Origin of the sequence: Arthrobacter sp. B1I2 (genome assembly GCF_030816485.1) — a bacterium.
Lineage (GTDB): Bacteria > Actinomycetota > Actinomycetes > Actinomycetales > Micrococcaceae > Arthrobacter.
The window spans coordinates 3,346,047-3,403,717 of record NZ_JAUSYC010000001.1; the positions used below are offsets into that span (position 1 = coordinate 3,346,047).

46 protein-coding genes, 1 tRNA gene and 2 pseudogenes (2 of these 49 cut by a window edge) are annotated in these 57,671 nt (G+C 64.3%); 16 read left to right on the forward strand and 33 right to left on the reverse strand.

Going from position 1 to position 57,671, the window contains the following annotated elements; all coding sequences use genetic code 11:
- Together QFZ57_RS15645 and QFZ57_RS15650 are read right to left on the reverse strand one after the other, a co-directional pair.
- On the reverse strand, window positions 1-356 hold the 5' portion of the coding sequence (locus QFZ57_RS15645) for an SGNH/GDSL hydrolase family protein (protein WP_306900871.1). It extends 367 nt beyond the left edge of the window; only the first 356 of its 723 coding nucleotides appear in the window; it begins with the start codon at window positions 354-356; its stop codon lies beyond the left edge, outside the window.
- Between the two features lie 245 nt (window positions 357-601).
- The gene (locus QFZ57_RS15650; RefSeq protein WP_306631252.1) at window positions 602-1,426 is read right to left on the reverse strand and encodes a DUF1206 domain-containing protein; all 825 of its coding nucleotides are present in this window, start codon (window positions 1,424-1,426) and stop codon (window positions 602-604) included.
- A 138-nt stretch (window positions 1,427-1,564) separates the two neighbouring features.
- Between QFZ57_RS15650 and QFZ57_RS15655 the strand changes: the two genes are divergently transcribed.
- The 5 genes from QFZ57_RS15655 (at window position 1,565) to QFZ57_RS15675 (ending at window position 7,421) form a co-directional block, all read left to right on the forward strand.
- The gene (locus QFZ57_RS15655) at window positions 1,565-4,174 is read left to right on the forward strand and encodes an excinuclease ABC subunit UvrA (protein ID WP_306900872.1); all 2,610 of its coding nucleotides are present in this window, start codon (window positions 1,565-1,567) and stop codon (window positions 4,172-4,174) included.
- A 50-nt stretch (window positions 4,175-4,224) separates the two neighbouring features.
- Window positions 4,225-5,088, forward strand: coding sequence for an SDR family oxidoreductase (locus QFZ57_RS15660; protein ID WP_306631254.1), 864 nt, complete (start codon window positions 4,225-4,227; stop codon window positions 5,086-5,088).
- 111 nt (window positions 5,089-5,199) lie between these two features.
- On the forward strand, window positions 5,200-5,490 hold the full coding sequence (locus QFZ57_RS15665) for a hypothetical protein (RefSeq protein WP_306631255.1): 291 nt from the start codon (window positions 5,200-5,202) through the stop codon (window positions 5,488-5,490).
- Window positions 5,491-5,737: 247 nt separating this feature from the next.
- Entirely contained in the window at window positions 5,738-7,171 is a 1,434-nt protein-coding gene (locus QFZ57_RS15670) for a flotillin family protein (protein ID WP_306900873.1), read from the forward strand.
- Between the two features lie 7 nt (window positions 7,172-7,178).
- On the forward strand, window positions 7,179-7,421 hold the full coding sequence (locus tag QFZ57_RS15675; protein WP_306631257.1) for a hypothetical protein: 243 nt from the start codon (window positions 7,179-7,181) through the stop codon (window positions 7,419-7,421).
- Window positions 7,422-7,447: 26 nt separating this feature from the next.
- Here the strand turns inward: QFZ57_RS15675 and QFZ57_RS15680 are convergent, their stop codons facing one another.
- Window positions 7,448-8,479: an aldo/keto reductase gene (locus QFZ57_RS15680; protein WP_306900874.1), complete on the reverse strand. Its 1,032-nt coding sequence runs from the start codon at window positions 8,477-8,479 to the stop codon at window positions 7,448-7,450.
- Window positions 8,480-8,504: 25 nt separating this feature from the next.
- A complete protein-coding gene (locus QFZ57_RS15685; RefSeq protein ID WP_306901596.1) occupies window positions 8,505-9,389 on the reverse strand; it encodes an SMP-30/gluconolactonase/LRE family protein in 885 nt (294 codons plus the stop codon).
- A gap of 90 nt (window positions 9,390-9,479) precedes the next feature.
- Here QFZ57_RS15685 and arfB point away from each other — a divergent pair, with 90 nt between their 5' ends.
- Both arfB and QFZ57_RS15695 read left to right on the forward strand, forming a co-directional pair.
- On the forward strand, window positions 9,480-9,902 hold the full coding sequence (gene arfB, locus QFZ57_RS15690; RefSeq protein WP_306631259.1) for an alternative ribosome rescue aminoacyl-tRNA hydrolase ArfB: 423 nt from the start codon (window positions 9,480-9,482) through the stop codon (window positions 9,900-9,902).
- Window positions 9,903-10,029: 127 nt separating this feature from the next.
- Window positions 10,030-11,187, forward strand: a complete 1,158-nt coding sequence (locus QFZ57_RS15695) for a cytochrome P450 (RefSeq protein ID WP_306900875.1) — start codon at window positions 10,030-10,032, stop codon at window positions 11,185-11,187.
- Between the two features lie 27 nt (window positions 11,188-11,214).
- On the opposite strand, the gene QFZ57_RS15700 is transcribed toward QFZ57_RS15695, so the two are convergent.
- The 3 genes from QFZ57_RS15700 to QFZ57_RS15710 all read right to left on the reverse strand — a co-directional run bounded on the left by QFZ57_RS15700 (window position 11,215) and on the right by QFZ57_RS15710 (window position 13,705).
- Window positions 11,215-11,964, reverse strand: a complete 750-nt coding sequence (locus QFZ57_RS15700; protein WP_306900876.1) for a lytic transglycosylase domain-containing protein — start codon at window positions 11,962-11,964, stop codon at window positions 11,215-11,217.
- Window positions 11,965-12,042: 78 nt separating this feature from the next.
- Complete coding sequence (locus QFZ57_RS15705) at window positions 12,043-13,068, reverse strand: zinc-dependent alcohol dehydrogenase family protein (RefSeq protein WP_373461317.1); 1,026 nt, start codon at window positions 13,066-13,068, stop codon at window positions 12,043-12,045.
- Window positions 13,069-13,117: 49 nt separating this feature from the next.
- Entirely contained in the window at window positions 13,118-13,705 is a 588-nt protein-coding gene (locus QFZ57_RS15710) for a hypothetical protein (protein WP_306900878.1), read from the reverse strand.
- Window positions 13,706-14,512: 807 nt separating this feature from the next.
- Here QFZ57_RS15710 and QFZ57_RS15715 point away from each other — a divergent pair.
- The gene (locus QFZ57_RS15715) at window positions 14,513-14,959 is read left to right on the forward strand and encodes a hypothetical protein (RefSeq protein ID WP_306900879.1); all 447 of its coding nucleotides are present in this window, start codon (window positions 14,513-14,515) and stop codon (window positions 14,957-14,959) included.
- Window positions 14,960-15,829: 870 nt separating this feature from the next.
- Here the strand turns inward: QFZ57_RS15715 and QFZ57_RS15720 are convergent.
- Both QFZ57_RS15720 and QFZ57_RS15725 read right to left on the reverse strand, forming a co-directional pair.
- Window positions 15,830-16,405: a hypothetical protein gene (locus tag QFZ57_RS15720; RefSeq protein ID WP_306900880.1), complete on the reverse strand. Its 576-nt coding sequence runs from the start codon at window positions 16,403-16,405 to the stop codon at window positions 15,830-15,832.
- Window positions 16,402-16,662, reverse strand: coding sequence for a helix-turn-helix domain-containing protein (locus QFZ57_RS15725; protein WP_306900881.1), 261 nt, complete (start codon window positions 16,660-16,662; stop codon window positions 16,402-16,404). Before QFZ57_RS15725 ends, QFZ57_RS15720 begins: the two co-directional genes overlap by 4 nt.
- A 433-nt stretch (window positions 16,663-17,095) precedes the next feature.
- Between QFZ57_RS15725 and QFZ57_RS15730 the strand changes: the two genes are divergently transcribed.
- Complete coding sequence (locus QFZ57_RS15730; RefSeq protein WP_306900882.1) at window positions 17,096-17,491, forward strand: hypothetical protein; 396 nt, start codon at window positions 17,096-17,098, stop codon at window positions 17,489-17,491.
- 74 nt (window positions 17,492-17,565) lie between these two features.
- Here QFZ57_RS15730 and selB read toward each other — a convergent pair whose 3' ends face one another.
- The 3 genes from selB to QFZ57_RS15745 all read right to left on the reverse strand — a co-directional run bounded on the left by selB (window position 17,566) and on the right by QFZ57_RS15745 (window position 20,828).
- Complete coding sequence (gene selB, locus QFZ57_RS15735; protein WP_306900883.1) at window positions 17,566-19,362, reverse strand: selenocysteine-specific translation elongation factor; 1,797 nt, start codon at window positions 19,360-19,362, stop codon at window positions 17,566-17,568.
- Window positions 19,363-19,365: 3 nt separating this feature from the next.
- Window positions 19,366-20,697 carry an L-seryl-tRNA(Sec) selenium transferase gene (gene selA / locus QFZ57_RS15740; RefSeq protein WP_306900884.1) on the reverse strand — a complete coding sequence of 444 codons (1,332 nt, stop codon included), beginning with the start codon at window positions 20,695-20,697 and terminating at the stop codon, window positions 19,366-19,368.
- 36 nt (window positions 20,698-20,733) lie between these two features.
- A tRNA-Sec gene (locus tag QFZ57_RS15745) sits at window positions 20,734-20,828 on the reverse strand.
- Between the two features lie 68 nt (window positions 20,829-20,896).
- Between QFZ57_RS15745 and selD the strand changes: the two genes are divergently transcribed.
- Window positions 20,897-21,898, forward strand: coding sequence for a selenide, water dikinase SelD (gene selD, locus QFZ57_RS15750; protein WP_373461318.1), 1,002 nt, complete (start codon window positions 20,897-20,899; stop codon window positions 21,896-21,898).
- Between the two features lie 14 nt (window positions 21,899-21,912).
- Here the strand turns inward: selD and nrfD are convergent, their stop codons facing one another.
- From nrfD to fdh, 3 genes are all read right to left on the reverse strand, one after another.
- Window positions 21,913-23,004 (reverse strand): NrfD/PsrC family molybdoenzyme membrane anchor subunit, encoded by a 1,092-nt coding sequence (nrfD, locus tag QFZ57_RS15755; RefSeq protein ID WP_306631270.1) that lies wholly within the window; start codon window positions 23,002-23,004, stop codon window positions 21,913-21,915.
- On the reverse strand, window positions 23,001-24,011 hold the full coding sequence (locus tag QFZ57_RS15760; protein WP_306631271.1) for a 4Fe-4S dicluster domain-containing protein: 1,011 nt from the start codon (window positions 24,009-24,011) through the stop codon (window positions 23,001-23,003). The genes nrfD and QFZ57_RS15760 overlap by 4 nt, the downstream gene beginning before the upstream one ends.
- A gap of 107 nt (window positions 24,012-24,118) precedes the next feature.
- A complete protein-coding gene (gene fdh / locus QFZ57_RS15765) occupies window positions 24,119-27,454 on the reverse strand; it encodes a formate dehydrogenase (RefSeq protein ID WP_306900886.1) in 3,336 nt (1,111 codons plus the stop codon).
- Between the two features lie 407 nt (window positions 27,455-27,861).
- Between fdh and QFZ57_RS15770 the strand changes: the two genes are divergently transcribed.
- Window positions 27,862-28,311 (forward strand): rhodanese-like domain-containing protein, encoded by a 450-nt coding sequence (locus tag QFZ57_RS15770; protein ID WP_306900887.1) that lies wholly within the window; start codon window positions 27,862-27,864, stop codon window positions 28,309-28,311.
- Between the two features lie 731 nt (window positions 28,312-29,042).
- Here QFZ57_RS15770 and QFZ57_RS15775 read toward each other — a convergent pair.
- The 3 genes from QFZ57_RS15775 to QFZ57_RS15785 all read right to left on the reverse strand — a co-directional run bounded on the left by QFZ57_RS15775 (window position 29,043) and on the right by QFZ57_RS15785 (window position 32,414).
- Window positions 29,043-29,348: a hypothetical protein gene (locus tag QFZ57_RS15775; protein ID WP_306900888.1), complete on the reverse strand. Its 306-nt coding sequence runs from the start codon at window positions 29,346-29,348 to the stop codon at window positions 29,043-29,045.
- A gap of 592 nt (window positions 29,349-29,940) precedes the next feature.
- Window positions 29,941-30,507 (reverse strand): GAF domain-containing protein, encoded by a 567-nt coding sequence (locus QFZ57_RS15780; protein ID WP_306631275.1) that lies wholly within the window; start codon window positions 30,505-30,507, stop codon window positions 29,941-29,943.
- Between the two features lie 1,061 nt (window positions 30,508-31,568).
- Window positions 31,569-32,414 (reverse strand): EAL domain-containing protein, encoded by an 846-nt coding sequence (locus tag QFZ57_RS15785; RefSeq protein WP_306900889.1) that lies wholly within the window; start codon window positions 32,412-32,414, stop codon window positions 31,569-31,571.
- A 980-nt stretch (window positions 32,415-33,394) separates the two neighbouring features.
- Between QFZ57_RS15785 and QFZ57_RS15790 the strand changes: the two genes are divergently transcribed.
- Window positions 33,395-33,838: a DUF309 domain-containing protein gene (locus tag QFZ57_RS15790; RefSeq protein ID WP_306631278.1), complete on the forward strand. Its 444-nt coding sequence runs from the start codon at window positions 33,395-33,397 to the stop codon at window positions 33,836-33,838.
- A gap of 135 nt (window positions 33,839-33,973) precedes the next feature.
- On the opposite strand, the gene QFZ57_RS15795 is transcribed toward QFZ57_RS15790, so the two are convergent.
- The 9 genes and pseudogenes from QFZ57_RS15795 to QFZ57_RS15835 form a co-directional block, all read right to left on the reverse strand.
- Window positions 33,974-34,942 (reverse strand): hypothetical protein, encoded by a 969-nt coding sequence (locus tag QFZ57_RS15795; protein ID WP_306900890.1) that lies wholly within the window; start codon window positions 34,940-34,942, stop codon window positions 33,974-33,976.
- A gap of 591 nt (window positions 34,943-35,533) precedes the next feature.
- Window positions 35,534-36,339: pseudogene (locus QFZ57_RS15800) on the reverse strand (AAA family ATPase).
- Between the two features lie 2 nt (window positions 36,340-36,341).
- Window positions 36,342-37,481 carry a Mu transposase C-terminal domain-containing protein gene (locus QFZ57_RS15805; protein ID WP_306900891.1) on the reverse strand — a complete coding sequence of 380 codons (1,140 nt, stop codon included), beginning with the start codon at window positions 37,479-37,481 and terminating at the stop codon, window positions 36,342-36,344.
- A 248-nt stretch (window positions 37,482-37,729) separates the two neighbouring features.
- Window positions 37,730-38,325, reverse strand: a pseudogene (locus QFZ57_RS15810) (recombinase family protein).
- Window positions 38,326-39,478: 1,153 nt separating this feature from the next.
- Complete coding sequence (locus QFZ57_RS15815; RefSeq protein WP_306901597.1) at window positions 39,479-40,873, reverse strand: wax ester/triacylglycerol synthase family O-acyltransferase; 1,395 nt, start codon at window positions 40,871-40,873, stop codon at window positions 39,479-39,481.
- A gap of 171 nt (window positions 40,874-41,044) precedes the next feature.
- Window positions 41,045-41,536: a hypothetical protein gene (locus QFZ57_RS15820; protein WP_306900892.1), complete on the reverse strand. Its 492-nt coding sequence runs from the start codon at window positions 41,534-41,536 to the stop codon at window positions 41,045-41,047.
- A gap of 300 nt (window positions 41,537-41,836) precedes the next feature.
- Window positions 41,837-42,052, reverse strand: coding sequence for a hypothetical protein (locus QFZ57_RS15825; RefSeq protein ID WP_306900893.1), 216 nt, complete (start codon window positions 42,050-42,052; stop codon window positions 41,837-41,839).
- Window positions 42,053-42,069: 17 nt separating this feature from the next.
- On the reverse strand, window positions 42,070-42,195 hold the full coding sequence (locus tag QFZ57_RS15830) for a hypothetical protein (protein ID WP_306900894.1): 126 nt from the start codon (window positions 42,193-42,195) through the stop codon (window positions 42,070-42,072).
- 417 nt (window positions 42,196-42,612) lie between these two features.
- Window positions 42,613-42,798, reverse strand: a complete 186-nt coding sequence (locus QFZ57_RS15835; RefSeq protein WP_306900895.1) for a dienelactone hydrolase family protein — start codon at window positions 42,796-42,798, stop codon at window positions 42,613-42,615.
- A gap of 475 nt (window positions 42,799-43,273) precedes the next feature.
- Between QFZ57_RS15835 and QFZ57_RS15840 the strand changes: the two genes are divergently transcribed.
- Window positions 43,274-44,248, forward strand: a complete 975-nt coding sequence (locus QFZ57_RS15840) for an alpha/beta fold hydrolase (RefSeq protein WP_306900896.1) — start codon at window positions 43,274-43,276, stop codon at window positions 44,246-44,248.
- Between the two features lie 917 nt (window positions 44,249-45,165).
- Here the strand turns inward: QFZ57_RS15840 and QFZ57_RS15845 are convergent.
- Window positions 45,166-45,810: a response regulator gene (locus tag QFZ57_RS15845; protein ID WP_306631281.1), complete on the reverse strand. Its 645-nt coding sequence runs from the start codon at window positions 45,808-45,810 to the stop codon at window positions 45,166-45,168.
- Window positions 45,804-47,048 carry a sensor histidine kinase gene (locus QFZ57_RS15850; protein WP_306900897.1) on the reverse strand — a complete coding sequence of 415 codons (1,245 nt, stop codon included), beginning with the start codon at window positions 47,046-47,048 and terminating at the stop codon, window positions 45,804-45,806. Before QFZ57_RS15850 ends, QFZ57_RS15845 begins: the two co-directional genes overlap by 7 nt.
- A gap of 1,584 nt (window positions 47,049-48,632) precedes the next feature.
- Here QFZ57_RS15850 and QFZ57_RS15855 point away from each other — a divergent pair.
- The 3 genes from QFZ57_RS15855 (at window position 48,633) to QFZ57_RS15865 (ending at window position 54,264) form a co-directional block, all read left to right on the forward strand.
- Entirely contained in the window at window positions 48,633-50,687 is a 2,055-nt protein-coding gene (locus tag QFZ57_RS15855; protein WP_306900898.1) for a chromosome segregation ATPase, read from the forward strand.
- A 645-nt stretch (window positions 50,688-51,332) separates the two neighbouring features.
- Complete coding sequence (locus QFZ57_RS15860; protein ID WP_306900899.1) at window positions 51,333-53,510, forward strand: amylo-alpha-1,6-glucosidase; 2,178 nt, start codon at window positions 51,333-51,335, stop codon at window positions 53,508-53,510.
- A 373-nt stretch (window positions 53,511-53,883) separates the two neighbouring features.
- Window positions 53,884-54,264, forward strand: coding sequence for a hypothetical protein (locus QFZ57_RS15865; RefSeq protein ID WP_306900900.1), 381 nt, complete (start codon window positions 53,884-53,886; stop codon window positions 54,262-54,264).
- Window positions 54,265-54,412: 148 nt separating this feature from the next.
- Here QFZ57_RS15865 and QFZ57_RS15870 read toward each other — a convergent pair whose 3' ends face one another.
- The 4 genes in view from QFZ57_RS15870 to QFZ57_RS15885 are tightly spaced (each overlapping or abutting the next) and all read right to left on the reverse strand, a layout consistent with a single transcriptional unit that may run on beyond the window.
- Window positions 54,413-54,979, reverse strand: coding sequence for a gluconokinase (locus QFZ57_RS15870; RefSeq protein WP_306900901.1), 567 nt, complete (start codon window positions 54,977-54,979; stop codon window positions 54,413-54,415).
- Window positions 54,976-56,058, reverse strand: coding sequence for an L-idonate 5-dehydrogenase (locus QFZ57_RS15875; protein WP_306900902.1), 1,083 nt, complete (start codon window positions 56,056-56,058; stop codon window positions 54,976-54,978). The genes QFZ57_RS15870 and QFZ57_RS15875 overlap by 4 nt, the downstream gene beginning before the upstream one ends.
- Window positions 56,058-56,828, reverse strand: coding sequence for an SDR family oxidoreductase (locus QFZ57_RS15880; RefSeq protein ID WP_306900903.1), 771 nt, complete (start codon window positions 56,826-56,828; stop codon window positions 56,058-56,060). Before QFZ57_RS15880 ends, QFZ57_RS15875 begins: the two co-directional genes overlap by 1 nt.
- Window positions 56,825-57,671, reverse strand: partial view of a 2-hydroxyacid dehydrogenase gene (locus QFZ57_RS15885; protein ID WP_306900904.1) — the 3' portion only. It continues 95 nt past the right edge of the window; 847 of the gene's 942 nt are visible here — the last part of the coding sequence; its start codon lies beyond the right edge, outside the window — the gene reads right to left on this strand; its stop codon occupies window positions 56,825-56,827. The genes QFZ57_RS15880 and QFZ57_RS15885 overlap by 4 nt, the downstream gene beginning before the upstream one ends.

Sequence of the window (57,671 nt, forward strand, 5' to 3'; positions counted from 1 at the left end):
CCGAAGAAAACAACAATGCCGGTGTCTTCGGTTACGAAGTCTTCAACCTCGGTACCGAAAGTACCGTCGAAATCACCGGCGCTGACGTAACCGCTGCCGTTCTCGGCGGCGTTAACAACCTCCAGGCCGGCGCCCAACCGGTCCTTGCGCATCAACGCCGGCCACGCCTGCTCCGGCGAGGTGCCGTGACCGGTGCTCAGCGAGTCCCCCACAACCACTACCCGGACCGGAGATGTTGCCGCGGCTACTGGCCGGGTGGGGGCCGAACTGCCCGACGTGACGGCCAGGAGGAGGCCAACCGCCCCCGCCGCCAGCACCCGGCCCGGATGGCCGTGCAGCAGCACAGTATGTTGCATGGGTGCCGCCTCCTGCCTGGAACCGTCTGGAGCCGCCGGGCAGCTGCCCGCCGTCAATGTGTCCTTTAGTCGAGTCCTATCGTAGGCAATGGTGGGAATACTGTAGGGCCAAGGTGACCAGGATCAACAGGATGCACAGTGGCTGCACAGGAACTTTGGGGCATTAGGTATCCCAGGACCTGCGGACCGGATCCAGAACATGGGGTTGCGTGCGGTCGCTTTGGCCTTGCGGTCACGGGCAAGGGCTAGAACTTCCCGTAGCGTGCCCGGGCCATGGAGTACACGCCGTAACAGATGAGCCCCGCGGCGATGGCGGCGAGAAGGAACACGCCATAGGGCTGTGAACCGAGTGTCTTCAGCCCGCCGTCCAGGCCCGAGGACTTGGAGGGGTCGGCAGTTGCGGCTGCCACGATGATCAGCACACCCACGACGGCGAGCACGACTCCCTTGGCTGCGTAACCGATGGTTCCGATCCATTCCACGGCCGTCCGGGCGTTGCCCGGGTCCTGCAGGTCCTTCATGAACTTCCGGGTGATGCCGCGGTAAGCGTAATAACCACCGGCCCCGATGATTGCCAGCCCCAGGGCGATCAAGAGCACCACCCCGGCGGGTGCTCCCATCAATTTGGCGGTGAAATCGCTGGCCGACTGGCTGGAGTTCTTGCTGCCGCCGGAGGCAAAGACGGCAAAGGTGAAAGCGAGGAAACCGAAGACAACAGCTTTTCCCACGGCGCTGGCGGCCTTTTTCAGCTTCTTTTTGGAGTCGGTGGCGGTGCGCGCCCCAAAAACTGCCTCGCTCAGCATCCACAAGGCAAGCGCGGCGCAGGCCACTGCCCCGACCCAGAGCAGGATTCCGCCGCCGGGCTTGGAAGCCAGCGTCCCGATCGCCCCGGACTGGTCAGCTTCACCGCCCTGGCCCCTGTCCAGTTGCAGGGCGATGACGCCGATAAGAATATGGACCAGGCCGATGAACACAAAGCCGGCACGGGCCAGAATCCGCACCGCCGGGCTGCGGCTTGCCGAGGCCGCCTCCGATACTGCCCTGTTAGCTCCCTGCGACGCGTTGACCATGGCCGGCCCTTCCAAATATGCAGTTGAACTTCTGTTCCCCGGTCGGCTTCCCCCGGCCTGCCAGCGTCGCGGAATGATTCAGTGTAAATCCGTCCGCGGTGTTCCGACAGGTCCCCGCAAAGTTCCGGCCCGGGACGGATGACTACTACAGTCGAAGCGGTGCATGCCAAACAGAACGCTGAAGAACTGACCGCGTCCAACCTCCGCGTTTTAACCTCGGACGACACCGGGGACGGGTTCGTCCGGGTACGCGGTGCCCGTGAGAACAACCTGCGGAACGTCACTGTGGACGTGCCACGGGACGCGATTGTGGCGTTCACCGGCGTATCAGGCTCGGGCAAGTCGTCGCTGGCCTTCGGCACGATCTACGCTGAGGCGCAGCGCCGGTTTTTCGAATCGGTGGCCCCCTATGCCCGCCGGCTGATCCAGCAGGGCCACAATCCCAAGGTGGAGCAGATCACCGGGCTGCCGCCCGCCGTCGCCCTCCAACAGCGCAGGGGCACGGCTTCCTCCCGGTCCACGGTGGGGACCGTCACCACGCTGTCCAATTCGCTGCGCATGCTGTTCTCCCGTGCCGGCAGCTACCCGGAAGGTGCCCCGCCGCTGGACTCGGATGCCTTCTCCCCCAACACTGCGGCCGGCGCCTGCCCGGAATGCCATGGCCTGGGCACTGCACATACGGTCAGTGAAGCCTCGCTGGTTCCGGACACGTCCCTGAGCATCCGGGACGGCGCGATCGCCGCATGGCCCGGGGCCTGGCAGGGCAAGAACCTGCGGGACATCCTGACCCACCTGGGCTACGACGTTGATGTTCCCTGGCGGCAGTTGCCGCGGAAGCACCGGGATTGGATCCTGTTCACCGAAGAACAGCCGGTGGTTGAGGTAACGCCGCAACGGGACCGTGTGGCCAAGCCGTACAAGGGCCGTTTCTGGAGCGCGAAGAGCTACGTCATGCACACGCTGCTGGATTCCAAGAGCCCTGCCATGCGGGAGAAGGTCCTGCGCTTCATGGAGACCGGGCCATGCCCGCGCTGCGGCGGAACCGGGCTCCGGCCGGAGGCCCTGGCGGTGACCTTCGCCGGGCAAACCATTGCCGGGCTCAGCACGGTGCCCATGACCGAACTGGCAGAGATCATCCGTCCCACCACGGTGCTGGCAACCGCAGCAACGGCGTCGCGCAAGCAGTCCTCAGAATCCAATGAAGTGGCTGTGGCCATCACCCGCGACCTGCTGCAGCGCATCACCGTGCTGTTGGAGCTGGGCCTGGGCTACCTTGCCCTGGGCAGGGCCACGCCAACGCTCTCGCCGGGTGAGATGCAGCGGCTGCGGATTGCCACCCAGCTCCGTTCCGGGCTGTTCGGGGTGATCTACGTGCTGGACGAACCGTCCGCGGGCCTGCACCCTGCGGACGCCGAGCCCCTCCTTGCGGTTTTGGACCAGCTCAAGGCATCGGGAAACTCGGTGTTCGTGGTGGAGCACAACATGGACGTGGTCCGCCGCGCCGACTGGCTCGTTGATGTGGGACCCCGCGCCGGCGAAGACGGCGGGCACGTGCTCTACAGCGGGCCCGTCCAGGGCCTCAACGCGGTGGCAGGGTCCGTGACGCGGCCGTTCCTGTTCCCGGATGGTCCAGCCGCATCAAAGGCCGACGCCGGCGCAGGCGGGCGTGCGCCACGCGAGGCTACGGGATGGCTGGAACTGGGCGGTATCAGCCGCCACAACTTGCGGAACCTGGACGCGTCCTTTCCGCTCGGCGTCCTGACAGCAGTCACGGGAGTGTCAGGCTCGGGCAAGTCCACCCTGGTCAGCGGGGTCCTCGCTGATGTGGCCGGCATCCCGCGGCAGGCCAGTGAGGACAGCCAGCAGTTGCCTGACGAACCGGGCGCGCACGTCGAAGAAGACGGCGTTCAGGGCAGCTTGACACACGTATCCGGGCTGGAGCGGATCGACCGTACGGTCAAGGTGGACCAGAAACCGATCGGCCGCACCCCGCGCTCCAATCTGGCCACCTACACAGGACTGTTTGATGCCGTCCGCCGGGAGTTCGCTGACACCGACGCTGCCAGGAGCCGGGGGTTCGGCCCCGGGCGCTTTTCCTTCAACGTGGCTGGCGGACGGTGTGAGACCTGCCAGGGTGAGGGGTTCGTGGCCGTGGAACTGCTCTTCCTGCCGGGCAGCTACGGTCCGTGCCCGGAATGCAGCGGCTCGCGCTACAACCCCGAAACCCTGGAAGTCACCTACCAGGGCAAAAACATCGCGGAGGTGCTGGGCATGACGGTCAACGCCGCCGCCGGTTTCCTGGCCGGGGTTCCCGCTGCCGCCCGTTCCCTGCAGACACTCCAGGAAGTGGGTCTGGGCTACCTCCGGCTGGGCCAGCCGGCCACCGAGCTTTCCGGGGGCGAGGCGCAGCGGATCAAGCTGGCCACTGAGCTGCAGCGGGCCCGGCGGGGCCACACGCTGTATCTGCTGGACGAGCCCACCACGGGACTGCACCCGGCCGACGTCGAACTCCTGATGGCGCAGCTTAACCGCCTGGTCGATGCCGGAAACACGGTAATCGTGGTGGAACACGCCATGGACGTGGTGGCTGCCGCCGACTGGGTGATGGACCTGGGACCCGCCGGTGGCGACGCCGGCGGCAGGATCGTCGCCGCCGGTGACCCTGCCGTCGTCGCGCGTTCCCGCAGCAGCCGCACCGCACCCTATCTGGCAGCGGCACTCCAGGCGCGCTCCGGGGGCAGGGACTGACAGCGGGCTGCACTCTTGCCGTCGCTCGTGCAGGGGCGTAGGACGGAGGAATGCGTTCCCAACAGGCGGTACCCCCACGCGACGTTCTGCGCGGCCGCGTCGCGGTGGTGACCGGGTCCAGCCGTGGGCTTGGGTTTGCCATGGCACGCGTGCTGGGCCTGCACGGTGCAGTGGTGGTGCTGGCCGCCAGGTCGGACGACGGCGTTGCTGCCGCCGTCGAGCGTCTGCGCTCCCAAGGCATCGCGGTGTCCGGGAGGCGCTGTGACACCGCAGAACCGGCCGACGTGGAGGCGCTCCGGGATGATGCCCTCAACCGGGGGACGCTGGACATTTGGATCAACAATGCCGGCACGTCAGGGGTCTTCGGTCCAACTGCGTCGACTCCCGTGGATGACTTCACGCGCGTGGTGCGCACCAACATACTGGGCACCTTCCACGGGGCGAGGGCTGCCTTGCCGGTATTCCTGGAGCAGGGCCACGGCGACCTGGTGAACCTCTACGGCCAGGGCGACCGCGGGCCCGTGGCACTGCAGAACGCCTATGCTTCAAGCAAGCGGTGGGTCCGCCAGTTCACCGAGACGCTGCGGCTGGAAACCAAAGGCACAGGCGTGCGGGTACACGGCATGAATCCTGGCCTGGTGGAGACCGAACTCCTGGGGCGGGTGACGTCCCAGGCGGGGTACGAGCACCGCCTCGGAGCCCTGCAGGTGGTGGTGGGACTGTGGGGACAGAACGCGGACCAAGCGGCACGGCCCATCATGCATCTTGTGACTTCTGACGCCGCGGAATTCCGGTTCCTGACCAGGACGAGGCTGGTGACGCACGGCCTGCACAACGTGCTGAACGGCCGCTTGCGCCGCACAAAGAGGATGCCCTTGGCGGTCACCTTGGTGGACCCGGACCAACGGCCCTGACCGGTCCCTTCCGACCGCGCCCGTTAAGAAACCGAGACCTGTTCAATGCAGAGTTGTGGCGCGGGGCACACTATGCTCGACAGCACCATCCGGATCGCGGGAAGAGGCACCATGAGCATCGACTTTGAGGTTGGGTCCATCCGCAGCACCGGGGATTCGGCGCTTGCCGCCGCTGCAGACGATGCCATTCCTGCAGCCATGGCCATCGCCATGCAACGCGTCCTGGAACGCCATATGGCCTACAACTGGGTGTGGACCGACGAGATCCGCTGCAGGGGGTGCAACGCCAGCCTGTCGGTCCCGTTCCTTGCCAGCACACGCGCCAACGCCGACCTCGTCTTCGAGGCCCATCGGTCCCGGGAATGGGCGGCGTTGCTGGCTGGGACCGCGGCCGGAAGCTAGGAGCCTGCGGGCGCCAAACCTGGTCCTGTCCGAATGCGCCAGGCGCCCGCGTCGGGCACCCTGTTTTGTTGCCGCAGGCAAATATCGGTCCGGCTCTGGACTCTTGGCCGGGGCACAATCAGACTGTCTACAACAGCTGGCCAGGCACGCCGGAATGGACTGTGCTTTCATGGGTCGGGTAAATGGACGGCTGCACTTATTGGGGCTTTACCGCGATGCCTGTTCGCGGCATTGAAAGGACCTGGTTATGCCGGACTTTGCACCGTTCTTTCCGCTTCTTGCCATTATTTTGGGTGTGGTAGTCGCCATAGGATTTATTTGGGTGGCAACAAAACTGATGTGGAAGGTTGCTGAACCCAACGAGGCGCTGATTATCTCGGGACTGACCCGGGGGACGCTTGAAACCCGGGCAGGCATGGATTTCAAGATAGTCACCGGCAAGGGCGCCCTGGTCCTCCCTGGCCTGCAGACGGTGCGTCCATTGTCACTGACGTTGAACGAAACGGAACTCAAAGTTTCCTGCGTCACGTCACAGGGCATCCAGGTAATCGTGGAGGGCGTTGTCATATACAAGATTGGTGACGCCCCGCCTTTTATTGCCAACGCCGCCCGCCGCTTTTTGGGCCAGCAACCGAAAATGCAGAGCCAGGTATACAACGTTTTTGAAGGCCACCTGCGCTCCATTATCGGCAGCATGACCGTGGAGGAGATTATCCGCGAGCGGGACAAGCTCGGTTCACAGGTCCGCAGCGCCAGCGGTGTGGAGATGGAAAAGCTGGGCCTGGTGGTGGATTCGCTGCAGATCAAGGACCTGCAGGACCCCACCGGCTACATCCAGAACATCGCCAAGCCGCACATCGCCCAGGTGAAGATGGAGGCCCGGATCGCCGAGGCCACCCGCAACCGGGAAGCTGCGGAGAAGGAGGCGGAAGCGGCAGCCCTGATCGCGGACGCGCAGAGCGTTTCAGCGATCAGGCAGTCGGTGGCGCAGGCCAATGCCGAGCGCGCCAGGGCAAATGCCGCCCAGGCGGGCCCGCTGGCCGAGGCGACGGCACGGCAGCAGGTGGTGGTCCAGGAAACCGAAGTTGCCAAGCTCGAGGCTGACCGGGAGGAGCAGAAACTGCAGACAAGCATCCGGAAACCCGCTGATGCGAAGGCCTACGCCAAACGCACAGACGCTGAAGGCCAGAAAGCGGCCGACATCAGCGCCGCAGAGGCGCTGGCGCGCCGCACGGAGCTTGAAGCCCAGGCGAACGCCCGCCGCACAGAACTGCAGGCCCAGGCGAATGCCACCGCCGCGGCCGCCGCGGCCGGAGCAACCAAAGTCACCGGCGAAGCCGAAGCCGCCGCGACCAGGGCCAAAGGTGACGCTGCGGCGTCCGCGATCAAGGCCAAGGCGCTGGCAGAGGCGGACGGCATCAAAGCCCGGGCAGAAGCGCTGGGCACCAACCAGGACGCAGTCATCTCCCAGCAGCTTGCCGAGAACATGCCCGCCATCATCGCCGCAGCGGCCGAGCCCTTTTCCCATGTTGGCAACATGACCGTCCTGAACGGCGGCGAGGGCGTCAATAAGATGCTGGGCGGGATCCTGGCACAGGCAGGTGACTACCTGCCTGTGCTCGCGACAGCGCTCCGGAAGGGTGAAGACAGCAAGCGTCCATCCAAGGCTCCCGGCGCATAGGCCTCCGGTGCGCAAGGACGTGGACCGGAGCCTGACGGGGAAAATCGGCAGGGTGACCGGACGCATCGGCCCGGGCACCATCGGCGAAGTCATGCTGCCCTACCTTGGCGGCACCATGGCCTTCCACGCCCACCCGTTCGACAAGACGAGCGTCTTCCCGGTGGGCGCTGAAGTGCTGGTGATCTACTTCGACCCACCGCAAACGGTATATGTGGACGAACTGCCGGACGTGTTGAAGCACGCGGAGTAGGGCAGGGCGCCGCCCTCCTGGTGGAGCTACCGTCCGCCCTCCATCTTGCGGCTTCGCTGCTCCCGGGCCATCGGCCCGTAGGGATAAACCCCCGCCTCGGGCTGGCTCGCCTGGGTAAGCCGGTCAACGTCGTCGGCACTGAGCTGCAGTTCAGCGGCGGCGAGGTTGTCAGCGAGCTGTTCTGTGGTCCGGGCCCCCAAAATCACCGAGGTCACGGCAGGCCTGTCCGCCAGCCACGCGAGGGCCACCTGGGATGAACTGACGCCATGGGCAGCAGCAATGTCCTCCACAGCATCAATGACCGTCCACGTGCGTGGGTTGTCATTGCGTGCTTTCCAGGCCTCCATGCCGCGTTCCGGGTTTTCCCCGAGGCGCGTTGCACCGGCAGGGCGCTGGTCCCGCTTGTACTTGCCGGACAACCAGCCACCGCCCAGGGGTGACCACGGCAGCAGGCCGATTCCGGCGTCAAGGGCCGCCGGAACGATCTCGAATTCGATGTCGCGGACCAGCAGGCTGTACTGGGGCTGCAGGCTTACGGGCGGGTTCCATCCCTGGTTGCGCGCAACATGGACGGCTTTGGTGAGCTGCCAGCCCAGGAAGTTGGAGAAACCGTAGTAGGCGATTTTGCCGCGGGTCACGGCGTCCTCGAGGAAGCGGAGGGTTTCCTCGAGGGGTGTGACCGGGTCCCACGCATGCATCTGGTAAAGGTCGATCTGCTCCACGCCCAGGCGGCGGAGGGATGCATCCAAGGCGCGGGTCAGGCGCCGCCGGGACGTCCCGACGTCGTTCGGTGCCGTCCCCATGGGAAAGCGTCCCTTCGTGGTGATCACCGCTTTGTCCCCCAGATCCGGCCGCTTGGCCAGCCACCGGCCGATGATTTCCTCGGAGACTCCTGCGCTGTAGACGTCCGCGGTGTCAATAAAGTTGCCGCCCGCTTCGAAGTAGTTGTCCAGGATGGCATGGGACGCTTCCTCCGTGGCTTCTGCACCGAATGTCATGGTGCCCAGCGCGTAGCTGGTGACGACGGTGCCGCTGTGGCCCAGGGTTCTGTACTGCATGCTTTGTCCTCGCGATCAGTTGTGGTTAGACGGAAGGAACGCGGGTGGCCGCGTCCGTGGTGGTGGTGCGGATCCGGTACAGGCTGGTGGTTGCAGTGATGTAGAGGTCCTGGCCGTCGGGACCGCCGAAACACAGGTTCGAAACGGTCTCGGGCACTGCAATGGTGCCCAGAAGTTGGAAGGACGGTGAGTAGATCCGGACCGAGGGGCCGGCCGAGGTCCAGATCCTTCCTTCGACGTCGACCCTTAGTCCGTCCGCCGCATCACCGTCTTCCAACTCGAGCGTGCCTGTCCGGGGGCCGCAGTAGCCGTCGCGCACACTGTAGGTGGCGATCCGCAGCGGGACGCCGTAGCCGGGACCGGCCGTATCCGCGACATAGAGGTCAGACTCGTCAGGCGAGAAGGCCAGCCCGTTGGGGTGCACCAGGTCGGTGACCACCGCCGTCAGCGTTCCGGAGGCCGGCTCGAAGCGGAACACATGACAGCCGCCGTATTCCTGCTCGCCCTCGTGCCCTTCCTTTGTCCCTGGAAGAATTCCGTAGGGCGGGTCCGTGAACCAGATGCTGGTGTCGCGGGCGATCACCACGTCATTGGGCGAATTCAGCCGGTGGCCCTGGAAGGAATCCACCAGGCCCGTCACCGTTCCGTCGCGGTCGCGCTCCACCCGGCGTCGGCCGTGGCTGCACTGCACCACGCTGCCATCGGTGTCGAGGGTGCGGCCGTTGGTGAATTCAACACCCACCGCATATTCCCGGGTGGCCCCCGTGGCGGGGTTGAACTCGAGGATGCGGTTGTTCGGGATGTCGCTCCAGCGGACCGTCTGCGACGACGGCACCCACAGTGGCCCCTCGGCCCACACCGAGCCGGTGTAAAGGCAATCCAAAGAACCAGTCGTCAGCCCATCCGCCATAGCATGCACAGGCAACACGATAGTGGGAAGGACTGGGTCTGGGGCATCCCCGCGCCGCATCAACCCGCTTCAATGTGCGAGGCTGATGCCATGGACCTGTTGGTATCGCCCGCGCTCACGATTCCGTCGGCTGAGCTTGGCTGGCGCTTCTCTCGGTCCTCCGGCCCAGGAGGTCAGCACGTCAACACCTCGGACAGCCGTGTCGAACTCTCGTGGAACGTCGCCGGGTCGCCCACACTGTCCGAAGCCCAACGCCTGGTGCTCCTCACGCGGTTGGACCGCCTCCTCATCGCCGGAGTCATCACTGTGACTGCGGCAGAACGCCGCTCCCAGCTACGAAACCGTCAAATCGCCCTGGCTAAGCTCTCCGTCCTGCTGGCGGAAGCACTGACTCCTGAGGCCGCTGCCCGGCGTCCGACCAAACCCAGCCGCGCCTCAAACCGCCGACGGCTTGCGGCGAAGGAGCGGCGCGCTGTGACGAAGCAGCACCGGCGGCGTCCGGCCGCGGAATAAGGCCAGGACCACCGCCTGCTAATGACCCGGGAGCGGGCTTTCGATACCATCGAAGGTCCACCGGTCAGTCATAAAGGCTTTCGCGCCCGACGTACCCGCCGAGCGCCAGCTGAGCAGGGAGGCCACCATGGACGTCGCTGAAAATCCGCTTGACCCGTTTCCCCACTATGAACGAATGCGGGCAGCGGCCCCCGTCTTCCTTGATGATCAATCCGGGGCCTGGCATGTGTTCCGGTATGACGATGTCCAGCGGGTGCTGTCCGAGCACGCGACGTTCTCGTCGCGCATCGGCGGTGATGATCCATCGGGTTCCGGCCAATTATTTGCCGCCAGCCTGATCACCACCGATCCCCCACGGCACCGGCAGTTACGCTCCCTGGTCACACAGGCGTTCATGCCGAAAGCCGTTGACGCGCTGGCGCCCCGCATCGCCGGACTTACAGACGAGCTTCTGGAGGGGATCGCTGCCCGCCGGAGCGCAGACCTGATCAAGGAATTGGCGTACCCGTTGCCGGTCATAGTGATCTCCGAGCTCATGGGCATCCCCGCCGAGGACCGCGAGCGCTTCAAACAGTGGTCTGACATTATTGTCAGCCAAACGCGAACTGGTCCGACCGGCCGGGAGCACGACGCCACCACGTCAGAGATGATCGAGTACTTCCTGGCCCTGATCGACCAGCGCAGGAGGCGGCCCGGTAAAGACCTGATCAGCACCCTGCTTGCCGCCGAGATCGATGGCCAAAAACTGACGGTTCCTGAACTGCTGGGTTTCTGCAGTCTGCTGCTCGTCGCCGGCAATGAGACCACCACCAATCTGATTGGCAACGCCGTCCTGTGTCTGGCCGAGTCGCCCGTCACTCTCCAGCGTGTCCTTGAGGAGCCCGCCTTGCTTCCGCAGACCCTCGAGGAGGTACTGCGCTTCCGGTCGCCGGTACAGTCCATGTACCGGGTGGCGGTAGCGGAGACAATGCTGGGAGGTGAACGGATCCCCGCCGGTGCACCGATCGTTGCGTGGATCGGCTCCGCCAACCGCGACGAGCAGACGTTCCAGCGGCCGGCTGAGTTCGACGTCGACCGCAGCCCGAACCGGCATCTGGCCTTCGGCCACGGCATTCATTTTTGCCTCGGTGCGCCACTGGCCCGGCTGGAAGCCAGGATCGCACTGGAGGCACTGCTGGCCCGCTTGCCCGGGCTTTCCCTGGCTCCCGGAGCACAACTGGAACGGATGGAAAGCACCATCGTTTACGGGCTGAAGGCACTTCCCGTCACGTGGCAGCCTGCCTGACTGACAGGGACGGCAGGATTCAAGGGGTCACGGGGCCGCGCCGGTTTTCGCGGCGTATTCGATCGCTTGGGCCCGTACCTGGCGAATATAGGCATCGGACTGGTTGTAGGAGTAAATAGCGTCCGTCCACCCCTGCGCGGTTGTGAGGTTACGGCCGTGGGAGCACAGGTAAGTGGCCGCGCTGAGTGCCGCGTCGTCAATGTTGAAGGGATCGGCTGTGCCGTCGCCGTTCCCGTCCCGCCCCACAAGCCGCCAGGTGGAGGGAATGAACTGCATGGGTCCGACGGCGTGGTCCCAACTGGCGTCGTCGTCCAGAACACCGTCGTCCGTGTCAGCGATGGCGGCGAACCCCCTGCCGTTGAGGCTGGGTCCCACGATTGGACCGCTCGCCTGCCCGGCGTCGTTGAGACTGCCGCCGCCATACGTTCCGTGGCCTGATTCGATGAAGCCGACGGCGGCCAGGGTGTTCCAGCCGATGCCGCAGTTGGGCGTGGAATTGGCGGCGGCAGCGGCCGCAGCAACGTAGGCCCGCAGTGCCCGGGCAGGGACACCGGTCTGCGCGGAAGCCCGCAACAGCTGGGCATCCGGGCTCCGTGTTACGTTCACGGCGGTATCGACGCCGGCAGGCCGGGTTTCAAATGCTGCCCCCGCTTGCGGGGGCGCAGAGAGGGCCACCCGGGCGTCCGCGCCGGCCTGCCGGATGATCCAGAACGAGAACGCGGTGCTTATGCAGACCACGAACAGGCTGAAGACCACAAAACGCTTTACACGGAGCACTGACTAATCAAACCACCAAGCTCAGTGACCGGGTGGCCCATCGCCAGGCCTCACGGCGTTCTGCCGGCGGCGGAAGCGTCATCGCGTCGGATCGATCATCGTCATGCCCGCGACGTTCGCCGTGTCGAAGCGTGGCAGCAATTCAGCGGCCTCGCTGAGCCCGATGATTCGCTCGATAAGCTTCTGTGGGTTGAGTGCCCCCGATTCGATCAGGGCAAGCATCCCGGGATAGTCCGCCGCGGCCATTCCGTGGCTGCCGAACATTTCCAGTTCCCACGCGATCACTCGGGCCATGGGCACGCGCGGGTGGCCGTCGACCGGCGGGAGGAGTCCGATCTGGACGTGCCGGCCGTGGCGGCGAAGGCTGAGGAGCGCGTTGGCGCATGTCTGTTCGCTGCCGACGGCGTCGATGGAGACATGACTGCCTCCGGTCAGGGCGTGTACCTGCGCGGGAATGTCTGAGCCGTCCACGGCCAGGACGTGATCGGCGCCAAGGGAAGCGGCCGCATCGAGGGCGTCTGTATTCCGGTCGACAGCGATGACTTTTCCGCCCAATGCCTTCGCAATCATGACGGCGCTGAGGCCCACGCCACCTGCCCCCACGACAGTGGCCCATTCATTGGGGGCGAGGCGTGCCCGGGCGGTAAGCGCCCGGTAAGCCGTTGCGAAACGGCAGCCCAGGCCTGCCGCTGCCTCGAAGCTTACTTTTTCGGGGATTGCGACGAGATTGGTGTCTGCGGCGTGGATCACGACCTGCTCGGCGAAGGAGCCCCAGTGGGTGAAGCCTGGCTGTTGCTGTTCGGGACACACCTGCGCATTGCCCGCGCTGCACCACTCGCAGGCTCCGCAGCCCTCGACAAAGGGCGCTGTCACCCGGTCGCCGACCGCCCACTTCGTTACCCCCGGACCGACCATGGCGACGACACCGGCGAACTCGTGGCCCGGGACATGCGGCAGCATGATGTCGTCGTGACCGGCCCACGCGTGCCAGTCACTCCGGCACAGGCCGGTAGCGGCAACGGTGATGAGTGCACCACCTGCAGGCACATCAGGCACAGCGACGTCCCGCACACTAAGCGGTCCCGCTGTCCGGTCCATGATCATTGCCCGCACCATGTCCTCCTTTTACCGGGTTGGTCCTGCTGATACATGTTTACAGGACGTTGAGTGCAATGATCAGGCCGAGGACGACGGCCGCCACGACGCCCAGCATCACGTAGAGCCCCGCCTTCATGGAACTCTTTTGGACGGGAGCGCCGGTCTCCGGAAGGACCTCCTGCCAGGCTTTTATCGCTTCCAGGCCCTGGTAGTAAGAAAACATCATTGCGGCACTGCCGGCCACTCCTGCAACTGCTCCCATTCCGCCGGCCCCGCTCATGGCCGCGCCGGCGGATCCGGCGCGGCTGAGGTCGGTATGGTCAGTGTGGCTGCCGGGGGCGGCTTCCAACTCTGCCCGCTGCCATGCTGACGGGCTTGGCGATAATGAAGCGCCGACGCCCACGATGTCGTACTTTCGGCCTTGGGCTGTGATGAGCATGGTCCCCATGCTGGTGAACCGGAATGAGGCCTGGTGTGCAGGCAGGGAAAATACAGTCAGGCCGGCGGCGTCCTGCATGCTGAATTTTCCGGCGGAGTCCATGCCGATGATGACGGGTACTGTCCTGGCTCCGTTGATCATGCTCTTCCGCCAGTAAAGCAAGGATTTCATCGGCTTGGCGGAGGCCTTCGATTTCATCGTCATCCCCACAGCCTAGGCGCCGCCACTCCTTTTGCCCTCAAGTGTCACGGGCAGATCTCCCCCGGCCTTGAAAGTCCCGATGCCCCTACGGGCATAGAGGCTCCGGCGCTTGCCTATCAGGGCTACCGGGAAAACCGGTGAACCACCGGCCGGCATCACCGGCGTCGCCCCTACCCGCTTCAAACCATCCCCTGGCCGCAGCACCCAGCAGCCCTGCCTTGATCAGGCCTTACGAAACCTGCGGGCGATGCTCCGCTGCGAGCGCGGCAAGGTCGCGGATCAACCGCTGCACCTCATGTTCCCGACTCCTGGAGGGGGAAGCTTGCTGTACTGCGCTGGGTCTTGCCAGAGGTTTCTTGGGTGCTGCGGGAACAGGAGGTCCCTCGCCGCGCGGGGCTGCTGTACGTGCGTTCTCGGCTACAGCCGGAATACCTGTGCTCATGTGCCCCCCTAGGTGGTCATTTGCGGGATGTCCCCTTGTGGTGCCGGTAAGGGAACTCTAGGAAGCCCCGGGAGCAAGCGGAAGGAACTTTTTCGCTCACGGCCACTTATTGTTCCAATCTTGAGCCTGGCTCCAATCGGTAGCGGCCATAGCAGCACAGCAAATCAGTAGAGCGACGCCGTCGACCCAGGACTACATCCTGAAACTATCCCGGCTTTTGACCGGCATGGCTGTTGTTTTGCACTTGGGACTTGTCCACCATGGGAAGGGTGGGAAGGACGGGCAGGTGCCATCGGCACGTGTGGGCTCTGTGCATGCTGCTCTCTTCAGGAGGATCGGCAGGGTGCTCGTATGAATACCCCGAGCCCGTGAATACACCAGCCTTTGACCCGGCCCCGTTATCAGAATCCCCGCAGGCATACGTTGATCCGCTGGTCCTGGAGCGAGAGGTCAAGAACTACGCTGAGCTGGACCGGATCCTTCGGGCAGTGCCGGGACCTGTCCTCCTTTTTGAGGAGGGACCGCTGGACGGCCCAGTTAGAGGCTTTGGCACCGCCGAGAAGGTGCCTGCGGCGGGGCGGTACTCTGTCACCGCAGCCTGTGTTGGTGCTTCCGGCGCGACGGTCTCCGTTGGGCAGGAGCATCCCGGTGCCCCCTTTCAGCCCACCGCTCTTTCCCTGGACTGCGCCGGGACCAGTTCGCAGGTGATTGACCTTGAAAAGGGGTACGTGTTCGCGCATTTGGTGCTGCCCGGCCCGGGCGATACTCCGTGGACGGGCGCGGTGGGAGGTGTGCGTGTGACCGGAACCGGTTGAGCGGCCGGTACCCCGCACATTTCCCCCTTATAGAGCGTGGCCGTCATTTCGATGCGGTGGCAGCACAGACAACTGTTCCAAGTGGGCGACCGGTGCCGCTCAATAACATGCACAAACCCGACGACTGCGCTCCCGCGCGTTCTTCGGCTACCAGCATGTAACCAGGAGCCGCCGCCCTCGTTGCGCCGGAAGGGGCGTGCATAGATAACCCCGCCCAAGGCAGCGCCGATGATGGCCGCAATCAGATAGATAACAACACCCGCTCGCCTAACCTCGCGGCAATGACTATTTGGGGGTAGGTAACGCATGAGCCTCAGTCCGGCTTGCTTTTGGTGTCCTGGGCATCCTGTACGGCATCGCCACGTTCCTGGTGGCGCCGGTTTTGCAGTGTACGCGCGATTCCCGAAGCCGGAGAGGACTTCTACACGCGGCTGACGCACGGCCGACGCCAGCCGTTGCACCCCTGGACACTTCCTGCCAGCCGGCGTTAACTTCGAGACGGACGCAGGAGTTCCAGGAAAGAAGGGCAGCACCATGACAGGTCCTGCTACAGGGAACCAGGTGCGCGCGGCCGTAGACCGAGCCACCGACGAAATGATCTACATCGGTCCGGACCATCCCTATTATCCCTTGCTGGCTGACCTGGTGTCTGCAGTCGGGAAGGCCTGGCAGCAGGGGTTTGAGCAGGGCCGGGATGGTAGCCACGGGCCAAACCCCTATACGTGGGCCCGGCGTGACGAATAGTAGTTGCAGCCGGATGGCGGCCCAAAGCAGGGGACATTGCTTGGTCTTCAAAGCCGAGCAGGACCCAGGCGGTGGTTTCTGTTCTAGGCCTGCTGGCTTCTGACATCGCCATCATGCACCCGATTCCTACTCATCAACTTTGAGCGATGTGGCTCCGCAGATCAGCGTCAGCCCGTCGTCGGTGGCCAGCCGGCAGCCCTGGTCTTTCACCCGCGGCCATCCTGCGATCTCCGGGGCGTCACGGGTCCGCTTGTAGTGAAACTCGTCGTGCCCGGTGTAGATGACGACACTGTCTCCGTCGAAACCATCCTGGGTAATAAGCACTGATTGTCCGTCAGTGGCCACGATCTTCACGTCGTCGCCGAGGCCGACAGCTCCTATCAAGGCGAAGGTGAGGGTGATGGCCAAGTAAGGCAGGGCCGCCGCGACCGCCACACCAGTGGTCCAACCGACGGTAATCCTCAACGCCTTCCGGGTAATGCGGCGGATCAGCGCCGGAATCAGGAACACCAGGCCCACGGCCCCGATGAAGGACGCCAGGAACATCAGCCCATAAACCAGGTTGGAAGCCCGGACACCGACGTAGAGGAGCAGGCCCTGCCTGGAAGCCTCGCGGTCCGCTGAGTCAACTGCCAAGTAACATACTGCGACGACGGCGGCAGCGGCCAGAAGAGGCACGCCCCAGATCTCGCGGCGCCTCATGCGGGACCACCGTTGCTGCCGGACGCGTCTGGCCGAACGTACTCGACTGTCAGCAGATCACCGACCCGGCAACCGAGCACTTCGCAGATCGCCGTCAGGGTGGAGAACCGGATTGCCTTCGCGCGGTCGTTCTTCAGTACCGACAGGTTTACCAGGCTGATTCCCACGCGTTTGCTTAGCTCTGTCAGGGTCATGCCGCGCTCCGCCAGCAACTCATCCAAATGGCAGTGGATGTTCAATAGCCCACCAACCGGCATCAGACCAGCCCCTCGGTGTCTCTGTGTAGCCTTCGGCCGTACTCGAAGACTCCCGCGACCAGAAGCAGGGCAAGGCCAAGCATGAACGGAGCAAGATTGAATTCCGCCGGGAAGACCGGCGACTCCCCCCGGCGTCCGGGCCTGGCGTCGCTTTGGCTGCGCTTAAGTGCCATTAGTCCCCTAATTATCGAAAGCCGTTAACAACGACTTTCGATAAGCTAATGGTTCCGCAGCCAGCAGTCAATGGCTACCCTGAGCGATGGGATCTCATTTGCCGTCCGGGGGAACAGCGTCGCACCACCCTGGTCTTCGTATGGGTAGATCCATGCCCAGGAGTCGGAGGTGCAATGGGGGTCGATGGACCCTAGGTCAGTCCATGGGGGGATGCAAGGCTGAAATCACCGATCATCCCATCGCCTGGAAGGTTTGACCCATGTTCACTCTTCGCACCCTTGGGGGGATCGCCCTGCTGATGGCCGGAAGCAGCTGGCTCTGGCTCACTCCCACCTTTGCGACCCGCGGGCTTGATACCTCATCGGTTTGGTGGGCTATCACTATGGTCCTCTCCCTGGTAACCATCCTTGGTTTCTGCGTCGCGACCTGGGGGTTGTTCGCTCGCTGGAGCTGGTGGGAATACGCTGCACTCGCCTCCGCAGCCCTGGGACTTGTGGCCCTCCTGCCGTACTGGTTTGCCGCGGTAGGTTCCGGCGAGACAGTCGGTACGGCGACATGGAATGCATTTGTCCACGTCATGATGGTCGCCCTCGTGGCGGTGCTGCTGCTCGTGCCGCCGCTTGAACGGTGGGTCGACCAGCAGGTAATGGGCTAAGGAGGAGCCGCGCGAGGTGACAGGTCCCAAGGGTTATTGCGGGCTGCGGGCACCCTTCGACCCGCACTCAAGGGTCAACGCACCACCATACGGTGACCGGCATCCAGGCGCTGGGTCCAGCCGCGCGAATCCAGGTGTTCCAGCAGCGGAACCGCAACCCGGCGTGTTGTGCCAAGTGCCTGACGTGCCTGGCTTGTGGTGAAGGGCTGCTCCAGGCCGGCGAGGGTGCGCATCGCCAGGGCCGGCGCCGAAGGCAGCAGCACCACCCCGTCACGCAACCGCAGCAAGCGCCCCGTGCGTTCGGCGGCAGCCAGCTCCCGCGCGCCCAAGCCCAACGCCGCCAGCTCGTCGGATTCCGGGGCATGGAATGCCTGGGCGCCCAGCCTCCGCTCCAACTCCGCAATTGCCGGCTCGACGGCACCAAGGTTGCCCCGGCTGCCGGGCAACCGGAAGTGGCCGCCATCCTGTTCCACGGCTGCCCCGCGGACGACGTGGGACAGCAACCTCTCGTCAGGCAGTTTCAGGAGACCCCGGGCGGCCCCCATGGAAAGGCCCGGGGCCAAAGGATCTCGCTTCTGCAGTGCCTGGACTGCACTGCGCAGCTGATGCTGCCATGCCTCAAGGACAGGAGCGTGCACCCACCAATCATCGAGGACCTGTACGCCGGAGGGCGCCTCCGCGTCGTGCCCGGACAGCAGCCCGAGCCGGCGGAGATGTTCCACCTGTACCGCCCCGCGGGCTGCTACTTCAGCGAGGACGTCTCCTGAGGGGTCCATACCGGCAAGCCGCTCGGCCCAGTGGGCGCCGTCGCCGCGCCGCCGCAAAGCAGGTGGATCGGCGTCGAGGATGCGTGCCCCGCCCAGCACGGAGCGGCTCCCGGGGTCACGGAGCACCAGCCGGTCTCCCAGGACGAGCGGCAGGTGCCTGTCGAGGACGAGCCGGGCGTGGTCAGCACCGAAGGGACGCAGCCGGGCCGGTACCGACGCAGTGCCAACATGCACCATGAGCTGCTCCGGCACCTCCGTATAGGCCACACCGGTCGTCCGTTGGATGCCCAGGACGCCGGTGGTGGGCCACGCATCGGGAGTAAGCAGCGCATCCCCGCGCCGGATGTCCGTGGCGGAAACGTCACGCAGGTTCAAGGCCACACGGTTGACCGGCCCCACCGAGGTGTACGAGGTGTCGCGGCTTTGCAGGCCACGGACGACGACGGACCGGGAACCAAAGTGACCAAGCAAGGTAAGCCGGTCCCCCTGGATGATCGTTCCTGCTGCCAGCGTTCCGGTCACCACCGTGCCGGAACCGGTGATCGTGAACGAGCGGTCCACCCACAACCGGACCCGCCCATCGGTGGCGGGATGAGGCACGCTGGCCAGGACGCCGTCGAGCGCTGCACGCAGGTCAGCCAGGCCAGTGCCGTCGATGGCGGACACGGCGACTGCCGGGGCGTCCCTGAGGCCAGTCCCGGCCAACTCCACGCGGGTCCGTGCCAGTACGTCCGCCACCCGCTGGCTGGACGCCCGGTCCGCGCGGCTGAGGACCACCACACCGTGTTCAATGCCCAGCGCCGCCACGGCGTCCCGGTGGTCGCTCGACTGCGCCTGCCAGCCTTCGTCCGCCGCGACGACGAAACAGACCACCGGCGCCGGGCCGATTCCAGCAAGCATGTTGCCCAGGAAGCGCTCGTGGCCCGGTACGTCGACAAACGCAACGTCCTGTCCGGACGGCAACGTGGTCCACGCATAACCCAGGTCAATTGTCAGCCCACGGCGCCGTTCTTCCTCCCACCGGTCCGGCTCCATGCCGGTCAGGGCACGGACGAGGGTGCTCTTGCCGGAATCAACATGTCCGGCGGTGGCAATGACGTGCACCGCTCAGCCCGCCCTGCCCGCATCCGCAGCCTCGCGGGTTGCCAGCGCCTGCCGGACGGCCTCGAGAATCCGGTCGTCGTCCCCTGCGGGCACGCACCGCAGATCGATCAGGCAGGAGCCGTCGTGGACGCGCGGAAGCACGGCGGGATCGCCGGTGCGCAGGAGCCGCGCCAGTCCTTCGGGGAGCCGGAGCGCCCACCCGGGCAGGGGAAAGCCGGGGGCGCCCCCGCCGCCTACCCTGCCGTCATGGGGCACCACGGGTACTCCGAGCGCCTCGGCGAGCCGGTCGGTACGCCGCCGCAATTGTCCGACGTCGGCGTGCAGCGCCTGCACGACGGGCGTCGTTCCGCCCGCGACGGTTGCCTCCAGGGCGGCGAGGGCAAGTTTGTCGGCCCGTACGGCCCGGGCAAGCGGGTGTCGGGCCAACCGGGTGATGACGTCCTTGCGGCCCAGCAGCAGACCTGCCTGGGGTCCGCCCAGCAGTTTGTCGCCGCTGGCGATGACGACGTCGGCCCCACCCGCCAAGGCGGAGGCAACATCAGGTTCATCAGGGAGGTGCGGGTCGGGTGCCAGCAGTCCACTGCCGAGGTCGGCGACGAGCGGTACTCCGTTTGCCTGTGTCAACGGGCTCAGTTCGTGCAGCGGAACCGCTGACGTGAAACCGTCCACCCGGAAGTTGCTCGGATGCACCTTCAGAACGCACCCCGTATCGGGGCCGAGGGCTCCGGCGTAGTCGTGTAAGTGGGTTCGGTTGGTGGTGCCCACCTCGCGAAGCCTTGCGCCTGTCGATTCCATCAGGTCGGTGAGCCTGAAGCCGGCACCGATCTCAACTAGTTCGCCGCGGCTCACCACCACTTCCCGGCCGGCAGCCAGGGCTGTGGTGGCCAGTACCAGCGCCGCCGCTCCGTTGTTGACCACCAGGGCGTCTTCGGCGGCGGGACAGGCGGCGAGCAGTGCGGCCCGGGCCCCGGCACCACGGCGGGAACGGCTTCCATCTGCCAGGTCGAGTTCCACATCGACGTAGCCGCTGGCTGCGACGACAGCTTCGACCGCAGCCGCGGATAGGGGTGCCCGCCCGAGGTTGGTGTGGACGATGACCCCGGTTGCGTTCAGCACCGGGCGCAGGGTTGTTGCCTTGCGGTCAGCGATGGCGGCCAGCAGAACTGGCTCCACCTGGCCGGGAGGGAGGTGGCCGCGTCGGGCCTGCTCCTGGATGTCCCGGACAAGCTCGCGGATCACACGCTCGTTCAGCCGTGTCCGGGCTTCGCGGACAGGCGGCAGTGCCAGCAGGTCGTTCGTGCGGGGAATCAGGCGCCGGGGATCGACGTGGTCCACAGCCCTCCTCCTATCGCGGCATCCGCTGCCGAAAGTTGGCGGTGGCGGACGGGAATCGAACCCGCCAGGCCGAGATGCTCAGCCGCACCGGTTTTGAAGACCGGGGGGCCCACCAGGACCCGGACGCCACCGCGCAACAATATAGCAGGGTTGCCTGCAGGGGTACGCTAAGCGGGTGAATGATGCCCGAACGTCAATCCTGCAACTCGCGTCTGTTGCCGTCGGCACGTACCGGCTCACCGACTACGCCCATGGTGGGGGCTGCGCCTGCAAAATTCCCCCCGGCGAGCTCGAAGAGGCGGTCCGCGGCCTCATCGGCCAACCCGGCGCGGACGTGCTGGTTGGTCTTGACAGTGGCGACGACGCGGCAGCAGTCCTGGTGCGCGACGACCTGGCGGTACTGACCACCGCCGATTTCTTCACTCCCGTTGTCGACGATGCCTTCGACTGGGGGCGGATCGCTGCCGCCAATGCGCTCTCGGACATCTACGCCATGGGCGGCCGCCCGGTCACCGCCATCAACCTCGTCGGATGGCCACGTGATGTCCTGCCGCTGGAGCTGATGACCGAAGTCCTCCGCGGCGGGTTGAGCGTGGCGTCGGAGGCGGCCTGCCCCGTGCTGGGCGGGCACTCCATTGACGATCCGGAGCCCAAGTACGGCATGGCGGTCACCGGCGTCGCCCACCCCGACCGGTTGCTCCGCAACGACGCCGCCCAGCCCGGGTTGCCCATCACGCTCACCAAGCCGATCGGCGTCGGGCTCCTCAACAACCGGCACAAAAAGACCGGTGAGGTGTTCGCCGAGGCAATAGAGACAATGGCGAGCCTCAATCGCGACGCGTCCGAAGCCGCGGTGGCCGCCGGGGTCCGGGCAGCGACGGACGTCACGGGTTTTGGCCTGCTTGGCCATCTTTACAAGATGGTCCGTGCCTCGGAAGTGGGCGCAGTGATCGATCTGAAGGCCGTACCGCTGATTGACGGAGCCCGCGAGGCGCTCCGCGACGGCTTTGTCTCCGGCGGGACACGGCGCAACCTCGACTGGGTGCGTCCGCACGTAGGGGCCGCACCAGGCATCACCGAAGACGATCTGCTGCTGCTGGCCGATGCCCAGACCTCAGGCGGCCTGCTTGTGGTCGGCGAGCTGCCCGGGCACCCCGTCATTGGCCACACCACTGCGGGGCGGGGCATCGAAATCCGCTGAACCTGGCAGTTCGGTCAGCTGCCGGTAGTGATCGCGTCGCCGGTCACGCCGGCTGCGCGGCGGGCCGCGAGCCGGTTCTTCTGCGGTTCGATGGTGTACCGCGGATCCCTGGCAGAGGCCAGGCCCGCTTCGAACACGCCGAAGCGGGTCAAGGCCGAAGCAGCCAGCAAGGCCAGTCCCGAAGCAGCCGCCACCACGCGGTTGCGACCGCCCAACAGGGTTCCCAGACCGCCGGCGACCGCCAGCCGCTCGCTCCACTTCAGCATGGCGCCTGCTTTGCCCTGGTGCAGGGGCTCCGCTGCTATCGGATCCATCCGGCGCTCCATCACCTTCATGGCCACCACGTCACCCACTACGCCGAGCACGGCCAGGTTCCGTGCAGGACCGGTCTCCCGAACCGGTGTGGTCACCATGGCGAGCCCGGCAGAAGCGAGGCACGCGGAACTCACAAATACAAAAGGCAGTTCCTCGTGCGCGGCGTTCCATGTGGGTGTGGCTGTGTCGCCAAGGAGCACCGCAGTGTATGCCGCCAGTGGTCCGGCAAATAACGCAGCCTCAACGCCTGCCGGTCCTTCAACAGCCTGCAGCACCTTGCGCAAGGGTCCCAGCGGCAGCCGGTTTCCGCTCATCCGATCGATTTCCGCCACCGCCGCGACGCCCGCACCTGCGCTGAAGGCGCTGAGTATCCAGGAGCCCACGCTCATTGGCGAGGTCACCTTGAAGGTCCGCAACATATGCAGGAATCGCTCCGGCCGGCCCAGGTCCTTCACCAAAGCGACGGCGCCGGCGCTCACCGCGGTCAATGCACCCAGCCGGGCATTCCGGCGGAGTGTCGGCCGTCCGGTCAATTGCCCGCCGAGACCAAGCAGCGCCGAGCCTGCTGCCACGCCGCCCAGGAACAGGTAGATGGCAACGTCATCACCCCAGGGCGCGGGCTTCACTACGGGGCGGCCGTAGTACGAGGTGAATTCCGGCTCCGGGACCATGGGCATTTCGCGGGAGCCGTCGCCGTTGTCCCGGCGGCGGCGCATGCCACGTCTGCCCTCCTGGCGGCGACGCCGGGCAGGCTCCGTTGGCCGGAAGCTGTCGAATTCCGAAAGGGTCACGCCCGTCCTCCCAGGAAAGCCAACGCTGCGGCCGCAGCCATGCCCGCTACAGCCATGCCCGCCCGCCGGTACATCTGCGGCAAGTCGGCTGTGGGTACGCGTGGATCCGGCGGGAGCCCGTACACCTCGGGCTCATCGAGCAGCAGGAAGACCGATCCGGTTCCGCCGACGCCGTCGTTCTCATTCGCGCCGTAAAGCCTCGCTTCGGTCATGCCCTGTGCATGCAGGGTTGCGACGCGCTCCCTGGCCGTGTCCACCATGTCGTCGTGGTCGCCGAACTTGATGGACGTCGTCGGGCATGCCTTGGCGCAGGCCGGCGTCTCGTCAGCCACCAGCCGGTCGTAGCACAACGTGCACTTCTGGGCGATGCCCTCGTTCGGCACGCTGGGATGATTTGCGTGCTGATCTTCCCTGCTGGTCGCGACCTTGACCGTGCCGTTACTGCGGCGCTCGATAACGCCGAAGGGGCACCCGGCCACGCAGGTTCCGCAGCCGTTGCAGACATCGTCCTGGACCACTACGGTGCCGAATTCGGTGCGGAAGAGGGCCCCTGTGGGGCAGACGTCGAGACAGCCGGCGTGGGTGCAATGCTTACAGACGTCGGAAGACATCAGCCACCGGAAGTCCGCCGTGTCCGGGGGCGTCGTATCCGCCCCTGCCAGGTCCGTCGCCGCGGACCCTGCCGGGGCGGGAGGACCAATGCGGGGCATGCCCAAATTGACCAGGGCCCGGCCCGATTCCCGTGCCTCGTTAATGCGTTCCTGGCCTTGCTCAATGAACGCCACATGCCGCCAGGTGCTGGCGCCCAGCGATCCGGTGTTGTCATAGGAAGACCCCAGCAACTCCAGGTTTCCGTCCTGCGGGTTATGGTTCCATTCCTTGCAGGCAACTTCGCAGGCCTTGCAACCGATACAGATCGAGGTGTCGGTGAAGAACCCCTTACGCGGATGGTTGTGCTCCCAGTGGGCATCGGCGGTGGGGTCGGTCGGTCCGGACAACTGGCCCATCTAGTCCTCCAACGTGGGGTTGTTGCCCGGAACGCTGCTGCCCGGAGGCAGAGATTGTCCGGGCGGGGCAAAGTGTGCTTCGGCGCGGGGAGAGGCGATCACGTTCATCAGTGCGGCCCGCCGTCTGCCGGGCCGTCGTCATCCGGAGCGGGTTTGATGCCTTCCGCCGCCGGATCGGTGACGGCACGGTTACCGGTTTCGATGGTTATTCCGGCCCGTGCCTGGTACTCGGCAACCAAAGCAAGCAGTTCCCGCCCGCGTGGCCGTCGGCCCGGACGGATGTCGCATGAGGCCACCTTGGATTCCTGGATCTGGACGTTTGGGTCCAGGGTCACACCAAGCAGGTCGTTGGCCGCGTCACCGCTGACCACGGCATTGCTGCCGACGCCCCAGTGGTAGGGCAGTCCGATTTGGTGCACGGTGTGACCGCCAACAGCCAGTGGCTTCATCCGGTCCGTGACAAGCACCTTCGCTTCGATGGCGGAGCGGGGCGAAATAATCGTGGCCCACCCGTAGGGTTCAAGTCCGCACTCAGCGGCCAGCTCGGGCGAGACCTCGCAGAACATTTCCGGTTGCAGCTCCGACAGGTACGGCAACCAGCGGCTCATCCCTCCCGCCGTATGGTGCTCGGTGAGGCGGTATGTGGTGAAGACGTACGGATAAATGTCCGCGCCACTGGTACCGGCGCTTGGCGCGCTGAGGTTATCCGCGCGGGGGAACACCAGCCGCGCCGGGCTCTGCTGCTGCGGGTAAAGCGCGTTGGCCACCGGCGATTCCTGGGCTTCGTAGTGGGTGGGAAGGGGTCCGTCCATCAGGCCCTTCGGCGCGAACAACCAGCCCTTGCCGTCGGCCTGCATGATGAAGGGGTCATCTCCGCTGAGTGCGGCTGGACCACCGACAGACGGATCGGGCTTGCTGCCCGGTGCCCGGTCAACCGGGAAGTCCGGCACGTCATCGCCGACCCATTTACCCTGCTCCTGGTCCCACCAGATGTATTTCTTCCGCTCGCTCCATGGTTTACCGGCCGGGTCGGCCGACGCACGGTTGTAGAGGATCCGGCGGTTCGCCGGCCACGCCCAGCCCCATTCCGGAGCCGCCGGTCCCTGCTCATGGCCGGGCTTTCGGTTCGCGGCATGGTTGATGCCGTCAGCGTACACGCCTGTGTAGATCCAACAGCCGGCCGACGTGGAGCCGTCAGCGCGCAGCTCGGTGTAGGCCGAGAGCGGTTTGCCGGCGTCAGGGCCATCCAGGTGGCGGCCGTTGATCTCGGCAAGCACCGCCTCGCCATCGGGCTCGCCGTGTTCATCCGTGGGATAGTCCCAGGTCAGGTCGAGCAGCGGACGGTCGCGCTCGTCGTCTGAACCGGCCAGCTTCTCCCGGATCCGCTGGCCCAGCTCAAAGAAGAACTGCAATTCACTTTGGCACTCCCCTGGCGGTGCGACCGCCTGGTGGCGCCACTGCAGCAGGCGTTGCGTCTGCGTGAATGAGCCGGCCTTTTCCACGTGGGTTGCTGCCGGCAGGAAGAACACCTCGGTCTCGATGTCCTCGGTGCGCAACTCGCCGGATTCAATCTCCGGACCGTCCTTCCACCAGGTGGCCGATTCGATGAGGTTCAAATCACGCACTACCAGCCACTTCAAATGCGACATTGCCAGACGTTGCATCCGTCCGTGAGCGGAACCCACTGCAGGATTCTGTCCGAGAAAGAAGTAGCCCTCGACTTCGTCCTCGAGCATGCCCATCACCGTCTCGTAGGTGCCGTGCGCGCCGGTCAACCTCGGAAGGTAGTCGTAAGCCCAGTCGTTTTCCGGGCGTGCCGCGTCACCCCACCAGGCCTTGAGCAGGCTGATGGTGTAGGCGTCGGCGTCAGCCCAAAAACCCTTTTGCTGTTTGGAGCCAATGACTGACAGGTAGTCCTCAAGGCTGTCATGGCGTCCGGCGCTGGGCATCGGCAGGTACCCGGGCAGAAGGTTGAAGAGGGTGGGGATGTCCGTGGAGCCCTGAATGCTTGCGTGGCCGCGCAGGGCCATGATTCCGCCGCCCGGGCGTCCGACGTTTCCGAGCAGAAGCTGCAGGATAGCGGCTGCGCGGATGAACTGCGCCCCAAGGGAGTGCTGGGTCCAACCGACGGCGTAGGCGAAACAGGTAGTCCGGTCGCGTCCGGAGTTTTCCGTGATGGTCCTCGCCAGATACTCGAAGTCCTCGACACTGATGCCGCACATGTCCTGCACCATCTCCGGCGTGTAGCGGGCGTAATGCCGCTTCACGATCTGGAAAACGGTCCGCGGATCCTGCAGGGTATCGTCGCGCTGGACTTCTGCATGCTCCAACGGTGGCCCGCCGCTTCCATAAGCGTGGCCGGCGGCCCGGGCCGTGGCATCGGCGCCGTGTTCCGAACCGGGCCCGGGCTCATCAATCGCACCGTCCCCTTTTTCCGCATAGGCCCACGATGACGTGTCGTAAGCGCGCTTCTCCGGATCAAAGCCGGAGAACAGGCCGCCCAGGTCCTCGGCGTCGCGGTAATCCTCGTGGACCAGCGTGGCGGCATTGGTGTACGCCGTGACGTACTCCTCGAACCACAGGTCATTGGTGAGGACATAGTTGATGAGAGCGCCGAGGAGCACCACGTCAGAACCGGCGCGGATGGGAATGTGCTTGTCCGAGACCGCTGAGGTCCGCGTGAACCTGGGGTCCACGTGGATGACCTTCGCTCCGCGGGCTTTAGCCTCCGCCACCCACTGGTATCCAACGGGATGGCACTCGGCCATGTTGGAACCCTGGATGATAATGCAATCGGCGTTGGCCATGTCCTGCAGTGACTGCGTTGCACCACCGCGTCCAAACGAGGCTCCCAAACTGGGAACCGTGGCGGAGTGTCATATGCGGGCCTGGTTCTCGGTCTGCACCGCCCCTGCAGCCGTAAAGAGCTTCTTGATCAGGTAATTTTCTTCGTTGTCCAGGGTTGCGCCGCCCAGCGAGGCGATGCCCATGGTGCGGCGGAGCAGCCGGCCCTGGTCATCCTCCTGCTGCCACGTCCTGCGGCGCGTTTCGATGAACCGGTCCGCCACCATCTCGACCGCTGTAGCCAGATCCAGGTGTTCCCACTCGGTGGAGCGCGGGGCCCGGTAGAGCACTTTGGTCTGCCGGCCCGGCGAGTTGACCAACTGTTCGCTGGCAGAGCCCTTGGGGCAAAGCCGGCCGCGGGAAATAGGTGAATCCGGATCGCCCTCGATCTGGATAACCTTCTCGTCCTTGACGTAGACACGCTGTCCACATCCAACGGCACAGTAGGGGCACACGCTCTGGACAACGCGGTCAGCAGTAGCTGTGCGCGGGGCAATGGCCTTGGTCTTGGCCGAGGTGACAGCGGGCCCACGGCCCAGCAGGTCACCCGTGCTTAGCTGCCGGATGACCGGCCATTGAAGAAAACTTCGCGGTGCCATTTCAGGAGCATATCCCAAAGCACCGCGGCTGTGACAGAACAAAGTTGGGCGCGTCATTGACGCAACTCGGGCATCGTGGCCAGAGACCTGAGCTGGCTCACCTGCCCGATGCAACGCGACGCACAGGGCTCACTCCCCCGCCCTCTTGGTTCCGCATAAGTACTGATCCTTATTATTCGGATATGGGCTGCCCGGGTTAAGCCCACTACAGGTACCTCAAGCGCGGGACATGATTGACGGCTATAGGAGCATCGTCGCAGACATGGACAACAGGACCGGGCACGGAGCGTATTGCGTGGCTCGCGCGTGGTGACCTCACCCCCCATAGCCTTGCAATTGGCGACCAAAATAGCTCATCGTTGCATGGTGGGACGACCGCCCGATCAGCAGGCAAAGCGAGGAAAACGGTGACGCAGCGCGAAATTCCCGACGACGGCGCTGGGATCCGCCCACGAAGCGCGGATCCGGGCGATTCCCCTGGGGCTCTTACGATCAACGAATTACTACTTGAGAGCCGCATCGGGCTCGAGCGTGTTCACCCCTCGGATCTTGAGCGGGAGATGGCTGCGGGCGCCCTCGTTGTTGACACACGGCCGGTCGATCAGCGGGACCGCGACGGTGATCTTCCGGGAGCGGTCGTCATTGACCGAAACGTTCTCGAGTGGCGGCTCGATCCTTCCAGTCCCCACCGGCTGCCGATCGCTGACGACCCCGGTCGGCGGATCGTCGTCGTCTGCAATGAGGGCTACAGCTCCAGCCTCGCTGCACACACCCTGCAACGGCTGGGGCTGACCCGTGCGACCGACCTTATCGGCGGTTTCCAAGCCTGGGCAGCGCTGCACAAGCAGTCCGACTAAATAACCTGTCTGCGCTAGTCCTCGACGATACAAAATTCCAGCACGACGCGGCGTGCATCGGTTTGCCACCCACCTGCAGCGGTCGCCAGACGTTCAGCAGGCGGGGTAGCCAGGACCCGGTCCGAAGCCAAAGGTGTTGCGTGTGTCAACACCTCCCTTTCACCCATCAGGACGATTATCGCTTTGATGCTGGTGAGCGTGCCGCACTCGGCGGGCGCTCATCCCGTTCACCTGCGTGACGGTGCCGCCTCGTTTTCCATCGAAGGTCCCCGCCGGTTGCTGGTTCCTGCGGGCAGCGTTTGTCAGGAACTTCTGCCCGGTGCCTGATGGAGGGCTTGCCTGTCACATTTCAGGGTTCGGCGGTGTCCTACGTTCGACAGTTGATTATGGGCGGGAGTTGAACATGTCAGCACGACGCATGTCATCACGGCATAGCGGACTCCCGACGGATGCGCAGGGCAGACTCATCGTCTTCTATTCGCTGTCTTGCCTGGAGTATCCGGACATTTTCGGGGCAGGCGGTGCTGTTCGGGTTCCGGAATCAGTAGGCCGCCATGGATATCCCGAATTGCCCCCAGCCGTGGACAGCCCATGGTCACCGTAAGTTGAACCCCAGCTCCTAAGACACGATTAAGCGCACAAGTGCGAACTCTGCGAGCATCATGCCCATCCCTTTGTCCCCCGGTTCCCGCCTGGGCCGGCCCGCGGGGCCGAACGATCAGTAGCCCAGGCTACGACCGTTTCCCTGGAAGTTGAAGCTCTTCTACCGCAAAGCCGAGAAGGTCAAGGTCCAAGGTGGTTGGCTCGCAAACTCCATAGAGGAACGACTCGAACTCGAAAGCCAATGCATTACCACCATTGGCAAAATACCGCAGCCAGAGTTGATTGACGTCAATTTCGCCATGTCCGATCATTGCCCGCGCTGTCACTCGTGGATCTTCCACAATGACTACTCTCAATTTATGCGGCGAGGTCTCGTTCCGACTCTCGCCGGTCTCCCAGCGTCCATACTGCATAGGACATTGAAATGATTTCATATGTTGAGGGGATCAGGCCATCCGAGTCGGGCAAAGCCTGCCGCCGCTGCGTCAGCCGGTCTTCTTCCAAGGTTGTGCCAGCACAGCGTCCCAAATTAGTAGAGCCCAGTGCGTGGGGACGTCCATCCGTTGCCTTCATCGGCCTCGTCTTGAAACAGCGTCCCTAGAGGCAAGCAGTACCGCCCCGGGAACGGCACTGCATGATTTGGCGACTATTGGAGCATCATTTGCACGGAAAAAGCCCACCCGCTCCGCTGCTTTTCCCGCGCACACGGTGGACGACGCGACCCACCCGACCATCTGCACTCAACCGCCACGTCACCTCGGTGCGTACATCCGCCGTGGTGAGCGGTGGCCGTGCACAGCCTCTGTTGGGTGCGGTGACGGTACGGGATAGTTCCCCATAGGCCACGCCTCGCCGCTGCCATCGCGATCCTTGACGTAGCAGGGGCTCTGCCATCCGGGAGCACACATGGTTGAGGCTCCGCACCAGTTTTGGTGCGGAGCCCTTGCTGCCTCCCGGCGACGTCCTACACCCTTGCCGTAACGCGGCGGGAGCATTCCATCTGGTTATGCGCGGCGTTCAGGGCTGCTAGGTCCTTATGTCTATGTAGCTCTGTGCGATTGCCGCGAGTATCCGGAGCACCTGTTGTTCAGATGGGGGGAAGGACCGGGGTTTCTGGTCGATGATGCACAGGGTGCCTATATTCCAGCCGCGGGGGCCGTGCAAAGGAAAACCGGCGTAGAAGCGGATGTGCGGGTCTCCAACGACGAGTGGGTTGGATGCGAAGCGGTCATCGGTGAGCGTGTCATTGATGATCAGCATCGTATTGCGTTCCACGGTTGCTGTGCAGAGCGCAATTTGCCGAGGAGTCTCGTCACGGAGAGGCCCGACGACGGACTTGAAGTGCTGAACGTCGCCATCGATAAGTGACAATGATGCAGCGCCGACGTTAAAGAACTTTCTGGTCGCGCCTACAATCCGGTCAAATGGTTCCTCCGGCCCGCTGTCCAGCAGATTCGTCTCGCGCAGTGACTTCAGGCGCTCCGCCTCTGCCTGTTCGGGCGTCAGCAGGAACTTTCCGGAGGCTCCCAGCGCGGCCACCGCATGCTGACGCGTCCGCTTCTGGTTAACCGGGGTCAGGGCGGCCTTTCCCACCTCTCCTCGAAGTGAGACTCCCGGCTGACGTCCGGCTGTAGCCCGTTCTCCCCTCTTCCCGGGAGTACGACCCCCTTTAGCTTTCGACCAGGCCGGGGAACCATGCAGGTACCTATTTAACTCGAAAGTCGACCAACGGGAACTAGCGGACAAGAGTTTCCGGGGGTCTATCCCGAGCGTCGCGGCGAGTTCAAACCGCCGCTGCTCCTGTTCATCCACGCACTCCACCTCCAACCAAATCTCTTCTCCAAAGGGACCGGTCTTCCGCAGCTGCAAAAACCACATAATAAACCTACTTACTGCTTTGTCCCCGTGGCTACCCCTCAGACAGTTCAGCGTCAGATTGGCCCCAGGGCAACTCCGGCCGCGCAACTCTTCCGCCGACCGATACCGCTATCGTTGTCCCAGACCAGCGCCGAGGAACACCATCAACGTCCGGACACCCCCATACCCTCCAACTCCTGCTGGACTCAATGCGGGACTGGTACTCCAGATTCACGTAGATGGTTCCGCACTCGCACGCGAGTTCTATGACGTCGACGGGTAGCAGGAATAGAGGGCGACGGCGTCGGCCATTACCTCACGGACGTGCTCTTCTTCAGTCACCGCTGCTCCTGGCGCCCACCACAGGTGGAGGGCACCACCGCGCAAGTGCACACCACCGCAGATTGACCGGGCGCCGCCTGCCCAGCGACAAGGCCATCTTCGTTCTTGCCCGGTCTTAGCTACGGGCCTGGACGGACCACTGGCGCGGCGTTCGCAAGAGACCACTCCCCGGGGCTCGCAGCGGTGTTTCGAACCGCGTCGAGTGTCGCGGACTTAGACCGAGCCCCTCCTTTGACCTGTCGGGCCTCCGGCCCGGCGAGTCGATGGGTATGTGAGCCAGGTCCCGGCATTCACTATGACCGGCGGGAATGTTCTCCGCCGGGAAGTGAAGGAGCACGGAGCGGGCGAAAGCAGCCGTGGCACCGTAGCGTTTGATGTTCCGGTTCGGGGGTTGAGGAATCGCGTTGCGTGTGAGGGCCTGATTGCCGGCGGGATTATGGGATTCGGGGTGGCGGTCAGAACCAGATCGAAGCGTTTGGGGAAGAAATGTCGGGTCCGGTTTTGGCCGGGTTCGGATGGTTCCAGCGGGCCCAGTCCTGGGGGCGTGTGGTGGGCCGATCCAGGAGGTAGCCTTGCACGGCTGTCGCACCAAGACCAGCGACGGTTGCCAGTTCGTCATGTGTTTCAATGCCTTCAGCAATGAGCACTGCTCCGAGCTGTTCGGCGAAGCCAACCATGGCCTCGGCGAAGGCGCGGCGCAGGATGTCCGTGTCGATTCCGGCGATGACGTTCCGGTCCAGTTTGATGATGTCTGGCTTGAGCTCCCTGATATGGCGGATTGAATTGACGTACGAGCCGGTATGGTCGACCGCGAGCCGGACTCCGCTTTGTCGCAAGGATGTTAGGGCTGCGGCCAGGGCGGCGGGTTGCTCTTCCGTCAGGGCTTCGGTGAGTTCAAGGACCACTCGGTTCGGGGCGAGAAAGGATTCCGCCAGCAACCCCGGCAGCAGTGGGTCCAGGCAGGTGGCGGGGGACAGTTTAAGCGCCACATACAGGTGGGACGGGAGGTGTTGGGCGGAGGCGAGCGCGGACTCCAGGGCCACGAATTCAAGTTCGCTTCCCAGCCGGGCCTCTGCAGCCTCCGCGAACCAGTAGTCCGCGCCGTCTCCCCCGTCTGTGGCGAACCGGGTGAATGCTTCGACACCGCCAACGGAGCCATTGGATAGCTCATAGATGGGCTGGAAAGCGGTCAGCAGCAACCTGCCCTTGAGGACTGCCTGAATCCGGGAGGCGCGCTCCTCCGGTGCCGGGGTTTCGGCCTGCGGCTCAATGGCGGGCTCGACCGCCGGAGCGAACGCCATCGAAGTGCCGCCCGGGAGCCCCGTAAGGGGGACCTGATGGCCATGAGGTGCTCCGCCGGCGCTGTTTCCGGGTGTCTGGGGTGGGCGGCAACAACTTCATTGAGCCGATCTCTGGTTCCGGCCTCCTCAGGCGCCGGGGCTGAGAGCACGGCATCGATAATGTCCGGCGCCTGCCGGCGTACCCCAGTAACGGCGTCGCCGGAACGTTCGCTGCCTACCGGTTCTGCGGGAGGGCGGCTGCCAGCTCGCACTGGCTGGGACGGTTCCATCGACATGGCTATTCCTTTGATCCGCGTTCCGGCTGAGTCCGGAACCGGCCCACAACTTCCAGGATCAAGGACCCCGAAGGGCGGAAGGTCGTGCCCGCATCTTACTGCGCTGTCGCGCTGTCAGTCCATAGCATGAGTCGCAGGAAACCATGGCGGTACCTTTGCATTGGGCACGGGCTTGGGCATCGTTGCAGTAAACGGGGCCAGCACGTTCTCCACCACAGCCCGGATACGCTGAGCTTCCCGGGCCCACCCTGATTTGGGCGTGCATTTCGTACACCGCAAACGCGGTGTTGATCAGCTGCACCATGATCGCGGTCTGCGCTGCCGTTTTGTTTGTGCTCGAGGCTGCCATGAACAACGTGGCGGCCCCGGCGATGGCCGGCAGCGCCACGGGCTTGCCGTGCTGGCGTGGCGCGCGGAGCCTGGCGGTGCGGGACAGTTCAGCGGCGGTGGCAGCCAGTGGACCGTGCGTTGGTTCGGGACGGGCCAGTCCGGCGAGGTCCGGAGCTGGACCTGGACCGCAGCAATGTTCTTGCCGCGCTCGACGCGTTCGGAGTGAACCGAGCGCTCTGCCGGCATGTCGTTTCTCTTGTCAGAACTCGGTTCGCGATGCGAGGCCGACCGTACCAATCGATAATCGCACGTGTTCGAAGGAGCCGGGCCTTAGCATTGGGCGTATGAAAGTCGGTAAGGTCCGTGATGCTCAGGATGGAAACTGCAATGACCGGTGACAGGGATCGGGATGCTCTGAGGCGCCCGCGGCAGGCCCGGCCCCGTGACGCTCTTGGGCGCCCCCTGCCGTACGGAAGCGCCGGCGTTGAGCCGGTCTCGGAGGAGCCGTTGCCGCCGGCGCAGACGTTGGTCTCGGCCCGGAGTCTGGTGGAGGGCGGCCGGCCCTTCGCCGCCCATGAGGTACTTGAGGCCCGTTGGAAAGCCGGGCCGGCCGAAGAACGTCACCTCTGGCAGGGCCTCGCCCAGATCTGCGTCGCGCTCACCCACGCCGCCCGGGGGAACAGCGTTGGCGCGCTCCGTCTCTTCGAGCGGGGCGCGGCCCGGCTCGAGGAATACGGTTCCGGCGAAGGGCCGACCTATGGGCTGGACCTGTCCGCCGTGCTGAATTGCGCACGTGATCGGATGCGCCCCGGCCATTGAGCCGGCGGCCAGCATCCCCGCGCAGGCGTTGGAACCCGTGACTGGTTGCAAGCTGAAGGGACGCCACGGGGTCCCGAGCAGCCTCGACATTCCCGAGCGGGGAAGGGTGTCAAGGACCTAGAGAAGCTGGTGGTCCTAGGAGCGCTGACGGCGTGTTCTCTGCTGACTGAAACGCTGCTTTTTCTCGTACCGCCGGGAGGCGCGCTGCTTGCGTTCTTGATCCTCGCGGGCAGATTTTATCGGTCGACGCTTTTCAGGCGCAGACCGGGACACACCGCTGGTCTTGGGCAGCTGCAACGGTATCCAGGCTGCGAGGACACACAGTCCGGCCATGGCAAAGAACCCAACTCCCGCCCAGACCACGGAGGCAACCGCGGCCGCGGCCAGCACCCCGGTCAGCCAGTGACCCAGCACCGCGCGGTGAAAGTCCGGGAGCCATCCGGTTTCGATGCCGACCGCATAGAACCATGCCAACGATGCCGCCAGCAGGGTGTAGGCAGCAATCTCCCAGGCGTTCTCATCGGTGAGCGCGTAAGTGCAGATGGAACCGAACCCGGCGGCAAGCAACAGGGCACCCGGAATTCCCTTCCAGCCGGCAACGATCGCCGCCCCCGCCACCGCCGAGATCAGGATCGCGAGGAAGAACAGTGCCGCGAATGCTCCCACAAATAGGTCCCCGGTTTTGTCCCAACTCCCGGGCATGAAGTCTTCGAACGGGGCCAAGCCAGCAATACACGCGGCAAGGCCCACCATGACAAACGCCAGCGAGATACCAATCCGTGCCGCCAGCTCAGTGCCGGCTGGCCGAAACCATTCCCCCTTCTCGTCAAGCCAATAGGTACCGGCCCGGGAAATCATGAACAGCGAGAAAGGAATCAGCAGACCGGGCGCCAGCAGGTACAGAATGGAGGCCGCCCACGGGTTACCCGGAGCGGGCCCCAGCATTGGAACGGTGAGCAGGCACGCAATCGTGGCCAGTACGGCTACCCCTGCAATGACCCATGCGGCGGTGAAAACACCTCCGAGGATGGAAGTGCCCCGCCCGACGGTGCTCGTCTGGCTGTTCTGTTGCTTCTCCTGGTCCAGCTGGTGATTGGTGTCCATGCGTTTCCCCCCTTGCGCACTGATGTTCAGGAACTGCTGTCCCGCTCCTTGAGCCTAATTGGCGGACACCCTCGCTCACCCACGAAGGGGTATAAACTCCCCCTTGTCCACGCCGGTATCCGGGCTGCTGTCGGAGTGCGCGTCTTGGAGAACCCCGTCGGCTGACCGTGGAGGGGTTCTGCCGGCACAACTGCGAAACTATGCCGGGGGAACGGACTGCGCTGGGCCTGAGCTGATCGACTGCCACGTCGCGGCCGTCGAGGATGTCCTGCAGCACGCGTTCTCCCAACTCAAGTAGGGGGACACTGCCGCGGGTCGGCTAGTCATGGGTCGGCCCACGAAAAGTCGTTCGCGGCCGACTCCGGCTCTCGAAGCCCTTGGATATGAGACGTCTCGCCGGCTAAACGAGCATGATGCTGGCTTGGCCTTAATTGTCGTCGAGTCGTATGGGTTCGTTTGAGGCCGGTGATTCTCGTAGCTATGTCTTCTAACCTTTACTTGGATCGCTGTATCCAGCATTGGCGTGGATTACTCCCCCCGAACTGTGGATGTTGGCGTTAGGTGGCGGCTTTTAGTGTTCGCTCTGTGTCGCTAGTTGCCGATGACGAGGATGCTGGCTGCTGCTTCTACGACGTCGTCGGTGATTGTTTCGAGTTGGTTGATTTTTAGGACGCGTGTGACTGTGGGAATAGCCGTTCAAGGAGCCGGAAGTTGCCTCGGGTGATGCGTTCTACTGCGGCGATTGCCTGGGCGTCGGTGAAGTCGTCCGGGTCGAGGGTCCGTCCGAGGCGTTTCCAGTGTCGGTCCAGAACGAAGAGGAGCTCGTCTCTGCCGAGGGAGCGGTATCGGTGGGAGAGGCCGAGGCGGCTGTATAGCTGGGGGTAGTGCCGGAATCGTTGATCTATGCCGGGCATGCCGATGAGGATCATCGGCAGGTGGGTTCGATCGTGGTTATCACGGAGGAGTTCAAGGGCTGTCGCGTTAAGCCGTTCGGCTTCGTCGATTATTAGCAGCTCCACGAGCGTGGTGACTCTGTTCATCGAGCGTGGTCCGGCATCGAGCTTGTGCAGGTGTTCGTCAATGCACGAGCCGATTCTCACCTGGTACCGGTGTATATCCTCCATGAGGGTTTTGGGACGGCAAAGAACGTCCGGGGTGTAGAAGACGGTCCGGGAGCTGTTGGCGAGTGCGTAGTGCTTCTCGTCCTGGTCGCCGCGTGGTCCCCACACAGTGATGTAGGGCTCAAGGTCATCCCAGTTTGCGTAGCGGCGCGCGGAGAGTGTTTTGCCCACCCCGGCGTCCCCGTGGCAGATCCCTATTGTTCGTTCTTTTCGGACTGCGTTGGCGAACTCGTTGAAGCGTCGGTGTTCCTTGGTGACGATGAAGGTTGGATTCATCATTAGTCCTCTTCGTAGGTGCGCAGTCGGCGCCGGCGCCGTACTGGTTCAGTGATGTGCGGTTCTTCACGGCTGGTGACTGATGGAATGCGGTCGTTGATGGTGCGGCACAATTCTCTTCGGCGCGCTCTGCGTGCGACCTCGATGTCACGCAGGCTCAAACGAAGGTTGGGGTGATCCTCGTCAATGGCGACGCAGACGAAGGTGTCGTGGTCATAGACGCGGATCTCGGATACGTCCCGCGGGTCGTATCGGATGGTGACGGTTTGCCCCACGAAGGGCGCCAGCGTGGGCGAGAGGTAGCGCTGGCCTTGAAAGTGGATGCCGTCGCGTTGCACGGTCCGGTTCTTTGGAACTGTCAGGAGGAGTCCGTCGAGGTCCTCCAGGGATTCGGGCATCCGGGGAAGCCAACCGTCCGCGACCCAAGCATCCCGTGGTGAAACACCAAGTTCGCTGTGGGGCCGGTCGTTGTAAGCGGCGACGAAACTTCCGATGGCGCGGTCCAGTCCCGGGAGATCGAGCGCGGGGCGTGGTTTCCTGTTCCGCGGTCCAAGGTGTCCGGGGAGGGTGGAGAGAACTTCGGTGTTGATGGTCCCGAAGAACCGTTCGATCTTTCCTCTGCCCTGGGGACGGCCGATGGTCGAGTGGATGATGCGGACGTGCAGCTCGATGGCGGTGCGGTCGAGGTGGTGGCTGGTGAAGTCGGAGCCGTGATCCACGTGCAGGATGTCGGGCAGCCCGCACATTGCCCAGCTGGGGTCGCTCTTGCGCCAGATCGCCTGGCGGAGTGCCAGGGCTGTGTTCAGTGCTGATGGTGCACCGGTGAAGACGGTGTAGCCCCAGAGCGCCCGGGAGTAATCGTCCATCACTGTCGTCAGCCATGGCCGGTCAGGTTTCCCGGTGGCGCCGCTAATCAGGATGTCGAGTTGGGTGTGGTCCGCTTGCCATATCTGGTTGGGCCGGTCGGCGCGGCGGCGAAGGACAAGTTCATGCCGGTCCCGATAGGATGCAGGACCCTCGAGAGCCAGGGTCACCAGGGCAGGGTCGAGTGCCTGGACGATCTCGCGGACAACGGAGTAGCTCGGCGCCAGCGCACCTCTTCTGCCCGCTTCGGCCGCGGCGAGTCTGTGCAGCGTTGCCATGCTCGGGCGGGGCTTCGTCAGTGCAAGTCCCTCGATAAACCTAACTATTCCTGGGTCTATGCGCCGCGTGCCGGCATCGGCGCGCGGTCCCAGGTCGAGAGCACTTGCACCACCAGCCCGGTAGAGCCGAAGCCAACGTTGAAGAGTACGGGTGCTGACCCGGTTTCACGGGCGAGGGCGGCAAGGGGAATCTGGTCCTCGACGTGAAGTCGAAGGACTCTCCAGCGCTCTTCGCCGGTCAGGAACACCTACATCGTGATGCCCTCGCGCGCGGCGAGGGCTTGCTGGTGGCGGTAAAGAGTCGCCCGACTCCAGCCCACGAGGCGGGCCGCGTCCTCCGCCGTGCGTCCCTTCGCCCGGGCATCCTGCGCGATCGCTAGCTTGTCCGCAATGACAAGCGGATCCGTCAGCGGCCGGCCAAAGCGTGTTCCGTTCTGCCTGGCAGCGGCGATGCCGGCATTGACACGCTCGACAATCAACTCGCGCTCATACTCGGCCAACGTGGCGAGCATGTTCAGCATCAGCCGACCCGTCGAGGTTGCCGGGTCGATGCCGTCTGAGATGGATCGGACCTGGACGCCGCGTTCCCTCAGCAGGTTGACGGTGTTCAGCACATCGATCAATGATTGGCCCAGCCGATCGACCCGCCACACAACGACATTGTCGCCCTCCTCTGCGTATCGAGGAGCCTCTTCATCCCAGGGCGCTCGATCGCCGTCCTACTTCCCGAGGTCACATCGGCAAAAACGTCGCGCTTCTGCACGCCGGCGGAGGAGAGTGCGTCGAGCTGCAGCTGGGCATCATGGCTCGAAGTACTAACCCGCGTATAACCCAAATGCCTCATTACGCCATTCTGACTCAAAAAGTCCGTCACGGGCCCCCGCCGAGACAATCTATGGTGAGACGTGTTTGCAAGACAACGGGGTGCCCGGCTTTCTCAGCCGGCCGCCAACCCCTCCTCAGGCCCAGAACAGTGTCTTGAAAGCTTGTAGTTTTCAAGACATGAGCTGGAGGGGCTCGTTACCGGCTGCTGGTACGCCGGCCACAAATGTGATTCCTAATAGCGGTCATTTAACTACGTAACGCGCGGCTCGCTTGGGGGTCCAGGTCCTGCTCAAACGTTGCGGTGCCCTACTTAATACGAACCTTGAGTCGCTGCCTCTGGCGCCCTCCGGCAAGGCCGAAAGGACCCGAATTTCATAGGCTAGTTGCCTGTTCCGCTGGGAGTCGCGAACTTCCGGCCTGCCCGGCGAACCAGGACTAAGCATTTCTATTAGATGGCGACGGGTCTATGCCAGACACCGCGTGGGGGCAATATTCATCTCGCTCGACTCCTCCCTTGACCCATGACCTGTTGGTCGACCCAACGTTCCAGCGGCGGCACGAGCAGCAGCGCCGCCACGAGTCCGACCATCCAGTACGTGCACGAAAGCATTCCACGCGGTCGTTCCGATTGTCTCGCCGGCGCCTACCGCGGCAAACCAGTAGGGCAAGAGGGCAAGAAGCCCAAGTCCAGCGGAGGCGAGAGCAGCGTATTCCCACCAGCCCCATCGGGCGAACAATCCCCAGGTCGCGACGCAGAAGCCGAGGACGGTCAGCAGGGAAAGAACCATCGTGATGTTCCACAAGGCCCCGGAGGTGTCCTGGCCGCGAGTAGCGAAAGTCGGAGTGAGCCAGAGCCAGCTACTTCCGGCCATCAGCAGTGCGATCCCCCCCAAGGGTGCGAAGAGTGAACATGGTTCAACCTCTCGTGCCTATGAGTAATGCGTGATTTCATCCTTGCTGGCCGCAGCCGCCGAGGTAGGGCCTAAGAGTTAACATGTTTCTGCGTCCTGAACCCAGGATCGCGGCTGAGCGGAGGCCCGGGCCAGTACCGAACGACCCGTCGCATCGAAAAGCAGGGCGACGGCTGCTCGCCGGACCCGCACGGGCCTTGGCGGATCATCGTCCATCAGGCCGCCGGACTCCGCCCATCCCATCCGTGCCCGTTTGAGGTTTCAGATTCCACGCACGGACAGGGACTGGGCCAGGTCATCGAGGGCAGTCCGTGTACCCCGGATGAACGTGTCCACGTCCGGGCAGGCGTTCTGGTCCGCGATCGCCGTGAGGTTGAGCTGACCGTTGTAGGAGAAGACAGCCACAGCAAGGGCGAGATTGCCCATCAGTGACACCACCGGGAACAACTCGAGCAGCTGCGCCCCGGAAAGGTAAAGCGGTACCGGCGGTCCCGGGACGTTGGTGACGGAGGTGTTGAAGAACCGCTGGTGTGCAAAGCCGTGCAGGAACGCACGCTGTAAGAGCATGGATCGGGAAATTCCGCTGCCTGTCTGTGGACGGGCCTTTCGCTTGCGCGCGGAGGTCTGCACCTTGATCATGTCCAGTCTTCGAACAGCGTCGGGCTCCCCGAGCGGCAGTGGCACCACCATCCACCCGTCCTGGTTGCCTCCTCCTTCCTGGCTGTGCTGCTCTCGGAGAAGCGACACTGGCACCATGGCTCGCAGCACCAGCCATTCGACGCGTTCTCCGCGGCCTGCCAGGAGTTCGCGCAGGCCGCCGGTGACGGCGGCCAGAACGACGTCGTTGACCTTGGCGTCATGGGCATGGGCGATCTGGATGATGGGTTCCAAGCGGCTGCGAAGAATGGCCAGCCGGCGGTCGGCCCCCACAGGGCGGTTGAGGCTGGTGCGGGGTGCGCGCTGTTCGGCAAGGAGCTCCCGCCATGCCGGCCAGGCACGGCGCGTTCGGCGAAGCGTGTCTTTCGCATGAGCCACGCCGGCCAGCCCCCGGCCGAGCCGGTGGGCGTGCCGCCGCAGGTTATCGCGGAGAAGCTGGCCCACGGTCGGCACTGGCGTCGGTGTCCATGAAGGCGCGGCAGGGTCGGGCGCATCAACCGTGCTTTCCAGCAGCGATCCAAACGCGGCGACCGCTGCCGCGCCGTCCGCCACGACATGGTGCAACCGCAAGAACATGCCGATGCGTCCCTGCGGCAACCCGGGCAGCAGCCACATCTCCCACAGCGGCCGTCCTGGGTCCAGCCGTCGGCCCGCCAGCTCCGCGCAGGCCCGCAAGAGCTGTGGTTCGTCGCCCGGAGGACCGACAGGATGCACTCGGACCTGCTGAGCGAGGTCAAGCGACGGCGCGTCGATCCACAGGGGCCCGCCCAGCCACCACCTGGGTCGGTGCAGCAGCTGTCGGGCGTGAGGGATTCGATGCAGTCTTGGTTCCAGCCATCGGCGGACGGCCTCGATCCGGACGACACCATCCGAGTCCAGCAGCTCCGCGCCGTCCAGTACGGCAATGGCGCCTATATCCGCAGACCAGCCTAAGTCGTCCCACAGAAGCAGAAAGCGGTCCGATGTCGTCAAACGCTCCAGGCGGGGTGTCCCATTCATCACAGTCACGTTCCTGCTCCATCCATCACAGCCAACGAACCTCCCCGCCCAAGCAACTGACAGGGCCGAAGATTCCCCGTCACCCTCGAAGCCGTCCGCCCGGGTCCACAGCATCTCCCAGCAGCCGGAGGGATAGGTCATAAGTCAGGGGCGCCGGCACACAGAATTTGTTCATACGCCCATGGCATGCGGTTGATGGTGCCTGTGACTCATCGAGTAGAGAGGGAAGCGGAACAGCATGACCAGGAGCATGAGGGGGCAGGCAAGCAGTCCGGTCTGCAGTGGGATCAGCTCGCTCCTGGCCACGAGGTCGAGCCGGTACGCCACGATCAGCAGAAGCCCGGCGACCATCGTTGAGCCGGCCATCTCCAGCGTTGGGCGCCAAGCCATGCCCATGATGAAGCGCATCCAGGCCAGCATCGGGAGGGACAGGCTGATCGCGATGACCAGCACCGTAAGCTCAGGCGCCCGCTGATCCAGGTTGCTGTAGCCCAGCAGGGCAGCGGAACCGAAGAACAGGAGACCCAGGAGAACCGCGCCCGCGCACATCACCAGGCACATCTGGATGAAGTGAAGGACGAAGCGCCCTATGGCTCGGAGCAACCCGGCAGGAGGGGCGGAACTCGGCACCGAACCCTGACCACCATATCGAAGTTCACGCATGACGAATCTCCCTCCTCGGAAATCACCGGGCTCCCTTTGTTTGGGCTTGAAGACATCGGCAGCGACAGATGCAAGACGATACTTGCGGGGGATCTTGGGGCAGTTGACGCTCTCCGGGCGAGGAGTCTCTCCTACCAGCATGTGCTTCCCTTGCCTAGTCCTATAGGGTCGAAAGACCTCACGAGAACCGACGCGTCGTCGTCACAAGCGACAATGCCGCCGCGATGGGCGGTGGCGCCCCCGGCGGTGAAGACCCGGGGCGGACACGGAACGCCACCCCTTCTCCGGCCGGTTCCGGGATCACTTCACCGGGGAGAAGGCTTGGAAGAACATCGGGAACGTGCCGACGAGTCCGAGTCCGAGCCCGATCAGAACAAGCGATGCAGTCACTACTCTTCGTCCCTCGACTTCCCTCTTCCGTAAGGCCAAGTGGAGAGCCACCCAGCACAGCAGCCATACGACGACGGTCAGAGTCGTCTTCCCAGACAACGGCCCGACGGGGCCGTAGAAGGTCACGGCGTCATGACTCTCTCCTAAATGGCAGACGCGGTCTTATTGATGAACGCACCCAACGCTCCAGCGATGATTGCGAAAAGGAACGCCATGGCGAATAGCGCGATGACCGTCTTTCGTATCCCGGCGCGGGTGAATGCGATCATGGCTGCAGTGCGCAGCTTCTTCCGGCACGCGGCCGCGGTGGGTCAGCTGGACCCGGCAGGTGCTGGGAGTGGTCTATGACTCCTTCGACAGCTATGCAGTGAACGAGCCGGAACGGGGTGCTCATCGTAACCTGACCGGCAACCTGAGGGGAACCTCGAACTCGGTCAGGAGGCGGCCCAGACGTCGGCCGGCGGGACCGCCTAATGGTGAGTTGTCTGAGCCACCGAAGCTCCCGACGATCGGGCAGGCGTCCGGCAGCCACTCCTCCGCGTCGGACGGACGCCTGCCGTGATTCACGCTGGCACTGGCGAACGGTTCGCGGCCAACGCCATCGCATACCCCCGCCCATGCAGAACCCGATGACTCCGATGGCTCCCGTGCATTCACTGTGGTCTCGCAGCCAGCGCCGGGCCGTTTCAAATGTCGTCGAAGGACCGGCCCCGGCGTTGGCCCAGGTCGCGCATGATGGTGCGAAGACAGCCGAGACGGCTCCCCCAGTAGTAGAGGTCGGGGGCCACGGCCAAGAAGCCCTCGCTCGCCAACCAATCGGCCTGGGCGCGAAGGTCGTGGCTCATCCCGGTGAAATCGTGAATCACTACCACGCCCGGCCACGGGGGTGGGACGGCTGGAACGGAGCAGGAGACCGGCATCATTCCTCGCTCGGTCCCGATCTCCAGATTCCCGCTCGACTCCATAGGCCATTGTCGACCCACCTGGCAGCGCGTCGCCCGCAGCCCCGACTGCTCATCGGCCGATCGGGCGGATCCGCACCGGCTGGCGGCGGAAGGACGCACCATCGGGTACCGGTCAGCATGGCCTGACAACGATCCCGCATCCTGTGCCAGAATCTCGCGCCCGTCGGCGAAATGTTGAATGGCCAGGTACTTCGGCCCTACCGGCAAGAAGACCGGCGGCGTTGACTGAAGGCAACGGCGCGACGAACGCACTGGCCATGTCCAGGCGGGGCCCGGTGATCCATGACGTCACTGTAGAGCCCATGGTCGTCGCGAGGAGGAGGACCAAGCGATGACCAGGTCCCTATCACCCTGGAGAACCGCCAGGGGCGAAGCCAGGTACATGGCGGCCTACGAGAAGACCATGCGACTTTGGCCTATCCCCTACGATCCAATCGACGTCAGCGGCACCTACGGCCGCACGCACGTGAACGTGAGCGGGCCTTCCGGCGCTCCGCCCCTCCTGCTCGTGCACGCCTCCTTCTGCAGCTCGGCCATGTGGGCGCCGAACGTCGCCGACTTGAGCGAGCACCACCGCGTGTATGCCGTCGATGTCATCGATCAGGGCGGCAAGAGTGTTCCGGCCCAGCCGATGAAGAACAGACAGGGCTGCGCGGCGTGGATGAGCGAGGTGCTCGACGCTCTCGACCTCCCCACGGTCACGCTCGTCGGCATGTCTTACGGATGCTGGCTGTCCCTGAACTTCGCAATCCTCAACCCAGACCGTGTCGATCGGCTGGTACTGATCTCGCCCGGCGACACATTCGTGCCCACCCGTCCGCAGTTCTACCTGCGCGGCCTGCCTTCGATGACGCTGCCGTTCCTGCCCGAGCGCCTGCTGCGTCGGCTGTTCATGGACTGGCTGACCTACTCGGACAACCTCCGCGATCCTCGGACGCGAGGGATGTTCGACCTCGTGGACGACCAGATGCACCAGCTCTTCCGCTCATGGCGGATCAAGCACACCCTTGACGTGGCGATGCAGGGCCGGCCGAAGGCGTTCCCTGACGACGAGCTGCAGGCGATGCAGAGACCAACCCTCCTGATGATCGGGGAGGAAGAGGTTGTCGTCGATCCCAGGGCGTCGATGGAACGGGCCAAGCGGCTAATCCCCAACTTCACCGGCGAGCTCGTCCCACGGGCAGGTCACGACCTACCGGTCTCGCGCCACGATCTGGTCGACCGGCGCATCGTGGAGTTCTTGGGAACACCGCTCAAGTATCGTCCCGGACAACCGCGCGTCCCTCTACCGACTGCCGGAGCGGATGATCGTGCCTCCTCAAGTCGGGGAGGCCAGGAACACCGGCGATTGTGTTAGTTGGGGCGTTCGCCTACTACGAGGCCCGCGACCGCGCCCCGGTCGAACCGTGAGCACAAGTTCCGGGCGTGGAGCACGCGACCCGATGACCCGCCAGGGCGCCCAACAAATCGCCAAAGCCAGTGGGTGCCCAGGACGAGGCTGGAGGGGCTGAGCGACCTGGTCTCCGGATGTGCCCTCGGTGCGCATCCGGTGACCAGGTCGCGTCATTCTGGGCTAGTGCAGCGGGGCTTCGCGTCGCCTGCATCAAATCGTTCCGCAAGCCGAACCCTCTACGGGACGTCATTGGCGTCGCCGCCGATCAGCCAGGCGAGTCCGCGTCGCGCTATCAAACGCGCCGACGACACAATTCAGTCCCTTAGCGGACCACACCAGGGGTGATATTTAGCGAAGGGAAAAGTCCGCCATTTATCTCTGCGATTCACACCCCCGAACACTCGGTGTCTGCTGTCTCATCTATGGATCCTTTATCCAGACCGGAGGCTGCACACATCGACATCTGAGGTCCAGGAACGGATAAGTCACCTCCGCGGGATGCCCGCTCTCCTCGGCGCGCTCGGCGGCCTAGTCACCTCGATCATGCGCGGCATTGATGACGGCACCGCGACGTCCGGGTTGGTAATAGTCAGGTGCAGGTCTTTGTCTGGGCTGGCAGCGGCGGTGTTTTTACCCCGGCGCGGGGTCAGCTCGGCCGCGCTGAACCGTTCTTCGAAAACTGCGTTGGGCGTCACGATCACTGCGCCATCCCTGCAGACCTCGAGCGGACGACATCTCCGCCCCAACCCAACGTGGACGTCAGTTGATCTGGTCAGTTGATTCGGGCGTCGGTCTCTACGTCACCCACTCCACATTCGGTTCGTATATACCAGCAGTGTCGAGGGGCGTGATGCCCCAATTGGATGAGGCACACTCTTCTGCTACTCCCTCAACATACGGAAGGCGCTCTCCCGGTCCTTGACCCGGAGTTTTCGCAGGACCGCTGAGACGTGTACCCGGACCGTGGTTGGAGAGACGAAAAGCTTATTTGCGACGTCCTCGGTGGACAGCCCTGTAGCGAGAAGCTCCATGACCTCCCACTCCCGCGCACTCAGCTTCGCCACCGCCGCCGGCTTCCAGTTCAAAACTCTTCGCGCGGGCGCTTTGAACTCTTGAAGGATGCGGGTCACGAGTGCAGGAGACATGGCCGCCTCGCCGGCGAGAACCCCCCGCAGAACGTCGGTCAGTGTTAGCGGGTCCGTAGTCTTGAGTAAGTAGCCGGTGGCCCCGGCACGTAGGGAATCGAAGAGATCCTCATCGTCTGCGGATTGAGTCAGCATCACAACAGCTGTTTCCGGTAGCGTCCTGCTGATCTCCTGGGCGGCGGAGATCCCGTTACCGGGCATGTTGATGTCAAGCAGGACTACGTCGGGACGGTGCTTCAGGGCGAGCTCGACCGCTTCTGCGGCAGTCGCGCCTTCTCCGCACACTTCCCAGCCGCCCACTTCAAGCGCCTGGCGGACCTTCGCCCTGATGCGAGCGTGATCATCAGCCATCACTACGCGTAAGCGCTGCTGCTCTACCATGTCACCGTAACCACGCTTCCTTCTCCCGGGCGGGACGTAATGTCAAGGTATCCGGGCAAATTTCGAGCCCTTTCCCGCATACTGACCAACCCGTAGCCAGCGTTGGCGCCTGTGGCGCCGCCAACGTCAAAACCTTCGCCGTCGTCTTCTACAACCAGTTGCCTCCGGTCACCTTCCTTACCCAATCGCACGGACAGGTGTTGGGCGTGACCGTGGCGCGCCGCGTTTGCCACTGCCTCGCGGATGATACGCAGCAACGTGTGCTGCTGGTCCGCACTGGCTTCGATGGAATCATCGACTTGGATGTCCAGGCGCACCCGGTACCTCTGCGCCAACTCCCGCATTGTCCGGCGCAATACCAAGCCCAGGGGCTCGTCCCCGCCATGGCCAAGGGCGTGGACGGCCGCACGGGCTTCGTCCAGGGATCGATCGCAGGCGGCGAGAATCCGGCTCCTGGCCGGAAAATTAGGAGGCAGGGAGTGTCCTTCCATTCGGAGCAGGGCGAGCTCCTGGATGACGCCATCATGCAGCTCGCGGGAGAGCCGCCTCCGGTCCTCGAGAACGGCTACATGAGCATATGCGTCCCAGTACTGCTTGATTTCCCGGCTGGCTCCGAACAGCAACAAGACGAAGAACCCGGTCCGCAGCAGATCTCCGGTGTAGAACCAATCTGTGTACAGCGAGGGGAACAGTGCGTAATTAACACGGGCGAAGGCTGCAACGGCACAAGCGGGGCCAAGCCAGTACAGTAGCGAGTCATCACGATTTGCCGCACGCCTCGTAAAAGCGATAGACGCCACGAAAAAACATAGAGCTGCCATGCCTTGGGCAGCAAGAAACAGAGGATGAACGGCAAACAACAAAGGTTGCGACGCAGTGTTTATCGAGGGGTCAACGGCGACGGGCAGTTGGGCCCTAGCTGCCCAAAGGACTAACGACATCAGGATGACAAGAGCTACAGGTATGGTCACCGTCCGCAGCCCCGATTTCGACGGTGACTCCCGGTTCAGGCTTACCAGTGCCGCGGCCGCAATGAGGGCTGCACCGATAAACCGAAGCGCAAGTGGAAGCCACACGCTAAGGCTTCCGTCGCGATCCCCAGTCAATGATCCCGTTAGCCATGACATGCCAGTTCCTGCAGCCATCAGAAGCACCAGGCCTTGAGCGAGCAGCAAGTCATGAAGCCTTCTGCGCCGTATGAAACGGCCGGCAAGCAAATATGCCACCAACAAGGCCACGCACGCGTCAACGGAGTCTAGTACCAAGTGAAGAGTTGGGCTGCGGTACCCAAACAACACGTGAGGGCTCCACACCACAAAGCCGGTCACCACGAACCCGAGGACCCACCCAACCAGTGTCAGCCGCAGGGCGAGTCGGAGCCTTTCCCCACCAAGACGATCCTCAACCGACATCAGTCCCCTTACCCAGCACCCATGCGAAGATCCCGTCTTCGGAGTCACTTCGACACCAGTTTCAGCGGCCAGTGCATCACTGTGCTGCCTCAGGCGTAGTCTTCGACCGCCAATTTCCACACACTAATGCCGCAACCGTCGAAAAAACCGGGTACCAATTACCTGATTCCTAAAAGCGCTCTACCTACAGGAACAGGCCTTACCGGAGAGTGAAGGAGTCAGGGTATTGATTCAAGCCCGTCTATTTTTGATAGTTATTGTTCGGCGCTTGTCTTTAGCTGAATTTGTAGAGCGGCGTGAATATCTCCTACCGGAGCACCCTGAGGCAACGGCCCCATAATGCTCATCCGCTGCACTTTCTTAGCCCGACAACCAACAGCGGTAAGGCCGGTGATGGCCTTTTGGTAGGCCTTTGAGAAGAGACAGAGACGGTGGACAGCTTTCCGTTGGTGGCGCTACCGGCGGTAGCGTCATACCGCAAGGCTGTGCTGCCCGCCGCAAGCGTCTCTATGTCCTCTAAGGGGCAGTTGGTGAGCACGCCGTCTTGGCCATTGAGAATGACATCTGGTCGGTAAGGTCGGTCGATCCTGCCCACATCTCAAGCCTGCGCCCGGATGGTAAATCCACAGCCAGACCCACGCGGCGGCGACCGTGGCCGTCACCACGGGCTGGTAGTACACGGTGCGGAAGAAACCCAGCCAGCGGATCTTCTGGTTCACGCCCTGCGCGATGAGTCCTGGACCAGTTCTGGTCGACGTAGAGGACGTCGGGGGTTCCCGCACGTCGGCCACCCCCGGGCCGGCTTTGGGCCAGATCCGCTGCCGCAGCGCCAGCTCGGTGTTCAGGGCGGAGGGCGCCTCAAGGAAGAGCATGTAGCCGCGGTCGCGCGGGAGTAATCGTCCATGATCATGGTGAGCCACGGGCGCACGGGTAACAGGTTCGCGTACAACAAGACGGGGCACAACGTGTCTGCTCTCCATAGGGAGCAAGTACTCAACTCGGTGAGGCCGACCTTTCTGCACGCCGTTTGAGGCGAGCACTGCAGCAGGCGGGCCCCCAGCGTGAACGGTGACGTACTTCCGGGCGCTCCATGCTGTCGGGCCGGTCCTGTCCACCTCTGGGATTGCAGACTTACTGTCTACTCCTGACCGCAATCAGCGTTTAGGCATTTGAACGCGGGTAAACGGTTTTCCTGTCCCGTTCCGCCGTAGCCTTGATTCATCAGGGCGGGCCCGCTGCCACGCTAAGGGGCTGGAACCCAGATTGCTGACACACCTGCAGGAATGCTTCCGCCACTGCTGATCCGCTTGAACGGCAGGGTTATTCGCGTTCAATGAAAACCGTTGCGCGGACTCTCCAATCTTCTACTCCAAAACAGCATGCCCCAACGGGCCTGAACTAAGGAACACCATGAGCAAGGAATCTTCGGCTCGCGTCGCGACCGGACCCACCGCAAAATCACCAGGGGTGACTGTGCGCGCCACTAGTGCGAAATCCGTCCTTGTCCGCCGCGTTTCAAGCGCTGTCATCATACCGGGATTCCTGACCAGCATGCTGGTTCTCGCGCCGCAGGCGTCGGCCGAGACCGCCCCTGTATCGGGCATCTGCAACGGTGTGACGAACCAGCTCGCGTACCGCGGGAACGCGCAGCCGAACCTGCTCAAGGCCGCGGCGCGTCAGAACATGGAGCAGATCGCGACGCTGACCGCCGAGCGGGCCGCGCTGGTCACCACGCAGAACACCCTGACGACGCAGATCACCGAAGCGGAGAAGGAGATCGCCTCGCTGGACGCGCAGTACGCCACGTTCGTCGGTCAGATCGACACGGTGACGATGTCGCTGACCAAGCTCGAGGCCGACAAGGCCACGCTGACCGCCGCGATCGCCGCAGCGAACACCGAGCTGACCACGCTCCAGGGCCAGAACACGGCGCTGCTGAACCAGATCGCACCGCTACAGACGCAGCTCACCGCCGCGCAGACCGAGCTCGCCGGCCTCAACACGAAGAAGACCCAGGCCCTCGCCGACAAGGCGACTAAGGAGGCCGACCTGGCCGCCGCGACGACCCGCCTGCAGACCCTGGCCGGCGCTGCGACGGCGGCGCAGACCATGGTCAACAACCAGGTGACCGCGATCGAGAAGGCCACGCAGGAGCTGGCCGGTCTCGTCGCTCAGGGTGACGCGGCGCAGGCGCTGGTGGACGCGGCGGAGAAGAACCTGGCGGACGCCCGTGCGGCGCTGCCGGCGCTCGAGGCGACCGCCAAGGCTGCTGACACGAACGCCGCCGCCGCGACCTCCGCCGTGGTCAAGGCAGAGGAAAACCTGCGCTTGGCCGAGCAGAGCGTTACGACCCTCACCCAGCAGATCGGTACCATCGAGGCCAGGCTCCCTGCGCTGCAGACCGAAATCGCGGGTTTGCAGGGTGACATCACCACCAAGAGCGCCGAGATCGCCGCCAAGGAGAAGGAGATCGCCGCCGCGAACGCGACGCCGGTCGCCGACGCCGCCGCGCTCAAGACGCAGCTCGCCGCCTTGGAGGCCGAGCTCGCTGCAATCAAGGGCAACGCGGACAAGAAGAAGCAGGAGCTGAACGCTTCGATCACCGCCAAGAAGGCGGAGATCGCTGCCGCGGAGCAGCAGGCGGCGACCAAGACCGCGTTGATCACCGCCCTGAACGGGGACCTGACCAAGCTGCAGGGTCAGCTGGCGACGCTGAACTCCCAGCTGTCGGCCAAGCAGCAGGAGAGCAGCAACCTCCAGCAGCAGCTCCCGGGCCTGCAAACCAGCCTCGCCGGCGCCAACGGGCAGGTCACCTCCGCCACCGAGACGCTGGCCGACGCCAAGGCCGCGCAGACCGCCGCGAACACCGCCCTGACCAACGCCAACGCCGCGGTCACGGCCAAGAAGGCCGAGATCGCCGCTCTGGAGGCTGCCCTGCCCGGGCTGACCGGGGACTTGACCGCCGCCAAGGCGGAGATCACCACCAAGCAGGGTGAACTGAAGGCGCTCGAGGAGGCCCTGCCGGGTCTGCAGACCACCCTCACGGCCGCCAACACCGCGGTGACCAACGAGACCGCCGAGGTCACCCGGCTCGACGGCGAGGTGGCCAAGCTGGTCACGACGCTGGGCACGCTGAACACCTCGATCACCGCTGCCGAGAACGCAATCCTGTCCCTGCAGAACCAGCTCACCCCGCTGCAGACCTCGCTGAACACGCTCAATAAGGCGATCAGCGACAAAGAGGCGGCCCTGACCACCGCCAAGGCCGACCTGAACACTCTCGACGCAAAGATCGTCACCGAGTCCGCAACCCTACGGACCCTGGAAAGCGCCAAGAAGGTCAACCGCGACGCCGTCGCCGCCCAGAAGCTCGTCGTCGCCGGCCTGCAGGCCCAGTACAAGGCGGTCCTGGACCGCATCGCCGTCATCGACGGGACGATCGCGCTCGGCGGGTGCCTCGCCTGATTGACCGCAACGCCCAGAAGCGCCCCAGGAGCCCACTCTCCTGGGGCGCTTCGCTGTCTGCCTGCGATGCAGCACGGACCGGGCGCACTAACGCTCCACGAGCTCTTGCAGGACCTGCCCGAGGAACCGCAGCGCCAGCCCTGGCCCCTCCTTGCGGCTAATAGCGCGTTTGTTCCCCTCGGCGACCTCTCACCGGCCGCAGGGCACGCCGTCCTTGGCTGCCAGGTCCGGCGATCGTGGTGGGTAGCGGTGGCGAAGAAGACGTGGGGCAGGGCCAGGACCCGGCGTCCCATCCATCGGTCCCCCACGCGCCCATGACTTTCCATGGGCTGCCGGGGGTGTCGAGCCAGTCGTACCCGTTCCCGGTGCGGTCATCCTAGGGCAGGACAACTGGCATCGCACAGCTGCCGATTGTCAGCTTCACCGAAGGCCGGTTATCGGCGTTTCAAACCGGGCGGGAGCTTGGCCTAATGCAGGGAGTAGCCGAGTGCATCGGGCTGTAAGTGAGGCTTCTGTTGAGGTGTCGCCTGGGGGCTAGCTTGGGAAAGCAAGAAAGCGTAGCGTCGTTTGGTGAATCAGTGGAGCTGGCGGCCGCAGGACTAACGGGGGACAGCATGCCCCCGCTCGTTTCTTTAGGAGGTCGCGGTGGTCGGATGGAATGCTGATACGGCAGCTGGGCCGCTGGGGGCCGGGACGGTCACTTTGGTTGAGGGGTCCTCCTTTTGCATTTCTTTACCTAACGGGGATATTCATGCCGATCGTCCGCATGGGCTTTTCGTGCGGGATGCCCGCATCCTCTCAGGCTGGAGCTTTACCTGTAACGGTCAGCCCCTTGAAGCGTTGACGGCGGAAATGAAGGAGCCGTACCGGGCGCTGTTTGTCGGTCGGGTTCCCAAATCCGACGGCTACGCTGACAGCCCGCTGATTGTTGAGCGAGTGCGCGAAGTGGGGGCAGGAATCCAGGAACAGGTTCTTGTCCGCAACTACTCCACGAAGCCGGTCGAATGCAGGATCGCCCTGAAGGTCGAGGCGGACTTCGCGGACCTTTTCGAGGTTAAGGAGGCAAGGGTTCAGCGCCGCTGGGACGAAACCCGCGAAGCCGACGGGGGCGCGCTGATAATCCGGGCCCGCTGGCAGGACGTCTTAAGAAGCATGATTGTCCAGGCACCGGGTGCAGACATAACGCAGGACGCCGTGATGTTCCGGGTGTCTGTTCCGGCGCACGGGCAATGGAGCACTGTCCTGACGGTGGTGCCCGGCACAGAGGAGGCCGGTTCGGCGTCTTTTGTCCATCCTGACGGGGAGGGATTGTCCCCGCGGGACCTGAGGCGGCGGGAGTGGGTGGCGAAGATCCCGGTGCTGCAGATGGGCAACCGCTCGATCGAACGTATCCTTCGCCGCAGTTATGACGACCTGGGCGCACTTCGGATCGAGGACCCGGACCATCCGGAGCGTGTCGTCGTGGCTGCAGGCGCCCCGTGGTTCATGACACTGTTCGGCAGGGACTCACTGTGGGCTTCAGTGATGGCTATGCCAGTGGATCCATCCCTGGCCTTGGGCACGCTCCAGACCTTGGCCGACCGCCAAGGAACCGTAGTGGACCCGGTGTCCGAGGAGGAACCGGGCAAGATCCTCCACGAGGTCCGGCTCGACGTCACCAGCGAGTTGTCACTGGGTGGCAAGACAAACTACTACGGCAGCATCGACGCCACACCCCTGTTCCTGATGGTGCTCGGAGCAGTCAGCCGGTGGGGATTCGCCGCAGATACCATCGCGGCCCTGCTGCCACACGCGGACCGCGCGCTGGACTGGATCCTTAATTACGGGGACAGGGACGGCGATGGCTTCGTCGAGTACCAGCGCCTCAACAACCAGGGACTGGTCAACCAGGGCTGGAAGGATTCATGGGACGGTATCAACTTCGCCGACGGCACGTTGGCCGAGCCGCCGATCGCACTTTGTGAGGTGCAGGCTTATGTCTACGTCGCCTACCTTTCACGGGCGTGGCTGGCGTACGACGCTGGAGACATCACCTTTGGGAATGAACTTGCCGATCGGGCGGCGCGGCTGAAGAAGCAGTTCAACGAGCAATTTTGGATCCCTGAGCGCGGGTATTACGCCATCGCCCTCGATGGCAAGAAGCGGCAGGTGGATGCATGTGCCTCCAACATGGGGCACTGCCTACTCCAAGGCCTCATTGACGAGGACAAGGCTCCACAGGTAGCTGAACGACTGATGTCGCCGGAAATGTTCAGCGGTTGGGGCGTACGCACGCTGGCCAGCGACATGGGCGCCTACAACCCAGCGAGCTACCACAACGGATCGGTCTGGCCCCATGACAACGCGATAGTGGCAGCCGGGCTCCTCCGCTATGGCTTCGTGGCCGAGGCGCAACGGATCACCACCGGCATTCTGGACGCGGCCGAGTACTCCGACGGCCGACTGCCGGAACTGTTCTGCGGATTCAGCAGGGACCAGCTCGCCGCCCCCGTCCCCTATCCGACGGCTTGTTCCCCTCAGGCCTGGGCAGCCGCCGCGCCGATCCAGCTTGTAACGAGCCTGATGCGGTATGACCCAGTTATTTCCGTCGGTGGGGTATGGATGGATCCAGTTCTTCCAACGTCCTATGGAGACCTGCATATCAGCAACGCTCCTTTGGGCAGCGGCCGCATCGCCATCGACATCACAGACTGCATCCCTACCGTCAAGGGACTGCCGGACGGGATCGCGTTCCACCGGGGGCAACGTCCGTGGATGTCTGAACTGGTCGAGCAGGCCGACCTCCGCCGGAAGCACATCGCCAAGCCAACCGGCAGCCCGTAGCTGGGGCTTCCAGATCAAAAAGAAAGCCTATAAACCCCTACTCCTCCCTGTAGATGCGGCAATGTCCCTACAGTCATTTAACCGGGTCTACCCGATGCGATGGCTCTTTGGTGCCCTCTCGCGATGAAGAGCGAATGTGAAATGTGGGGGTAACCTCTGTTGGTGGACACCTGAAGTGGCGGGATTGTTGGATCTGCGACTCTGCCAGCCCAGGATTTCGCGGGGTCGGCGAAGCTCGCAGTGCCCTAATCTGCCCTTATCGACACCCTTGTGAGTGTAGCCCTGCAACAGGCCAGTACTCCCTCTATTACCAGCGGCCCCTCACTCCTACACTGGCCTTGAGCTCGGCTGTTGCAGGATGAAGGAGGAGGCCATGGCGGTAATCGAGCAGGTGCGGGAAGGAATGAAAGTAGTAGCTTCGAATGGGAAGAAGCTCGGCAAGGTCGAGGCGCTAAAAATGGGTGACCCGGAGGCAGTTACTGCGGAAGGTCAGACCGACCCCGAAACAGGCGGCCTCGCCAACACCGGAATTGAGGCCTTTGCTTCGACTTCAAAATTGCCCCACCACGTTGCAGAGAGGTTGCTGCTGACCGGCTATGTGAAAGTCGACAGGTCCGGTCTGTTGGCCGGCCACGCGTACATCGCGTCGGATCAGTTGGACCGGGTCGAGGGCGACACGCTATGGCTCAAAGAGGGCCAAACCGTGGACAGGCAATTCGAACTTAAGGCTCCTCCACCCATCGTTTTGGAGTAGGCGACGGCCAAGGTGCTTTTCACCCTAAACGTCGAAGTGCACTTTCTCTACGTCCTTTCGCTAAAGACACCGGGACGAAAACGTGTTCGTGAGTTCTGGCAGAGCATCTCGTTGTCCGCGACTTAGGTATTTGTTCTTCCTGCACACCTCAGGCTCGTACAGGTCCGGCTATGTCGGTATTGACACGGACCTGTTCACCCCCACCCTGCAACTCATGGGCCACCCTCTCAACGAGGAGTTCCGGGGGCTGCGTGATGTCGGCGAGGACGTGCGCCTCGTCGGCTTCCAGCGGCTCCAGGGCGGCGAACTGGGATTCCAGCAGGGTGCGCGGCATGAATTCGTGGGCGCGGGCGTCCATCCTGGCCCCGATTGTTGCGGCGGCACCGGCGAGGTGGATGAAGACCAGGTCCGGCGCGTAGCTGCGCAGGAGGTCCCGGTATCGGCGCTTTAACGCAGAACAGGCGACGATCGGCGGGACTGTCGCGCCGCCGTCGATCTTTCCTGCCAGCAACTCCCCCAGCCGGCCGAGCCACGGCTCCCGGTCGGCATCGGTCAGCGGGATTCCTGCGGCCATCTTTTCCTTATTGGCCGGAGGGTGGAAGTCGTCGCCGTCGTAGAAGGGGACGCCGAGCCGCTGTCCCAGGTGGGCGCCAATGGTTGATTTTCCGCAGCCGGATACTCCCATGACCACCAGCGGAGGCAGGTTCGCGCTCATTGCGCGGGTCCGGGTTCGCCGAAGCTGAGGAGCACCTTGCCGGAGGTGGTGGAGTCTTTGGCCACTTCGAAGGCGTGCAGGGCTTCTGCGAGCGGGTATTCGTGGGTGATGACGGGGTCGATGCGCAGGGAGCCGTCCGCGAGGGCGCTGATCACTTCATCGATTTCGTCGTTGAAGCGGAAGGAGCCTTTGAGGTCAAGTTCGCGCGTGATGGCCAGGGAGATGGGCACCGGCTGCAGGCCTGTGGGCAGCAGCCCGACCATCACCACGGTCCCGCCGCGCGCCGCGCCCTGGATGGCGGATGCGAGGCCGTGGTGGTTGCCTGAGGATTCGATCACGACGTCGGCCTCCACGGCGGCGATCGCTGCGGCGTCGGCGGCATTGATCACCTCGTCCGCGCCGACGGCGGTGGCGATGTCCAGCGGTTTGGGGTGCAGGTCGACGGCGGTGATCCGGGCGGCGCCCGCGCGTTTAAGGACCGCGACGGCCAGGGCGCCGATGGGCCCGGAGCCGATCACCAGGGCGGTCTTCCCACGGACATCGCCGGCCCGGGACACGGCGTGCCAGGCCACCGAGGCGGGCTCGATCAGGGCAGCGGTACGCAGGTCCATCCCCTCGGGCAGGGCCCGCAGCATCCGTGTGGGCAGGTTCACGTACCGGCTGAACGCACCATCGGTGTGCGGATAACGGGCCGCGCTGCCCAGATACGTGCACCCCGGGGACAGGTTGGGCCGGTCCGCCGGAAACCTCGCCGCACCCGGACCCGGGGTTGCCGGGTGGACCGCGACGGCGGTCCCGGCCTGCGGTCCGGACCCGTCGGCGGCGGCACGCACCACTACCCCGGAGATCTCATGGCCCAGGACCAGCGGCGCCTTCAGGATGGACTCCCCCGCCGCTCCGTGCAGCCAGTAATGCAGGTCCGACCCGCAGATCCCCCCGTACATCACCTCGACCACCGCTTCATCCGGTGCCGGCCGGGCCAACGGCACCTCATCAACACGAAGGTCCCCTGCGGCATGCGCCACCAGAGCCGGGCCGGACGCCGGGAGTTCCGCCACGCTAAGGGATGTTGCTGCCATCAGACCACCACCGTCATTCCGCCATCAATAAAGATGGTCTGTCCGTTCACGAAGTCCGACCCGTCCGAGGCCAGCCACACCACCGGCCCCGCCAAATCCTGCACCGTGCCCCACCGGTGCGCGGGCGTCCTGCCCAGGATCCAGGAATTGAACTCCCCATCATCCACCAGGTTCTGCGTCATCTCCGTATGGATATAGCCCGGCGCAACCGCATTGATCTGCAGCCCGGACCCTGCCCACTCCGCCGTCATCGCCCGGGTCAGGTTCCGCAGCCCGCCCTTCGCCGCGACATACGGTGCAATCGTGGGCCGGGCCAGGTCCGCCTGCACCGAGCAGATGTTGATGATCTTGCCCCGCCCCCGGCCAATCATGTGCCGGGCAGCTTCCCGGCCCACCAGGAAAGCACTCGTCAGATCCGTGGCGAGCACCCGCTCCCAGTCCGCCACATCCAACTCCAGCATCGGCACCCGGTGCTGGATCCCGGCATTGTTCACCAGGATCTCCAGCGGACCCACGTTTTCTTCGATCCACTGGATACTCCGGGCGGCGGCGTCGTCATCCGTGACGTCGAAGGCGATGCTGTGCACCCGGCCCGGCGGAAAGTCCCGTGCCAGCGCACTTGCGGCCGCCTTGAGCCGTTCCGGGTTGACTCCGTTCAGCACCACCGTGGCACCGGCATCGGCCAGCGCCCGCGCCAGGGAGGAGCCGATGCCCCGGCTGGAGCCGGTCACCAGGGCAACCCTGCCCGACAGATCAAAGAGCGCGCTCATGCGAACGGCCCCTGCTGGACGAGGTTGGCCGGGGTTTCACCGGCCGCGAGGGCTTCAAGCTGGCGCTTCAGGAGCTTCAGGATCCGTGGTTCAAAGGCTGACGCGTTGCCGCCCACGTGCGGTGTGATGAGCGCGTTCTCCGCTGACCACAGCGGATGGCCGGCAGGCAGCGGTTCGGGATCGACGACGTCGATGGCGCACTGCAGGCGGCCGGACACGACTTCCCGGGTCAGTGCGTCCGTGTCCACCACGGCGCCGCGGCCCACGTTCACCACCAGCGCGCCGTCCGGCAGGGCGGCCAGGACTTCGTGGCCCACGAGGTGGTGGGTGTCATCAGTCAAGGGCAGGACGGAGACCAGGATGTCATGACCGGCGGCAAGGGCCGCCAGCTCTTCCGGTCCGTGGACCTGTCCTTCTTCATCGGTGCGCGCTTTGCTTCCCACTCGGGTGATGGTGACCTCGAAGGGCTCAAGGCGGCGGGCAAGTTCCTTGCCGATCCCGCCGATTCCCAACAACAGAATCTTCCGGTCGGCCAGCGACTGGCGGCGCTGCGGCTTCCAGCTTTCGGTCTGCTGGTCTTTTACGGCCTGGTCGATCCCACGCAACTTGGCGAGGATGAGGCCGACGGCCAACTCGGCAGTGGCAGCGGCGTGGACGCCCGAGGCGGTGGCAACTCCGGCGGCCGGACCTGCGGCCTCGCAGACGCCGTCGTAGCCTGTTGACTGGGTCTGCACGAACTTTAGGTTGGGTACGTGCGCAAGCGAGCCCAGGACAGCGGAAGCGTCAATGTAGGGCAAGATGACGGCGTCGATCCCGTCCTTGTCCTCTGCCGGCGCTTCCTTC

Coding starts and splice junctions, on each gene's coding strand:
- QFZ57_RS15720 (WP_306900880.1), bottom strand. CDS start 16,405: ATGAGGCGCCGCGAGATCTGGGGCGTGCCTCTTCTGGCCGCTGCCGCC.
- QFZ57_RS15730 (WP_306900882.1), top strand. CDS start 17,096: ATGTTCACTCTTCGCACCCTTGGGGGGATCGCCCTGCTGATGGCCGGA.
- QFZ57_RS15870 (WP_306900901.1), bottom strand. CDS start 54,979: ATGAGCGCGAACCTGCCTCCGCTGGTGGTCATGGGAGTATCCGGCTGC.
- QFZ57_RS15710 (WP_306900878.1), bottom strand. CDS start 13,705: ATGACGATGAAATCGAAGGCCTCCGCCAAGCCGATGAAATCCTTGCTT.
- QFZ57_RS15865 (WP_306900900.1), top strand. CDS start 53,884: ATGGCGGTAATCGAGCAGGTGCGGGAAGGAATGAAAGTAGTAGCTTCG.
- QFZ57_RS15830 (WP_306900894.1), bottom strand. CDS start 42,195: ATGATCGCATTCACCCGCGCCGGGATACGAAAGACGGTCATCGCGCTA.
- QFZ57_RS15815 (WP_306901597.1), bottom strand. CDS start 40,873: ATGAATGGGACACCCCGCCTGGAGCGTTTGACGACATCGGACCGCTTT.
- QFZ57_RS15665 (WP_306631255.1), top strand. CDS start 5,200: ATGAGCATCGACTTTGAGGTTGGGTCCATCCGCAGCACCGGGGATTCG.
- QFZ57_RS15660 (WP_306631254.1), top strand. CDS start 4,225: ATGCGTTCCCAACAGGCGGTACCCCCACGCGACGTTCTGCGCGGCCGC.
- QFZ57_RS15655 (WP_306900872.1), top strand. CDS start 1,565: ATGACTACTACAGTCGAAGCGGTGCATGCCAAACAGAACGCTGAAGAA.
- QFZ57_RS15845 (WP_306631281.1), bottom strand. CDS start 45,810: ATGGTAGAGCAGCAGCGCTTACGCGTAGTGATGGCTGATGATCACGCT.
- QFZ57_RS15805 (WP_306900891.1), bottom strand. CDS start 37,481: ATGGCAACGCTGCACAGACTCGCCGCGGCCGAAGCGGGCAGAAGAGGT.
- QFZ57_RS15820 (WP_306900892.1), bottom strand. CDS start 41,536: ATGCGTGAACTTCGATATGGTGGTCAGGGTTCGGTGCCGAGTTCCGCC.
- QFZ57_RS15650 (WP_306631252.1), bottom strand. CDS start 1,426: ATGGTCAACGCGTCGCAGGGAGCTAACAGGGCAGTATCGGAGGCGGCC.
- QFZ57_RS15760 (WP_306631271.1), bottom strand. CDS start 24,011: ATGGGCCAGTTGTCCGGACCGACCGACCCCACCGCCGATGCCCACTGG.
- QFZ57_RS15725 (WP_306900881.1), bottom strand. CDS start 16,662: ATGCCGGTTGGTGGGCTATTGAACATCCACTGCCATTTGGATGAGTTG.
- QFZ57_RS15790 (WP_306631278.1), top strand. CDS start 33,395: ATGGAAACTGCAATGACCGGTGACAGGGATCGGGATGCTCTGAGGCGC.
- arfB (WP_306631259.1), top strand. CDS start 9,480: ATGGACCTGTTGGTATCGCCCGCGCTCACGATTCCGTCGGCTGAGCTT.
- QFZ57_RS15695 (WP_306900875.1), top strand. CDS start 10,030: ATGGACGTCGCTGAAAATCCGCTTGACCCGTTTCCCCACTATGAACGA.
- QFZ57_RS15705 (WP_373461317.1), bottom strand. CDS start 13,068: ATGATCATGGACCGGACAGCGGGACCGCTTAGTGTGCGGGACGTCGCT.
- QFZ57_RS15855 (WP_306900898.1), top strand. CDS start 48,633: ATGAGCAAGGAATCTTCGGCTCGCGTCGCGACCGGACCCACCGCAAAA.
- QFZ57_RS15875 (WP_306900902.1), bottom strand. CDS start 56,058: ATGGCAGCAACATCCCTTAGCGTGGCGGAACTCCCGGCGTCCGGCCCG.
- QFZ57_RS15785 (WP_306900889.1), bottom strand. CDS start 32,414: ATGGCGTTCGCTCCGGCGGTCGAGCCCGCCATTGAGCCGCAGGCCGAA.
- QFZ57_RS15680 (WP_306900874.1), bottom strand. CDS start 8,479: ATGCAGTACAGAACCCTGGGCCACAGCGGCACCGTCGTCACCAGCTAC.
- QFZ57_RS15685 (WP_306901596.1), bottom strand. CDS start 9,389: ATGGCGGATGGGCTGACGACTGGTTCTTTGGATTGCCTTTACACCGGC.
- QFZ57_RS15670 (WP_306900873.1), top strand. CDS start 5,738: ATGCCGGACTTTGCACCGTTCTTTCCGCTTCTTGCCATTATTTTGGGT.
- QFZ57_RS15795 (WP_306900890.1), bottom strand. CDS start 34,942: ATGGACACCAATCACCAGCTGGACCAGGAGAAGCAACAGAACAGCCAG.
- QFZ57_RS15775 (WP_306900888.1), bottom strand. CDS start 29,348: ATGAAATCATTTCAATGTCCTATGCAGTATGGACGCTGGGAGACCGGC.
- QFZ57_RS15840 (WP_306900896.1), top strand. CDS start 43,274: ATGGCGGCCTACGAGAAGACCATGCGACTTTGGCCTATCCCCTACGAT.
- QFZ57_RS15880 (WP_306900903.1), bottom strand. CDS start 56,828: ATGAGCGCGCTCTTTGATCTGTCGGGCAGGGTTGCCCTGGTGACCGGC.